Source organism: Streptomyces sp. NPDC090088, from assembly GCF_044747345.1.
In the GTDB taxonomy this organism is placed as follows: domain Bacteria; phylum Actinomycetota; class Actinomycetes; order Streptomycetales; family Streptomycetaceae; genus Streptomyces.
Window position 1 is genome coordinate 280,821 of sequence record NZ_JBIVDZ010000002.1, and the last position, 55,160, is coordinate 335,980.

Genomic DNA, 55,160 nt, shown 5'->3' on the forward strand with positions numbered 1-55,160 from the left:
CCGCGGTGACCTGGTGCCCCGACGCCAGTGCCTGGCGGACGATCTCCCGGCCGATTCCGCCGGTCGCGCCGAACACGGTGAGATGCATGACTTCTCCTGTGGGTTGCCGGTTTCCGTTGTGGGGTGCCGGTATGCGTGACGGGGGGTGGGTGAGTATTCACTCACCCCTCGTCACGTCCTAGAGTGGGTAAGTACTCACCCACCCGTCAAGGCTCCGCGGGAACTCCGTCGGAATCGCTGGAACAGGGGGCATGTGATCCTTGGGTGCCATGCAGCAGAAACCGGCCCGTGTCCGCATCCTCGACGCCGCTCACGAACTGATGGGCACCGTGGGGCTCGCCCGTGTCACCACCAAGGAGATCGCCAGGGCGGCCGGTTGTTCCGAGGCGGCGCTCTACAAGTACTTCCCCAGCAAGGAAGAGCTGTTCGTGCACGTCCTCACCGAACGGCTGCCGCGGCTCCTCCCGCTGCTGGGCCAGCTCACCGTCGAACCCGGGCGGGGCACCCTGGAGGAGAACCTGACCCGGATCGCCCGCCAGGCCGCCCTCTTCTTCGAGGAGAGCTTTCCGATCGCCGCCTCCCTCTACGCCGAGAAGCAGCTCAAGCAGAAGCTCGACGACCGGCTCCGCATGATCGGCGCGGGGCCGCATCTGCCGATGAGAGCCCTCGACGGCTATCTGCGCGCCGAGCAGGCGATCGGCCGGATCAGCCCCGACGCCGACACCTCCGCGGCCGCCGCCCTGCTGCTCGGCGCCTGTGTCCAGCGCGTCTTCGCCTACGAGGCGACCGCGACCGGCGAGCGCCCGCCGGTGGACGCGTTCGCCGCCCGTATCGCCCGCACGCTGCTGGGCGGAATCTCCGTTGCCGAGGATCCGGCCCGGCCGTCAGCCTGATGCCATGAGGCATCCCGCATGCGGCTGAGACTGCGCGAGTTCCGGCCCCGCACCGGTCCGTACGAACACCGGGTCGTCCAGCCCCGGCAGCCGCTGCGCCACACCTCCCTGCGCCCGCCCGCGCCCATCGGCACGCTCATGGGCGATCACGACGGGCTCGGCCGGCTCGCCGGACTGTTCTCGTTCGCCGCGTACGCGCGGCACACGATCGTCCATGTGCCGCTGCGCGAGGGTGTGCCGCCGGACGAGGGGCAGGGCCCCCTCGTCGACCTGGTCCTGGTCCATCACTCGCTCGGGCTGCGCGCCGCGCGGTGGCCCGAACTGCGCCACCGGCTGCGGCAGGGCACCCCGCTCACCGCCGGCACCGACGAGGCGCGCACCGCGCGGGACGCGACCGCCTGGCGTGCTCGCACCGAGCACGGGGACCGCTGGGAGTACTTCCGGCACACCACCCACGCGGGCACGCTCTTCCTCTTCGGCAGCCGGTACGTCTTCGCCGAGGCCGCCATGTCCCTGGCCTACGCGGCCGGCTGGGGACCGCGGCAGAAGGGCGTGGCCAAGGGGCACCCGGCGCTAGTGTCGGGACTGTGGGGGCTGAAGCAGCCGCCGGGCGGCGGACACCCCGTCGAGGTGCTGGTCTGCTTCAAGGCGTACCCGCCGTACGCCCACTTCCGAAGGCCCTGACGGAGCCCCTTGGACGGACCCGGTCAGGACACCGGCGAGACCAGCCAGTCGTCGATGCCCGCCAGGAGCTTCGCCTTCATGTCCTGCGGCGCCGCCGAACCCCGTACCGACTGCCGGGCCAGCTCCGCCAGTTCGGCGTCCGTGAAGGCGTGGTGGCGGCGCGCGATGTCGTACTGGGCGGCCAGCCGGGAGCCGAACAGCAGCGGGTCGTCGGCGCCCAGGGCCATCGGGACGCCCGCCTCGAAGAGGGTGCGCAGCGGGACGTCCTCGGGCTTCTCGTAGACGCCCAGGGCCACGTTGGAGGCCGGGCAGACCTCGCAGGTGATCTCCCGGTCCGCCAGGCGCTTGAGCAGCCGCGGGTCCTCCGCCGCCCGCACGCCGTGCCCGATCCGGGTGGCGTGCAGGTCGTCCAGGCAGTCCCGGACCGACGCCGGACCGGTCAGCTCGCCGCCGTGCGGGGCCGCCAGCAGGCCGCCCTCGCGCGCGATGTGGAACGCGCGGTCGAAGTCCCGCGCCATGCCCCGCCGCTCGTCGTTCGACAGCCCGAAGCCGACCACGCCCCGGTCCGCGTACCGGACGGCGAGCCGGGCCAGCGTGCGCGCGTCCAGGGGGTGCTTCATCCGGTTCGCGGCCACCAGGACGCGCATACCGAGGCCGGTCTCCCGGGAGGTCGTCTCGACCGCGTCCAGGATGATCTCAAGAGCCGGGATCAGACCGCCCAGTCGCGGGGCGTACGACGTCGGGTCCACCTGGATCTCCAGCCAGCCCGAGCCGTCCCTGACGTCCTCCTCCGCGGCCTCCCGGACCAGCCGCCGGATGTCCTCGGGCTCTCTCAGGCAGGAGCGCGCGGCGTCGTACAGGCGCTGGAAACGGAACCAGCCCCGTTCGTCGGTGGCCCGCAGTCTCGGTGGTTCCCCGCTGGTCAGGGCGTCGGTCAGCGCCTCGGGGAGGCGTACGCCGTACTTGTCGGCCAGTTCCAGGACGGTTCCCGGCCGCATCGAACCGGTGAAGTGCAGATGCAGATGAGCTTTCGGCAGCTCAGAGACATCACGTACGTGCTCCATTCCAGGATCCTGCCGTACGCGGCTGCCGTACCGGTAGCGGATTCCTCTTTAGTGGCCTTGCTCGCACACGAGAACGGACCGCCTCCCCGGAGGGAGACGGCCCGCCACGCGCGCGTGCGGCGCGGATCGCCGGACGGACGTCGTCAGTCCTTGGCCTCCGCCAGCAGCTTCTGGATCCGGCTCACGCCCTCGACCAGGTCCTCGTCGCCGAGCGCGTACGACAGGCGCAGGTAGCCGGGCGTACCGAAGGCCTCACCGGGGACGACCGCGACCTCGGCCTCCTCCAGGATCAGCTCGGCCAGCTCCACCGAGGAGGCCGGGCGCTTTCCGCGGATCTCCTTGCCGAGCAGCGCCTTGACCGACGGGTACGCGTAGAAGGCGCCCTCGGGCTCCGGGCAGAGCACGCCGTCGATCTCGTTGAGCATGCGGACGATGGTCTTGCGGCGGCGGTCGAAGGCCTCGCGCATCTTCGCCACGGCCTCCAGGTCGCCGGAGACGGCGGCCAGGGCGGCGACCTGCGCCACGTTGGAGACGTTGGACGTGGCGTGCGACTGGAGGTTGGTGGCCGCCTTGACGACGTCCTTGGGGCCGATGACCCAGCCGACCCGCCAGCCGGTCATGGCGTACGTCTTGGCGACGCCGTTGACCACGATGCACTTGTCGCGCAGCTCGGGCAGGACCGCCGGCAGCGAGGTGAACTTCGCGTCACCGTAGACCAGGTGCTCGTAGATCTCGTCGGTGAGGACCCACAGGCCGTGCTCGACGGCCCAGCGGCCGATCGCCTCGGTGTCGGCCTCGCTGTAGACCGCGCCGGTCGGGTTGGACGGGGAGACGAAGAGCACGACCTTCGTCTTCTCGGTGCGGGCCGCCTCCAGCTGCTCCACGGAGACCCGGTAGCCGGTGGTCTCGTCGGCGACGACGTCCACCGGGACACCGCCGGCCAGGCGGATGGACTCCGGGTACGTCGTCCAGTACGGGGCGGGCACGATGACCTCGTCGCCCGGGTCGAGGATCGCGGCGAAGGCCTCGTAGATGGCCTGCTTGCCGCCGTTGGTGACGAGGACCTGGGAGGCGTCGACCTCGTAGCCGGAGTCGCGCAGCGTCTTGGCGGCGATCGCGGCCTTCAGCTCGGGCAGACCGCCGGCCGGCGTGTAGCGGTGGTACTTCGGGTTCTTGCAGGCCTCGATCGCGGCCTCGACGATGTAGTCCGGAGTCGGGAAGTCGGGCTCACCGGCGCCGAAGCCGATCACCGGACGCCCGGCGGCCTTGAGGGCCTTGGCCTTGGCGTCCACGGCGAGGGTGGCGGACTCGGAGATCGCGCCGACTCGGGCGGAGACCCGGCGCTCGGTGGGAGGGGTTGCAGCGCTCATGGGGCCCATCGTTTCAGACCGGAAACCTGCCCGGCACGCCGGTTTCACAGACTGAACAGCTACGGGCCGAACCATGAACAAGCGTGCGGATCCGGCCCCCGGCCAGGACGATCTTCCGTACGGTCCCCCCGGACTGCCGCTTTCTGTTCGACGCGGCGCCGCGGACCACGTACACTCTCACCTCGTTGGCCACCAACAGCCGTGCCTGAGCGGGTGCACACCGAGCACCCGGCCGGATGCGGTACGTTGGGGGACACACAAAGGGTCGTAGCTCAATTGGTAGAGCACCGGTCTCCAAAACCGGCGGTTGGGGGTTCAAGTCCCTCCGGCCCTGCTACACACACCGCCAGGATGTGTGCGCATGTACGTACATACAAGCATTGCACCGCCGTGCGGCTCTGGAACCGGGCGCGGCACGGCCACGACCCGGGATCAGGTGAGGATGAATGACGGACGCCGTGGGCTCCATCGACACGCCTGACGCCGACGAGGTGCCCGAGTCCCAGAAGAAGGCTCGTAAGGGCGGCAAGCGTGCCAAGAAGGGCCCGCTGAAGCGCCTCGCCACCTTCTACCGCCAGATCATCGCGGAGCTCCGCAAGGTAGTCTGGCCGACTCGTAACCAGCTGACGTCGTACACCACCGTGGTGATCTTCTTCGTCGCCGTCATGATCGCTCTGGTGACCGTGATTGACTATGGACTCAACCACGCGGCCAAGTACGTCTTCGGCTGAGCACAGAGCGAAGGGCGCCGTGGTACCGGCGCCCGTTTTCGCATGTTCTACCCCTATGTATCCAGGAAGAAGCAGCCATCGTGTCTGACCCGAACCTGAACGACGCCGTCGAGCCCGAAGAGGCCGTCGCAGACGAGCTGGACATCGTCGAGGGCGCGGACGAGCAGGACGAGTTCGAGGCTGCCGAGGCCGCACTGGGAGAGCCGGCCGAGGAGACCGCGGTCCACGTCGAGGACGAGGACGAGGAAGAGCCCGTCGAGGACGAGTCCGAAGAGGACGAAGAGCTCGAAGCGGCCGCCGAGGAAGAGCTTGCCGAGGAAGAGCCCGCCGAGCCGGTCGACCCCGTCCAGGCCCTGCGCGAGGAGCTGCGTGTGCTCCCCGGCGAGTGGTACGTCATCCACACCTACGCCGGCTACGAGAACCGCGTGAAGACCAACCTGGAGCAGCGCGCCGTCTCGCTGAACGTCGAGGACTTCATCTTCCAGGCCGAGGTGCCGCAGGAAGAGGTCGCCCAGATCAAGAACGGCGAGCGCAAGACGATCAAGCAGAACAAGCTGCCCGGTTACGTGCTCGTCCGTATGGACCTGACCAACGAGTCCTGGGGTGTCGTCCGCAACACCCCCGGCGTCACCGGCTTCGTCGGCAACGCCTACGACCCGTACCCGCTGACCCTGGACGAGATCGTCAAGATGCTCGCCCCGGAGGCCGAGGAGAAGGCGGCCCGCGAGGCCGCCGAGGCCGAGGGCAAGCCGGCGCCGCAGCGCAAGGTCGAGGTCCAGGTGCTGGACTTCGAGGTCGGCGACTCGGTCACCGTCACCGACGGCCCGTTCGCCACGCTCCAGGCCACGATCAACGAGATCAACCCCGACTCCAAGAAGGTCAAGGGTCTGGTGGAGATCTTCGGTCGTGAGACGCCGGTGGAGCTGTCGTTCGACCAGATCCAGAAGAACTAGTTCCTTCTAGTTCCTTCAGGGCGTACCGCTTCCGAGCAGGTCAGGCACTCGCCTGACCTGCTCGGTTTTTGGCCGCGCATCTATACCCGCTATCGTTGTGCGGTATGCCTGCAACCGGGTGGTCCTCGGATGCGGGCAGGACCCGAATGAAAGGACCCGGAGAGTAATGCCTCCCAAGAAGAAGAAGGTCACGGGGCTCATCAAGCTCCAGATCAACGCCGGTGCGGCGAACCCCGCCCCGCCGGTCGGCCCCGCGCTCGGTCAGCACGGCGTCAACATCATGGAGTTCTGCAAGGCCTACAACGCCGCGACCGAGTCGCAGCGTGGCTGGGTGATCCCGGTGGAGATCACGGTCTACGAGGACCGCTCCTTCACCTTCGTCACCAAGACCCCGCCGGCCGCGAAGATGATCCTCAAGGCCGCTGGTGTCGAGAAGGGCTCCGGCGAGCCGCACAAGACCAAGGTCGCCAAGATCACCGAGGCGCAGGTCCGCGAGATCGCCACGACCAAGCTTCCCGACCTGAACGCCAACGACCTGGACGCCGCGTCGAAGATCATCGCCGGCACCGCCCGCTCCATGGGCATCACGGTCGAGGGCTGAACACCCCTCTCGCAGAACCTCCGTGGTAGGGCCTGCTCGGCCCGTACACCACGACTCCTCATCAAGAACACACAGGAGCAGTTGTGAGCAAGCGCAGCAAGGCTCTCCGCGCTGCGGACGAGAAGATCGACCGGGAGAAGCTGTACGCCCCGCTCGAGGCCGTCCGTCTCGCCAAGGAGACCTCCACGACCAAGTTCGACGGCACCGTCGAGGTCGCCTTCCGCCTGGGTGTCGACCCGCGCAAGGCCGACCAGATGGTCCGTGGCACCGTGAACCTCCCGCACGGCACCGGCAAGACCGCCCGGGTCCTGGTCTTCGCGACCGGTGACCGTGCCGAGGCCGCGCGTGCCGCGGGCGCCGACATCGTCGGCGCCGACGAACTGATCGACGAGGTGGCGAAGGGCCGTCTGGACTTCGACGCCGTCGTCGCCACCCCGGACCTCATGGGCAAGGTCGGCCGCCTCGGCCGCGTCCTCGGCCCGCGTGGTCTGATGCCGAACCCGAAGACCGGCACCGTGACCCCGGACACCGCCAAGGCTGTGACCGAGATCAAGGGCGGCAAGATCGAGTTCCGCGTCGACAAGCACTCGAACCTGCACTTCATCATCGGCAAGACGTCCTTCGAGGACGACAAGCTGGTGGAGAACTACGGCGCCGCGCTGGAGGAGATCCTCCGTCTGAAGCCGTCCGCCGCCAAGGGTCGCTACATCAAGAAGGCCGCCATCAGCACCACGATGGGCCCCGGCATTCCGGTCGACTCGAACCGCACCCGCAACCTCCTCGTCGAGGAGGACCCGGCCGCCGTCTGAGCCCCGCGCTCGGTCCGGTAGCCGCGTCAGGGACGCGTCACCAGCAGGACGGGCCCCGCAACCCTCCCGGGTTGCGGGGCCCGTCGCGTTGTCCGGCCCGCCCGCCACCCCCGACCGCCCGCACGATGTCGGTGGCCTGGGTTAGCGTCGGGGGTGCGGGACTCGTATGGGGGGTGGGTCTGGATGACGAGGTCGAGGGTGCGCCGGGTGGCCCTGGCGCTCGCGGCGGCGACCGCGCTGGCCGGGGCGGCCGCCTGCACCTCCTCGGGAGGAGGACCGGAGGATCCGGACAGGAAGGGCACCACGGCCCACCGGAACCGCTCCCTGGCCGCCCTGCGCTCCGCCGAGCACGCCACCCACCGGGCCCGGTCGGCCCGGGTCCGCTCCAGCACCGCCCTGGGCTCCGTGATGTCCACGAAGGCCGAGGGCGCCCTCGGCTGGAAGGACGGCCTCACCGGCACGCTCACCATCACCTACACCGGCGGCAGCACCGCCGAGCTGATGCGCACGCTCGACTCGACGTCCCTGGAGACCCGCTACCTCCAGGACGCCTACTACGCCAAGGTCGGCGAGAGATTCGCCCGGCAGCTGGGCGGCAGACACTGGATCAAGTACACCTACGACTACCTCGCCACCCTCGGCGGCGGCTCGGGCGCGATGATGACGGACCTCATGCGCAACACCACGCCCAACCAGTCGGTACGGCTGCTGCTCGCCTCCGAGGACGTAAGGAAGGTCGGCGCGGAGAAGGTCGCCGGCGTGACCGCCACCCACTACTCGGGCACGGTGGACGTCGCCGGCCTGGCCGCCGGCAGCGCCCTGCGCCAGCAGCTCACCCAGGCCGGTGTCACCACCGAGACCGTCGACATCTGGGTCGACGGCAAGGACCTGCTGGTCAAGAAGGCGGAGAAGGCCGACACGGCGAACGGCGCGCTGACCCAGACCGCCTACTACAGCGACTACGGCGTCCAGGTCAGCGCGGACCGGCCGCCGGCCGCCGACACCGAGGACTTCAGGACGCTGCTGAGGAAACAGGGCGGCGGCCCGGCCTCGTGAGAGCGGCCGTAGGGGCCGATTTGCTTGACAGTGCACCGGTCCCGTACTCTCCTGATGAAGCCAAAGACCGCTGGTCGTTGCCGTGTGCTCGTCAGAGTGTGCGGTGGCCGAAGGATCCGCTGAACCGCGGACGACCCGCGCAGGTGACTGTGGAAGTGCTCCCGGAACACGTGCTCAGCGTGTGTGTGCCCGGTCGAGCTACGCCCCGTGCGCCTGCGCCGGGGCGTTTCGTTTTCTCCAGCCCCTTCCGAGCGGTCCTCATCACCCGGAAGGAGGCCGACGCTCTATGGCAAGGCCCGACAAGGCTGCCGCGGTAGCCGAGCTGACGGAGCAGTTCCGCAGCTCGAACGCCGCCGTGCTGACCGAGTACCGGGGTCTCACCGTGGCGCAGCTCAAGACGCTGCGTCGTTCGCTCGGTGACGACGCCCAGTACGCCGTGGTGAAGAACACGCTGACCAAGATCGCGGCCAACGAGGCCGGGATCTCCACGCTCGACGACCTGTTCAACGGTCCGACGGCGGTTGCCTTCATCACCGGTGACCCGGTGACGTCGGCGAAGGGTCTTCGTGACTTCGCCAAGGACAACCCGAACCTCGTCATCAAGGGCGGTGTCCTTGACGGCAAGGCGCTGTCCGCCGACGAGATCAAGAAGCTTGCGGACCTCGAGTCCCGCGAGGTTCTGCTCTCCAAGCTGGCGGGTGCCTTCAAGGGCAAGCAGTCCCAGGCTGCTCAGCTCTTCCAGGCGCTTCCCTCGAAGCTCGTCCGCACCGTGGACGCCCTTCGCGCCAAGCAAGAAGAGCAGGGCGGTGCCGAGTAACTCGGCTCGCGAAATGACCGCCGCCTGAGGCCTCGCGCCCCGAGGAAGCGGTCGTAGCGGGCCGAACGTACGCCCGCCAGACATGTACATCCCGGCACCAGCCGAAATTAGTGGAAGGAAAGCCATCGTGGCTCTCACCCAGGACGAACTGCTCGCCGAGTTCGAGACGATGACCCTGATCCAGCTCTCCGAGTTCGTGAAGGCGTTCGAGGAGAAGTTCGACGTCACCGCCGCCGCCGCGGTCGCCGTCGCGGGCCCGGCCGGTCCGGCCGCCGCCGCCCCGGTCGAGGAGGAGAAGGACGAGTTCGACGTCATCCTCACCGGCGCCGGCGACAAGAAGATCCAGGTCATCAAGGTCGTGCGCGAGCTCACCTCGCTCGGCCTGAAGGAGGCCAAGGACCTCGTGGACGGCGCCCCGAAGCCCGTCCTCGAGAAGGTCGCCAAGGACGCCGCCGAGAAGGCCGCCGAGTCCCTCAAGGGCGCCGGCGCCTCCGTCGAGGTCAAGTAACACCTCCGGGGTCCTCCAGACCCCTGTGTGCTGAAACACCCCCTCGGGGGCTGTAACGCGCAGACCGCGAAGAGCGATCATCCATCCGGGTGGTCGCTCTTCGGCGTTCCCGGGAGGCCGACCACGGTTGCCTTGCACCCGTGACGGCGGGGGGTATGGTGATCTTCGTCGTGTCCCTGGCGCACCGGGTTTGCGCAGGGGGGCCTTGACGAACCGCACGCAGCGCGCAATTCTCAGGACGCGTCGCCAGAACGGTCCGAATCCGAGGCATGGATCGGCGACGAAGAGGGCAGTATCAACGTGCGTTGAGGGCAGGCATGTGACGCAGGCGTTGACGATGAAGAGGGTCTCAGAAATGGGGACTGGACATCAGTGTGCCAAGTGGCTACACTGACCCTTTGCGCTGCCTGTTAGCTATCCCCTGCCCGTCACCAGGGGTCTGCCCTCACCCGAACGCCGACGACCGAACCTCCTCTGAACTGGGGTTTCTGTCTCTGTGTCCGGGAAGGGACCGGGGAGCGCGTAGTGAGTCCGAGCCCTCGGAAGGACCCCCTCTTGGCCGCCTCGCGCACTGCCTCGAACGCGAATATGAACAACGGCGCCAGCACCGCCCCGCTGCGCATCTCCTTTGCAAAGATCAAGGAGCCTCTCGAGGTTCCCAACCTGCTCGCGCTGCAGACCGAGAGCTTTGACTGGCTGCTCGGCAACACCGCCTGGCAGAGTCGGGTCGAGGAGGCTCTGGAGTCCGGTCAGGACGTCCCCACCAAGTCCGGTCTGGAGGAGATCTTCGAGGAGATCTCCCCGATCGAGGACTTCTCCGGGTCGATGTCGCTGACGTTCCGCGACCACCGCTTCGAGCCGCCGAAGAACAGCATCGACGAGTGCAAGGAGCGCGACTTCACGTACGCCGCCCCGCTCTTCGTCACGGCCGAGTTCACCAACAACGAGACCGGCGAGATCAAGTCCCAGACGGTCTTCATGGGCGACTTCCCGCTCATGACGCACAAGGGCACCTTCGTCATCAACGGCACCGAGCGTGTCGTGGTGTCGCAGCTGGTCCGTTCGCCCGGTGTCTACTTCGACTCCTCCATCGACAAGACGTCCGACAAGGACATCTTCTCGGCCAAGATCATCCCGTCCCGGGGTGCCTGGCTGGAGATGGAGATCGACAAGCGCGACATGGTCGGTGTCCGTATCGACCGCAAGCGCAAGCAGTCCGTGACCGTCCTCCTGAAGGCGCTCGGCTGGACCACCGAGCAGATCCTCGAGGAGTTCGGCGAGTACGAGTCCATGCGCGCCACCCTGGAGAAGGACCACACCCAGGGCCAGGACGACGCGCTGCTCGACATCTACCGCAAGCTGCGTCCGGGCGAGCCCCCCACGCGTGAGGCCGCGCAGACGCTCCTTGAGAACCTGTACTTCAACCCGAAGCGCTACGACCTCGCCAAGGTCGGCCGCTACAAGGTCAACAAGAAGCTGGGTGCGGAGGCTCCGCTGGACGCGGGCGTCCTGACCGTCGAGGACGTCATCTCGACGATCAAGTACCTGGTGAAGCTGCACGCCGGCGAGACCGAGACGGTCGGTGACAGCGGTGTGAGCATCGTCGTCGAGACCGACGACATCGACCACTTCGGCAACCGTCGTCTGCGCAGCGTCGGCGAGCTCATCCAGAACCAGGTCCGTACCGGCCTGGCCCGTATGGAGCGCGTCGTCCGCGAGCGGATGACCACCCAGGACGTCGAGGCGATCACGCCGCAGACCCTGATCAACATCCGGCCGGTCGTCGCCTCCATCAAGGAGTTCTTCGGCACCAGCCAGCTGTCGCAGTTCATGGACCAGAACAACCCGCTGTCGGGTCTCACCCACAAGCGCCGTCTGTCGGCGCTTGGCCCGGGTGGTCTCTCCCGTGAGCGGGCCGGCTTCGAGGTCCGTGACGTGCACCCCTCGCACTACGGCCGTATGTGCCCGATCGAGACGCCCGAAGGCCCGAACATCGGTCTGATCGGCTCGCTCGCCTCCTACGGTCGCGTCAACGCGTTCGGTTTCGTCGAGACCCCGTACCGCAAGGTCGTCGACGGCCAGGTCACCGACGAGGTGGACTACCTGACCGCCGACGAGGAGGACCGCTTCGTCATCGCGCAGGCCAACGCCGGCCTCAACGACGACATGCGCTTCTCCGAGGCCCGCGTCCTGGTCCGCCGCCGTGGCGGCGAGGTCGACTACGTCGCCGGTGACGACGTGGACTACATGGACGTCTCGCCGCGCCAGATGGTGTCGGTCGCGACCGCCATGATCCCGTTCCTCGAGCACGACGACGCCAACCGTGCCCTCATGGGCGCGAACATGATGCGTCAGGCCGTGCCGCTGATCAAGAGCGAGGCCCCGCTCGTCGGCACCGGCATGGAGTACCGCTCCGCCGTCGACGCCGGTGACGTGGTCAAGGCCGAGAAGGCGGGTGTGGTCCAGGAGGTCTCCGCGGACTACGTCACCACCGCCAACGACGACGGCACGTACATCACGTACCGCCTGGCCAAGTTCTCCCGGTCCAACCAGGGCACCTCGGTCAACCAGAAGGTCATCGTCGACGAGGGCGACCGGATCATCGAGGGCCAGGTCCTGGCCGACGGTCCGGCCACCGAGAACGGCGAGATGGCGCTGGGCAAGAACCTGCTCGTGGCGTTCATGCCGTGGGAGGGTCACAACTACGAGGACGCGATCATCCTGTCGCAGCGCCTCGTGCAGGACGACGTCCTCTCCTCGATCCACATCGAGGAGCACGAGGTCGACGCCCGTGACACCAAGCTCGGCCCCGAGGAGATCACCCGGGACATCCCGAACGTCTCCGAGGAGGTCCTCGCCGACCTCGACGAGCGCGGCATCATCCGGATCGGTGCCGAGGTCGTCGCCGGTGACATCCTCGTCGGCAAGGTCACGCCCAAGGGTGAGACCGAGCTGACCCCCGAGGAGCGGCTGCTGCGCGCGATCTTCGGTGAGAAGGCCCGTGAGGTCCGTGACACCTCGCTGAAGGTGCCGCACGGCGAGATCGGCAAGATCATCGGTGTGCGCGTCTTCGACCGCGAGGAGGGCGACGAGCTTCCCCCCGGTGTGAACCAGCTGGTGCGCGTCTACGTCGCGCAGAAGCGCAAGATCACCGACGGTGACAAGCTCGCCGGCCGGCACGGCAACAAGGGTGTCATCTCCAAGATCCTGCCCATCGAGGACATGCCGTTCCTCGAGGACGGAACCCCGGTCGACATCATCCTCAACCCGCTCGGTGTCCCGTCCCGAATGAACCCGGGACAGGTCCTGGAGATCCATCTCGGCTGGCTCGCCAGCCGCGGCTGGGACGTCTCCGGTCTCGCCGAGGACTGGGCCCAGCGGCTCCAGGTCATCGGCGCCGACCAGGTCGCCCCGCGCACCAACGTCGCCACCCCGGTCTTCGACGGTGCCCGCGAGGACGAGCTGGCGGGTCTGCTGCAGCACACCATCCCGAACCGCGACGGCGACCGCCTGGTGCAGCCGACCGGCAAGGCGCGGCTGTTCGACGGCCGCTCGGGTGAGCCGTTCCCGGACCCGATCTCCATCGGCTACATGTACATCCTCAAGCTGCACCACCTGGTCGACGACAAGCTGCACGCCCGGTCGACCGGCCCGTACTCGATGATCACCCAGCAGCCGCTGGGTGGTAAGGCGCAGTTCGGTGGCCAGCGCTTCGGCGAGATGGAGGTGTGGGCCCTCGAGGCCTACGGCGCCGCCTACGCGCTCCAGGAGCTGCTCACCATCAAGTCCGACGACGTCACCGGCCGCGTGAAGGTCTACGAGGCCATCGTCAAGGGCGAGAACATCCCCGAGCCCGGCATCCCCGAGTCCTTCAAGGTGCTCATCAAGGAGATGCAGTCGCTCTGCCTGAACGTGGAGGTGCTGTCCAGCGACGGTATGTCCATCGAGATGCGTGACACCGACGAGGACGTCTTCCGCGCTGCGGAGGAGCTCGGCATCGACCTGTCCCGGCGCGAGCCGAGCAGCGTCGAAGAGGTCTGACGGGAGTCCGGCGGGCCCTGAGCGATCAGGGCCCCGCCGACCCCCAGGCCCCCGTTTCAGACCACAGACTTACAACCCTGAGAGGGATTGACGCATAGTGCTCGACGTCAACTTCTTCGACGAGCTCCGGATCGGCCTGGCCACCGCGGACGACATCCGTCAGTGGAGCCACGGCGAGGTCAAGAAGCCCGAGACGATCAACTACCGCACCCTCAAGCCGGAAAAGGACGGGCTCTTCTGCGAGAAGATCTTCGGCCCCACCCGGGACTGGGAGTGCTACTGCGGCAAGTACAAGCGTGTCCGCTTCAAGGGCATCATCTGTGAGCGCTGCGGCGTCGAGGTGACCCGCGCCAAGGTGCGCCGTGAGCGGATGGGCCACATCGAGCTGGCCGCGCCCGTCACGCACATCTGGTACTTCAAGGGTGTCCCGTCGCGCCTCGGCTACCTGCTGGACCTGGCGCCCAAGGACCTTGAGAAGGTCATCTACTTCGCGGCGTACATGATCACGTTCGTCGACGAGGAGCGCCGCACCCGCGACCTGCCCTCCCTGGAGGCGCACGTCTCCGTGGAGCGCCAGCAGGTCGAGAACCGCCGGGACGCCGACCTGGAGGCTCGCGCCAAGAAGCTCGAGACCGACCTGGCCGAGCTGGAGGCCGAGGGCGCCAAGGCCGACGTGCGCCGCAAGGTGCGCGAGGGTGCCGAGCGTGAGATGAAGCAGCTGCGCGACCGTTCGCAGCGCGAGATCGACCGCCTCGACGAGGTGTGGACCCGCTTCAAGAACCTCAAGGTCCAGGACCTGGAGGGCGACGAGCTCCTCTACCGCGAACTGCGTGACCGCTTCGGCACGTACTTCGACGGCTCGATGGGTGCCGCGGCGCTGCAGAAGCGCCTGGAGTCCTTCGACCTCGACGAGGAGGCCGAGAAGCTCCGCGAGATCATCCGCACCGGCAAGGGCCAGAAGAAGACCCGTGCGCTCAAGCGCCTCAAGGTCGTCTCCGCGTTCCTGCAGACCAGCAACAGCCCCAAGGGCATGGTGCTCGACTGCGTGCCGGTCATCCCGCCGGACCTCCGCCCGATGGTGCAGCTGGACGGTGGCCGCTTCGCGACCTCCGACCTGAACGACCTGTACCGCCGTGTGATCAACCGGAACAACCGACTGAAGCGCCTTCTCGACCTCGGTGCGCCCGAGATCATCGTGAACAACGAGAAGCGCATGCTCCAGGAGGCCGTGGACGCCCTCTTCGACAACGGTCGTCGTGGTCGCCCGGTCACCGGTCCCGGCAACCGCCCGCTGAAGTCCCTCAGCGACATGCTGAAGGGCAAGCAGGGTCGTTTCCGTCAGAACCTGCTCGGCAAGCGTGTGGACTACTCCGCGCGTTCCGTGATCGTCGTCGGTCCGCAGCTGAAGCTGCACCAGTGCGGTCTGCCGAAGGCCATGGCGCTGGAGCTCTTCAAGCCGTTCGTGATGAAGCGGCTCGTGGACCTCAACCACGCGCAGAACATCAAGAGCGCCAAGCGCATGGTGGAGCGCGGCCGCACCGTCGTGTACGACGTCCTCGAAGAGGTCATCGCCGAGCACCCGGTGCTGCTGAACCGTGCGCCCACCCTGCACCGCCTCGGCATCCAGGCCTTCGAGCCGCAGCTGGTCGAGGGCAAGGCCATCCAGATCCACCCGCTCGTCTGCACCGCGTTCAACGCGGACTTCGACGGTGACCAGATGGCCGTGCACCTGCCGCTGTCCGCGGAGGCGCAGGCCGAGGCCCGCATCCTGATGCTGTCCTCGAACAACATCCTCAAGCCCGCCGACGGCCGTCCGGTGACGATGCCGACCCAGGACATGGTCCTCGGTCTGTTCTTCCTCACCACCGACGGCGAGCTGCGTGACACCAAGGGCGAGGGCCGGTCCTTCGGCTCCACGGCCGAGGCGATCATGGCGTTCGACGCCGGCGAGCTGGCGCTTCAGTCGGCGATCGACATCCGCTTCCCGGTGGGCACCATCCCGCCGCGCGGCTGGACCCCGCCGGCCGTCGAGGAGGGCGAGCCGGAGTACCAGACCGGTGACACCTTCCGGCTGCGCACCACCCTGGGCCGCGCGCTCTTCAACGAGCTGCTGCCCGAGGACTACCCGTTCGTCGACTACTCGGTGGGCAAGAAGCAGCTCTCCGAGATCGTCAACGACCTGGCCGAGCGCTACCCCAAGGTCATCGTGGCGGCGACGCTCGACAACCTGAAGGCGGCCGGCTTCTACTGGGCGACCCGTTCCGGTGTCACCGTGGCCATCTCCGACGTCGTCGTTCCCGAGGCGAAGAAGGAGATCGTCCGCGGCTACGAGGCGCAGGACGAGAAGGTCCAGAAGCAGTACGAGCGCGGTCTGATCACCAAGGAAGAGCGCACGCAGGAGCTCATCGCGATCTGGACCAAGGCGACCAACGAGGTCGCCGAGGCGATGAACGCGAACTTCCCCAAGACCAACCCCATCTTCATGATGGTTGACTCGGGTGCCCGAGGAAACATGATGCAGATGCGGCAGATCGCCGGTATGCGTGGTCTGGTGTCGAACGCGAAGAACGAGACCATCCCGCGTCCGATCAAGGCGAGCTTCCGTGAAGGCCTCTCCGTCCTTGAGTACTTCATCTCCACGCACGGTGCCCGTAAGGGTCTCGCCGACACCGCCCTGCGTACCGCCGACTCGGGTTACCTGACCCGTCGTCTGGTGGACGTCTCGCAGGACGTCATCATCCGCGAGGAGGACTGCGGCACCGAGCGCGGCCTCAAGCTGCACATCGCGGAGGTCGGCGCGGACGGCGTGCTGCGCAAGGCCGACAACGTCGAGACCAGCGTGTACGCCCGTGCGCTGGCCGAGGACATCGTCGTCGACGGCGTGGTGCTGGCCCCGGCCAACACCGACCTCGGTGACGTCCTCATCGACGAGCTGGTCGCCCGTGGCGTCTCCGAGGTCAAGACCCGCTCGGTCCTGACCTGTGAGTCCGCCGTCGGCACCTGCGCCATGTGCTACGGCCGCTCGCTGGCCACCGGCAAGCTGGTCGACATCGGTGAGGCGGTCGGCATCATCGCCGCCCAGTCCATCGGTGAGCCCGGTACCCAGCTGACGATGCGTACCTTCCACACCGGTGGTGTGGCCGGTGACGACATCACCCAGGGTCTGCCGCGTGTCGTCGAGCTCTTCGAGGCCCGTACCCCGAAGGGTGTCGCCCCGATCTCCGAGGCCCAGGGCCGCGTGCGGATCGAGGAGACCGAGAAGACCAAGAAGATCGTCATCACGCCGGACGACGGCAGCGACGAGACGGCGTTCCCGATCTCGAAGCGCGCCCGACTCCTGGTCAGCGAGGGCGAGCACGTCGAGGTGGGCCAGAAGCTCACCGTGGGTGCCACCAACCCGCACGACGTGCTGCGCATCCTGGGCCAGCGTGCCGTCCAGGTCCACCTGGTCGGCGAGGTCCAGAAGGTCTACAACTCGCAGGGTGTGTCGATCCACGACAAGCACATCGAGATCATCATCCGGCAGATGCTGCGCCGTGTGACGATCATCGAGTCCGGCGACGCCGAGCTGCTGCCCGGCGAGCTGGTCGAGCGCTCGAAGTTCGAGCACGAGAACCGTCGTGTGGTGCAGGAGGGCGGTCACCCGGCCTCCGGTCGTCCGCAGCTCATGGGTATCACCAAGGCCTCGCTGGCCACGGAGTCCTGGCTGTCGGCGGCGTCCTTCCAGGAGACGACGCGAGTCCTCACCGACGCGGCGATCAACGCCAAGTCCGACTCGCTCATCGGCCTCAAGGAGAACGTCATCATCGGTAAGCTCATCCCGGCCGGTACGGGTCTGTCCCGCTACCGCAACATCCGGGTCGAGCCGACCGAGGAGGCGAAGGCCGCGATGTACTCGGCCGTCGGCTACGACGACATCGACTACTCGCCGTTCGGCACGGGCTCCGGCCAGGCCGTTCCGCTGGAGGACTACGACTACGGTCCGTACAACCAGTAAGCGAGCATGAGTCGAAGGGCGGCCACCCCGTTGCGTACGGGGTGGCCGCCCTTCGGCGTCTCACCGTGCGGTCAGCTCCAGCGCCGTGACGACGACGGCCGCCACGGCGGCCAGCGCGCCGATGCTCGCCAGCGGCCACCGCGTCCGTTCCAGCGCGTCGAGCCGGTGCTCGTGGTCGGCGAGCTGCTTGTCGGTCTGGTCGCTGCGCTGGACGAGCAGCGCGAGCGACCCGTCGACCCGGGCGAACCCGGCCTCCAGCGTGCCGCGCAGCCGCTCCAGTTCCAGGGCGACGGCGAGCGGGTCGTTGGGATCAGCGTCGATCATCGGCACCTCCCGCCCGCAGCCACGAGGGCAGCAGCGCCTGTACGGCCGGTACGGCCATCGCCCGGGTGACGGCGGCGGCGACGGCCAGTGCGCCGGCGGCCCAGGGCAGGGTGGCCGGGATGCCGGCGGCGTCGACGACCGTCGGCAGCAGGACACACAGGCCGACGGCTGTCTGTACGACGGTGCGCAGCGTGCGCCTGGTCGGTTCCGTCACGGGTCAGACCTCCTTGACGAAGGGGACCTTGAGGGCCGCCCAGGACTTCGCGCCCGGCCAGCCGTCGGCGGAGGAGCCGGTGTAGCCGAGCCTGCGCTGCCACCTGGCGTACGACGCCCGGTCGGCCTCGGTCCACTGCGGGCCGGGGCCGGAGGTGTAGGCCGAGCAGCCGTTCGCGACCAGCCGCTTGCCCATCGCGGTGACGATCGTCGACCTCGGGTTCTTCCGGAACCACGCGGCGCCCGGGAAGGGCTGGTAGGCGGGGGTGGTGCCGGTGGAGCCTCCGGTGGCCTTCGTCCCGAGGCGGTCCGCGACCCGGCCGCGGAAGTCCGCCATCGCGAAGCCCTTGGGGTCGATCTTGGTGTTCGTCCACTCCTTGTGGCCGATGACCGACCGCGCGCTCCAGCCGTGCGCCCGGCACAGCGCGGCCGACGCCCGGACCATGGCGTCCAGCTGGACGTCGGGCCAGGGGTCCTTGCCGTCGCCGAGGTTGACGCACTCGAAGCCGTAGAAGTGGACGTTGCCGTCGGTGTTGTTCTGGTCCGGTGCCGGGAGGGTGGCGCTCTCGGCGGCGACGGCGGCCAGGACGTCGCCGTCGCCGCTGCCGGCGTGGTTGGCGCGGCCGTTGCCGACGAGGTGGACCGTGCCGTCCTTGGCGATGACGCCGTGGCAGAGCGGGCCGGGCAGGTCGGAGCGGCCGTTGAAGCACATGCTGACGGAGGTGGTGGTGCCGGAGGTGACGGTGTGGTGGATGATCACGCCGTTCACCGGGCCCCAGGCGCCGTGGCCGGCGCGGTTGTGGGTGCGCCAGCCGTCGTGTTCGACGACGGTGACGCCTTCGGCTCTGAGAGCGGACAGGAGGGCGTCTGCGGAGAGGGGTGTGGCCATGGGCGGGTCCTTCTGATGCGGGGTGTGGGCATGAAAAAACCCGGGCCGGGGGTGGGTGGCTCGGGTGGTGTGCGGTGTGCGGGTGCGTGGGGGTTGCTCGCGCCCACGCGGCGGAGCCGCATATCGGATGCAGCCCCGCGCCCCTTAGGGGGCGCTGGAGGTGTCGTCGGTTGAATCGGTGCCGCCCGAACTGTCGGCGGGGGTGGTCCACTTCGTGCAGAGGGCCGCGTAAGCCGCCGTGTTGTCGGCGAAGTTGGTGAGGGCGGTGGCCACCGCGCGCTGGATCGCGGTCTGGTCGGGGACGACCGGGTCCGTGCCGACGGGCGGGACGGTGACCCGGCCGATGCCCCGCAGCACCGTGTTGTTGGTGCCGGTCTCGGTGAACTGGGCGGTGATGTTGACGGGCGAGTAGGTGCCGGTGATCGAGTCCGGGCCGATGATGTCGCTCAGGCTGGTGTCGGTCACGTTGACGTGGATGGTGTGGCCGGCCTCGGTGAGGGTGGCCCGGCCGGCGAAGTCGATGGCGAGGCCCCAGGGCTGGGTGGTGTCGATGTCCATGTGTTCCTCGTGTTCCTCTCTCAGGTCTGGCGGCCGTGCATCAGCACGGGGTTGGCGTAGACGGTGCCGCCGCTGGTGACCGACGCCTGGATCTCGACCTTGAACCGGGTGCCGAAGATCGCGTCGAAGTCGGAGGCGATCAGGTCCGTGTAGTCGAAGCCGGCGGAGGCGTCGACGGTGCCGCCCCACTGGACGCCGTTGACGAGCACCTGGACGGAGCCGGTGTAGCCGGAGGTGACACGGGTGTTCATCATGAGCCGCATCTTCGGCTGCCAGGCGATGTTGTAGGACATCGCGATCGTCGTCATGGTGGTCGCGGTGGTCTGCGGCCAGCGGGTGTACGTGGTGTCCTGCGGCGGCAGCATGGCCAGCCAGGGCCGGGCGAGACCGCCGACGCCGACGTCGTCCGAGACGATCTCCCTGGCACCGGCGTCGTAGAGGCGCAGCGGCTGCAGCCCGGTCGCGGTGCTGTCGCCGTTGAACAGGCTCAGGGCCAGCTGGCCGGTCTGGCGGCGCATCGCCAGGCCGTACTCCTTGCCGGTCCACTTGCCGACCGCGAAGATGGCGGGGCCGCCGGCCGGCGGCCGGACGGCCAGCGAGCCGCCGCCGGTGATCTCCACGCTGCCGCCCGTGACGGTGTTCTGGGCGGGCCGGGTGTTGACGGCGGTGGAGAGCTGCTGGATCCGGCGTTCCATCTGGGTGAGCCGGTCGATGATGTCTTCGGGCAGCTGGGGCATCAGGCGGCCTCCTCCAGGTAGAGCTCGGCGGTGTCCGGGCGGCCGCGCTGGGCCGGGCTGACCTTGACGCCGATGATCCGGTAGCGGGCGTCCAGGCCCTCGGTGAACCACTCGTCGGTGATGCGGATGCGCGCGGTCCGGCCGAGCAGTGCGGTCGGTACCAGGTCGTCGAGGCGGATGCTGATCTCGGGGATCACCACCGCGCCGGTCGCCGCGCCCAGTTCGGTCCTGGCGAGGGCGTCCAGGGTGTTCTTGTCGGTGATGTCGTTGTGGTCGGAGGTCAGGTCGATGCGCGGATAGCCGGCGTGATCCTTCCCGGTGCCGATCAGCTGGTCGGCGGCCGCCACGTCGGAGGCCAGCGGCCGGGACTCGGTGGCCTGGTCGGTGTTGGTGGAGGCGCCGCGGGCCCGGGCGGTGGTGCCGCCGCGGGTGGCGTCGCGCGGGAAGGAGTACGACAGGATCGTGCCGGGCCGGTCCAGCACCAGGTCGGTGGAGCCGGTCTCGATCCTCGGATGGCCCAGCACCAGCCGGCGCACCCGGCTCCCCGAGTTCGGGTCGGTGTAGACGGTGATGTGGTACTCGAAGCCGTCCGTCAGGGCCGCCAGCGAGTCCAGCGCGTCCTGGTACGTGGTCTCGTCGCCGTCCCGGTAGGTGACCGTGCGGTACACGCCGGAGGTCTCGGTGCCGGGGACGACCAGGATGTTCCCGCCGTCCAGCCCGGTCTGCAGGTCGTCCCACAGGTTCCGGGCGATCTGCAGCTGGTCCAGGTCGGCCCAGGAGAGCGTGTAGTCCGGGTCGTACGCGGACTGCGGCGCCCGGATCACGCGCCGGCCCGCGTACGACTCGAAGGTCGCCGCCTGGATGCCGAGGGTGAGGACGCCCTGGTCGTCGCTCTGCAGGGTGCTGGTCCAGATGATCCCGCCCCACCACAGGTCGTTGCCGCGCTGGAGGTAGACCGAGGTGCGGCCCTCCTCGATGCGGCGGACCCGGGCGGCCACGTCCGCGTTCGGGACCGGGACGGTGCCGGAGAGCGAGCCGGCCTTGCCGATGTAGTCGTCGACGGTGACGTCACGCAGCGGCAGGATGTCGATGGGGTTGTCGGTGAGCAGGTCGCAGAAGATCGCCCGGTAGGGCGTGTTGACGGTGGTGCTCATGAGGCCGCCTCGTAGGTCGCGCCGCCCTTGATGACGTTTCCGCCGGCCCAGGTCCAGGGCGTGAGGGCGTCCACGGCACCGGAGTTGGTGACGGCCGTCGCGTTGGGCTGCCCCGAGATGACGAGCATCTCGAAGGTGCCGGTGGTGCCGCAGTACAGGCGGGCGGTGGCCCGGACGGTGTTGGAGACGCCCAACTCGGCGTAGCCGATGTGCGGTTGCACGGACGCGGCGGTGACCGGCAGCGAGAACCGCCAGTTGTCGCTGGTGGTGGCGCCGGTGCCGTAGGTGGTGGTGCTGCCGAACGCGATCGAGAACGTCATGTGCACGGTGGTGCCGAACTTGACGTACCGGCCGCTGACCGTGGCGTTGCCCAGGGCGGGCAGGGCGCTGCCGCTGCTCGTCGTCCAGGCGGGTGTCCAGTCCTGCCAGGTGGGCAGCACCGGGTAGTTGGTCCAGGCGGTGCCGCTCCAGCGCTGCAGCTGGCCGTCGGAGTCCCGGTACTGGCCCGGGTAGGAGCCGATGGTGGAGTCGGTGCTGACCGGAAGGATGCCGCCCGCTCCGACGGTGGCGGTACGCCGGCCGGTCAGGGCGGTGGTCCAGGCGATGGCGTTGGTACCCGCGCTCGCGTTGGCCTGGACGGCGACCTCGTACAACGGCAGGGTCAGGTCCGGGGCGGCGGGTGCGGCCGGGGTGGCGGCCGGGGTGCCCTTGATGATCTCGACGACGGCTTCCGTGCGGCCGGAGCCGTCGTAGGCGTCGTCGTAGACCCGGAGCACGACCAGGTCGATCCGGCCGTACTGGGCGTCGCCGGCGTCGAAGGCGATCGTCACGTACTCGGTGAGCGCGATCGGGTAGGCGCCCCGGGAGCTGACCACGCCCTGGGAGTCGGGCGCCTGGATGACGGCCCGGCCGGGGCTGACGGTGGCCGTCATGGTGTTGGTGATGCCGGTCAGGGTGAAGGCGGCCATGCGGTACAGGCCGGTGTACGAGCCCGGCAGGATGCCGGAGCGGGTGCCGACGGGCGAGGTCGGGGTGAGGGCGCCGAGCGAGACGAGCCGGGTGTCCTCACGGCTCTGGCCGTCCGGGGACAGCCAGCCGGAGCGTACGGACATGATGAACTCCTCTGCGGGGAAAGTCAGTTGGCCGGGTCGGCGCGAAGGAAGAAGTTGTCGAACCAGCAGGTGACCGCCGCGTCGCTGGAGCGGTGCATGGCCGTCACCGTGTAGGTCGCGCCGACGGTCAGCCCGTACACCCGGAACATGGTGGAGACCGAGCCGTAGACCGGTCCGCCGTACAGGGCGGCGTACTCGTCGTTCACGGTCAGGAAGACCGTGCTGCCCTGGGTGATCTGCACGCTCATGTAGGCGGTCGCGGTGCTGCTGCTCTGCGTCAGCATGCGCGCGCCGAAGTGCAGCAGGACGGCTCCGGTGGTCGGGGCGACGAAGTTCAGGGCCAGCGCGGTGACGGCGGTGTCCGTCAGCGCGGCCGTGTACGTCGTCGACGTGGTGTAGCCGGCGTCCAGCGACGAGGTGAACGACGGCGGTGCGACGGCCGGCAGCCACACCGAGCCGTTCCACCGCTGGAGCACGCCCGCCGACGAGTCCCGGTACTGTCCGCCGTAGCTCGCCGTGGTGACCGCTCCGGCCGGGGCGATGCCGCCGATGCCCTTGGGATACGGCACCCAGGCGGTGCCGTCCCAGCGCTGCAGCGTGCTGTTGATGTCCCGGTAGTGGCCGGGGTAGCCGCCGGCCGCCGTGTCGTCGGTGCGGGTCGGCAGGATGCCGCCCAGCGCGACGGTGACCGGCCGCAGGTCGGTGCCGGCGGTGGCCCAGGTCAGGCCGCTCGCGTTCGCCGGGACGGCCACGCTGAACAGCACGAGCGAGACGTCGGGGGCGGTGGGCGCGGCCGGGGTGGCGGCCGGGGTGCCCTTGATGATCTCGACGGCGGCCTCGGTGCGGCCGGAGCCGTCGTAGGTGTCGTCGTAGACCCGGAGCACGACCAGGTCGATCCGGCCGTACTGGGCGTCGCCGCCGGCGAAGGTGAGGTCGACCTGCTCGCTGACGGCCACCGGGTAGGCGCCCCGGTCGAGGGTCGACTGGATGACGGCCCGGCCCGCGGTGACGTGGGCGTTCATGGTGCCGTCGGTGCCGGCAAGGCCCAGCCCGGTCACCCGGTAGAGGCCGCCTGCGGAGCCCGGCAGGACTCCGGAGCGGCCCTTGCCGTCGGTGACCGGGGTGAGTGCGCCGACCTGGTTGGTCCGGGTGTCCTCCCGGCTCTGTCCGTCGGGGGACAGCCATGCGGAACGTACGGTCATGGAAGCGGACCCCTGATGTCAGGAAGCGGATTCGTAGGTGCCGTAGACGGACAGCACGTCACCGGTGGCCCAGGTGAAGGGCGCCGACTTGTCCCAGAGGGCGGTGGTGGAGGCGAAGCCGTCGCGCAGCGAGCGGACGACGCCGCCGTTGGCCGTCGCCAGCAGGCCGGTGCCCTGGTAGAACAGCGTGGCCGACAGGTCGTAGGCGCTCGTGGTCAGCACCCGCCCGTCCAGCTTCCACGCGACGGAGGTCGGTGCGACCGGCAGCGAGAACGTCCAGTTGGCGTTGGCGTCCTGCGCGGAGAGATTGGTCGTCGACCCGATCAGCAGGTAGATCCGCACGTGCACGACGGTGCCCGTCTTCACGTACGAGCCGGCCAGCGTCCCGTTGCCGATCGTCGGCGCGGTGCCGTTCTCGGCGCGCCAGACCGGCGTGTAGTCGGTCCAGGCCGGAACCGGCTGGTACGTCACCCACGCCGTGCCGTTCCAGCGCTGCAGCCCCGCCGAGGAGTCCCGGTACTGCCCGGTGTAACTGGCGGTGGTCACCGAGCCGTTCGGGGCGACACCGCCCAGCGCGCTCGGGTACGACACCCACGCCGAGCCGTCCCAGCGCTGCAGCGCGCCCCCGGAGTCCCGGTACTGGCCCGGGTAGGCACCGTTGCCCGTCTCGCCGTACACCGGCAGGATGCCGCCGACCGCGACGGTCGGGGTGCGCAGGTCGGTGAGGACGGTGGTCCAGTCCAGGCCGCCCTTGCCGGCGCTGGCCCCGGCGGGGACCTTGACCTGGTAGATCGGCAGCGCGGCGGCCGGGGCGGCGGGCGCGGCCGGGGTGGTGGCCGGGGTGCCCTGGACGATCTCCAGGGCGGGCTTGGTCTGCCCGGAGTTGTCGTACAGCGAGTCGTAGACCCGCAGCACGACCAGGTCGACGCGCGGGTTGGCGGCGTCGCCGTCGGCGAAGGTGAGGGTCGCGGGCTCCGGCAGGGTGACCGGGTAGGCGCCCCGGGAGGCGCCGGCCGCGATGACGGCCCGGCCCTCGTGGACGGTGGCCTTCATGCTGCCGCCGGTGCCCTCCATCCAGAAGCCGGACATGCGGTAGAGGCCGTCGTAGGACCCCGGCAGGATGCCGGAACGCACTTCGAGCGGGTTGGCCGGGGTGGTCGCGCCCAGCTGGGTCAGCCGGGTGTCCTCGCGGGTCTGGCCGGTCTCGGCCACCCATGAGCTGCGCAGGTTCATCTGCGGGTCTCCTGTGTCTGCTTGCGGGAGGGACGGGGGTGGGAGGGGGTCAGGAACGGAGCCATTCGGCCGTGAGGTTGGTGGCGTAGCCGGAGCCGCCGAGGGTGGTGATCGTGGAGCCCGAGTTCTGCAGCCCGTACAGCGCGAGCTTGTCGCCGGCCGCGCACTTGAGCAGCGCGCCACCGCCGACGCTGGTCGCACCGGGCCCGGCGCCGACCAGCCAGGTGGCGCGCGGGACCCCGGAGCCGTTCTGGTAGATCCGCGCGCCGCGCGAGCCGGTCGTCGACTCGGTGAACCAGGTGATGGCCGCGGTCACCCGCCACCACCCGGCGCGGGGCACGGTGTACGTGTTCGACCCGGACCAGCCGGTCACGTCGTCCACGTCGGTGGTGGACATGGTGATCTGGGTCCAGGTGCCGGTGGCCACGGACTGGGCGGTGCCCTGCTCGACACTGAGCAGGATCTTCGAACGCCCCTCGGCGTACTGCCACGCGCTGCCGTCCCAGCGCTGCAGCAGCCCGCTCGCGTTCTCCTGGTACTGGCCGGCGTAACTGCCCGTGCTCAGCGCGCCGACCGGCGCGATCCCGCCGATCGCCTTCGGGTACGACACCCAGGCGCTGCCGTCCCAGCGCTGGAGGATGCCCGGGGTGTCCCGGTACTGGCCGGCGTACGCGCCGTTGAAGCCGCTCGCCGGGACGATGCCGCCGAGCGCCGCGGTCGCGTAGCGCAGGCTGGTGACCGCCGTGTCCCAGGCGATCCCGCCGGACCCGGCCGAGGCGCCGGCGGGGACGAGGATCCGGTGGAGCGGCAGGGCCTGGCCGTTGGGAGTGTTGGGCACGACGGGAGTGGCGGCGGGCGTGCCCTTCACCAGCCGTACGACCGCCGCGACCGTCCCCGACCCGTCGAACTCGTCGTCGAGCACGGCGAGTTCGACGAGGTCGATCCTTGAGTACTGGGCGTCGCCGTCCGGCACGGTGAGGGTCTCCGGGTCCGTCACGGCCACCGGGTAGCACCCCTGCGGGATCAGCGCGCTCTGCACGAAGGCCCGCCCGGTGCCGATCGTGAACGTCATCGTCCCGGTGTTGCCGGTGAGCGCGAACCCGCCGGGCACGATGCCGCCGCGCGCCTTGAGCGGGACGTTCTCGGCCGTGCTCGCGTTGACGGTGAGCAGGCCGGAGTGGGTGAGCCGGGTGTCCTGTCTGGTCTGGCCGGTGGGGCTGAGCCAGGAGGCTGCGACGGTCATGCGATCACCGGTCCGTGTGTGGTGGCCATGCGATCACCACTCCGCCGAGCGCCAGCGGACGGACAGCTGGGCGCCGGTGCCGTAGGTGTCCGGGCGGAACGCGAGCTGGGCGCGGCCCGGTTCGAAGGCGAACAGCTCCTCGGGGCTGCTGTCGGCGGCGGCCGTGTGGCGACGGGAGGCGGTGGCGTTGAGGGTGACGGTGCCCTCCGCCGTGTCGACGACGAGTTCGTCGCCCGCCGCGAGGCCGATCTCGTAGCGCAGCCTGCGTCCCGAAGTCCGGTCGGTGACGGTCGGGTTGGTGCAGGGACCGGTGAAGGTGAGGATCGGATGGGTGGGCGCCGAGCCGTTGTTGTCGGCGCCGACGTCGCCCGTGGAGGCGGCCTGCCCCCAGTACAGCGGCCAGGTCAGCGGCCAGGTCAGCCCGCTCTCCGGCTGCGGGGCACCGGTCACGGCCGTCTGCTCGTCGACGGCGTAGCGGCGCGGGTCGGTGGCGTACCACTGCACGGACGCCTTGGAGACGCCCTGCGTGGTGTACGTCCGGTCGGCTGCGAGCACGCGCTGCGCGACCCGGGCCCGCACGGCGAGCGTCTCACCGTGCAGCCGCACCGCGAGCCAGCGCTCCGAGTCGCCGAGCAGCAGGGCCTGGCGCAGGACGCGCGTCGCGGCGAGCGAGGAGTCGGTGTCGTCGGACGGCGGTACGGTCCACACCGTGCCGCCGACCTTGCGGGGCTTGGCGTAGCGCGCGCCCGGCCAGGCGCCGTGCGCGGTCGGGTGGTCGGCGTCCGTCGTGTCGTAGTCCGGCAGGTCCTCCCAGCCGCTGAGCCCGTCGCTGCCGATCTCGTACGGCGTACCGGGGCCGAGCAGCAGTCCGGCCCACTGCATCTGCCCGTCGCGGGTGATGAGTGAGCCGGGGGGAACGTCGTCGGTGTATGTGGTGGTGGTCAGGTCGGCCATCGGCCTTCACCTCACTGGTATGCGGTTGTCGTTGGCTGGTGCACGGCTCAGCAGGCGTGCGCGGCGGCCAGGAAGAGCAGGTCGGTCGCGGTGGCGTGGGCGCCGGCGCCGTGGCTCTCGTGGAACTCCCTGATGCGGTACGGGCTCTGGCCCTTCGTGCCGTTGCGGCGGGCGAGGGCCCGCTGGCGCTCCAGGGCGGTGAGGGAGAGCACCTTGCCGGTCCGGGCGGCGCCGGGGACGGCGACCCCGCCCTCCGCCAGCATCGGGATCTTGCTCAGGTGCACGCCGAACTTCTTGCCGAGGATGCTGAAGCTGAGCTTGTTCAGCCCGTCGATCACCCAGTTCGCGAAGGCGATCAGCCCCTGGATCGGGCCCTTGATCACCCCGGCGACGGTCTGCGCGCCGGTGGTCACGAACTGGCCCATGGCGTGCAGGGTGCTGGAGGTGGCGTCCTTGATCCGGCCGAACCCCTTGGGAATGTCCTTCGTGATCCAGTCGAGGACCGGCCGGACGGCGTTCTTGAACCCGCTCCAGACCGCCGACACCTTGCCGCTCAGCGCCCGGGTGTCGCCGGTGGTGAGCGCCTTGAGGACGGCGAAGCCGGTGCCGACGAGGGTGCCGATGGCCTTCAGGACACCGGTGATCACGGTGAGGTAGCCGGTGACGTACGTGTTCACGGCACCGGCGATCGCCTTGAGGATCGGGGTGAGGATGGTCAGGTAGCTCTGGACGTACTGGAGGATCAGCTTGGCGAGCTGGTCCATCAGCCGCTGCCCGGTCTCGGAGTTGACGGCGATGTCGATCAGCCAGCCGGCCACGGGGAGCAGGATCCCGGTGACGAAACCGATGGGGTTGGCCCGGGTCAGGACGTTGATCAGGATCATCACGCCGGAGGCGACGGTCATGGCGGTGCCGAAGGTGTCGAGGAGGGTGCCGAGCGGACCGGCGAGATCGACCATGCCGAGGATCAGGGACATGATGCCCCCGAGCCCGGTCAGCAGGATGCCCAGCTTCGTGCCGGCGCCCTTGGTGCCGGCCTTCAGGGATTTCACCTCGCCCGCCGCCGTGGAGGCGGTGCGTCCCGTCTGGGTGACGGAACGGGCGGTGGTCTCGGCGCTCTCCTTCGTCTTCCGTACGGCGCCCACGGCCTGGTCGGCGGCCGAGGTGAGGCGGTCGATGCCGGTGACGGCGTCCTTGAAGCGGCCCGTGACCGAGCGCAAGGCGGTGACACTCTGTTCGGCCCGCGTGCGCAAGGACCGCACGGTGGGGATGAAGCTGCCGACCGGGTTGGCCGGTACGGCCCCGAGCGCGGCACTCATCCGCGCGCCTTCGCCAGGAACATCAGCGCGTCGGCGGTGCGCTGCGGGCTGCTGGTCTCGGCGGCGTAGTAGTGCTCGATGTGCAGTGCGCCGGCGGAGTCGCTCGCGCCCGACGCCCGGCCACGCGCGGCCGCCCGCTTCAGCAGCCGGTCGAGCTTGCTGAGCGGCAGTACGGCCTCCGCCTCACCGGCCTCGGCGAGCAGCGCCGGGACACCACCCGAGCGGGGCATGACGACACCGCCGCTGGCCAGCGCGGGGATCCTCGGCAGGCTGACGCCGAAGGTCTTGCCGCCGACCATCGGGACCCAGCCCGGGATGGAGACGTGGATGCCGTTGAGGGCGCCGATCGCGGAGTTGATGATGCCGATGACCGCGTTGATGGGGCCGCGGACCGCGCCCTTGATGCCGTCGAAGGCACGGCTCGCGATGCCTTTCAGTCCGCCCCAGATACTGGAGAGCCGGTTCTTGACGGCCTGGAAGGCGTTCGGGATCGCGGACTTGATCCAGCTGACGACCGGCGAGATGACGGCCTTGATGCCCTTCCACACCCCGGAGACGACCGTGCGGATCGCGTTGAGCACGCCGGTGATGATCGTCTTCCACATGGTGACGTAGGTGCGGATCACGGCGGCGACGGCCTTCACGATGTTCGTGACCGCCGTCTTGATGCCGCTCCAGACCGACTTGATCAGCTTGCCGGCGTTCTTCATGATCGGCCCGATGGCCTTCATGACGTTGCTGATCACGGTCTTGATGACCTCGAAGGCCTGCTTGAGAACCTTCTGCATGGTCTTCGAGTTGGTCACCATGTCGATGACCTTGTCGATGAGCGGTTGCAGCAACTGCATGAGCAGGCCGAAGAAGTTGCCCTTCATCGACTTGTTCATCTTGTCCTGGCCCTTGGCCGCCTTGCTCGCCCCGGACTCGTACTTCCCGAGGTTCTTCCCGGCGCTGGAACCGGTCTTGCCGGCCTTGGCGACGGACTTCTCCGCCTTGTCGGAGGCGGACTTGAGGTCCTTCAGCTCCTTTCCGGAGTCCTGGGCGGCGGACTTGAGGCTCTTGAGCTGTCCGGCACCCTTCTGCCCGGCGCTGCCGACGTTCTTCGCCGCCGTACCCGCTCCAGAGGCCTTCTCCTTGAAGTCCTGGAGGGAGCCGGACGCCTTCTTCAGTGAACTGACGAGGCTCATGTGTGGTCTCCTCGGCGTGGGTGTCAGCTACCGGCCGTGCCGGCCAGCACGCGCATTTCGGCGTTGAGCTCCCGGATCGAGCCGGCGAGTGTGTCGACGGACTGGTGATTCTTCGCCGCGCTCTCCAATTTCTTGGCGGCGGAGGCCATCTGGCGCATGGCACGGGGGGTGGCGAGACCGCGCACCTTCTCGCGGTAGGTACCGATCTCGGTGTTGAGGAGGCCTATCGCGTCCTTGACCCGGCCGACCTCCTCCACGGAGGGGAGCCGTGGCTGCCGGACATCGGTCTGCTCCTCCGGCTGAAGTCCCCAACTGCCGTCCTCGGCGCGGCCGAATGACCTTCGAACTCGTTGGTTCTCCGGAATCACGTCTCCGAAGAGGCCGTAATTTCGCGTGCGTCCTGTGATCGCGAGAGTCAATTCCTTGACCTTCGATACGATGCCGACGACGAGCGCGACTGAAGCACCGAAGGCGGTCACCAGGAGCGCCAATTTTCCGAGGAAATCAGTGCCGTTGGCGACAGCGAGGAACTCCTTGATGGGAGACATGTCCTTGATGATGTCCTTGAAGCTCTTCTGCTCGTCTTCATCCTTCTTCTTGCCGTTCTGGATCGCCTCCTTCAGGTCCCTGATCTTGCCGTCGAAATGACTGGTCGATACGGTGTTCTTTGAATTGCTGTCGAGCTTCAGCTCGACGTCGGCCAGCTTGTCGTACACCTCATCCGTGCTGTGCTGTCCCATGCGTTGACTTCCTCTCGATGGTCGCGCGGGCCTGAAAAACGGCTAATGCCCCAAAGATCCTCCCCTGGCTGGTGATATCACCGAGGGAATCCGCCTTGCTCCAGTTCTTCCCCTCCGCTATTCTCTGAAAGGGTCATTGGGATACGTGGGGGCGGGGAATGAGGCTCTGGTACTTCTTTATCTCTGTCGGTCTTTTCGCGATTTCGGCGATTTCATTCTTTGTTTCCTTCGCGACGTGGGAAAGTGCCCGAAGGGTCCCAGAAATCCCGTCGAGGCCGCTGCGTGTTGCTGTATCGGCCGGAGTGGGCGTGGTGCTCTTGGGGCTCTCCCTGTTCCTGCTCACGCTCTGAGCGCCGGACGGCCGGGCCTGAAAGGCGTCGAAGTGTTCATCTTCGAACCTGAGCCCGATGTGGCGATACGAGTTGGAACGCGAATATTCCATCGATCGACGTCATTTATCGGGATGAAAGCAATGAAAGGCACTACGTCACGATGCCGGCCGAGGATCTTGGGATTGCTGAAGGCGAGTCCGTCGTCAGCGTCGTTTACGGCCCTCGCAAGCCGGGCCGGGCGACAACTGAAAGGTCCTGGAGAAGGCGATATGGAGGACCCAGGAGGGATACCTGGTCATCGTGGGTCTGTGCCTGGCCGCAGCGGCGACCGCATTGATCGCGGTCGCCGCCTCCTGGCGACGTGCGCACCCGATTTCCGCGCCGGCGGCCCTGCTCGGTCTGCGGTCGGCCGGAGCTGGATCAGGAAAGGGCGCCTGCCGCGGCCGCTGCCACGATCGGCAGGGTGAAGAGCGATTGGACCACGATGCCCACGCGGGAGCCGAAGGACGCGAGATACCGCACGCTCTCCGCGGACGACGGCTTTCGTTCCTCGTACACGACGGGAACTTCCTCTCCTTCCCATGGTGGCGGCTTCGGGGCCGTGACCAGGATCCAGAACTCCTCGCCGTCCGCCGTAGGGAAGGTGCAGTTCAGTCGCTCGACTGCGGTGCCCCCGCGGCGGATGCGTTCCGCGCGGACGGCGAGGGTCTCCCTGCCTCAATTTCTCGGTCGCGCGCGCAGTTCGCCCACCTTCGAGGCCGTGTGTTGTGGATCACTCCTCGGCTCCCGTGAGGTGAACGATGGACTCCTGTCGCTTCGACACCACCCCACCCGCGCCGGCTGGGACGGCTCCGCCCTCGATCCGCTCCGGCCCGTCGGGGAGTTGTGTGCGAACGCCGTACGGCACGGAGATGGGCTCGCCGGGCTGCGGCTGGTCGAGGGGGTGGCGCCGGGCGGGGTGTGGCGAGGAGTCGGTGTGGTGCACGTTCGCCGTGTGGGCCGGAGGCTACGGGTGGCTTCGGCGGGCTTCCGTCAGGGCGTCCGTCCAGCCGGCGGCGTAGGCGCGGGACTCGCGGGTGAGCAGTTCCTCGTACAGCCGGTCGAGCAGTGCCTCGCGGTCGGGCGCGGGGGAGTGCAGGAGGTGGGCGAGGCGGGAGTAGGTGTCGATCGGCTGCTGCGGGAAGTTGCTCGTGCCAGTCGCCATGTCGTCGTCCTGCTTTCCGGTCTGTCCGCTGGGCTGGTGGTACAGGTGGGCGCTCCTGACGCGTTCGAAGCGTCTGTTCGAACTAGTGTACGAGTAATCTTACGGTGTCGCTCCGTGTTTGCCGAAGCCTCTTTCTTTCACTCTCCGTTGCTGCCCGGTCCGGACCTGCGGTGATGGCGGGGTGCAGTGGATGTTGTGTCAGAGTCGTGGAGTAGGATCCGGCCGTTCTCCCGTCGGTGAATCGAAAGTGAACGGTGTGGCCTGACAACGGACCTGAGGGCCTGTCATACGACGGTGGACGGCCAACGGGCGGCCGTCCTCGCGCGGGGGGCGCGATGGGGCAGGGACGAGAGCAAGGCCTACGGGGTGGACGGGGACGCGACCAACGCGCGGCAACGGCACGTGATCGACTGGCTGGAACAGGCCTCTGACCTGCCGCATCTCATCGCTCGTCTCTCCGAGCTGGTCCTGAGCTTCGGATACGAGCCCGAGGACCTGGTGATCCTTCCGCGCGGTGAGCTCGACCGGCGGGAGATGGCCGCCTACAGCGCCGGCTGGGCCGACGTGGTCGATGAGCAACTCCCCGCCGTGCGCGGGGCGTACGAGCAGCGGATCACGGCTGCCTATCTCCAGGGGCAGGAGGACGCCCGGACCGGGCGCCGGCCTCGGCGGGCGCGTCGGGCCGAGGGGGACGGGGAGCGGGGCGGAGAGGTCATTCCGCTGCCCTATGTCCAGCTTCTGCGGCCGCCGTCCGAATTGACGCGGGTAGAGCAGCGCGGCGAGCGGGAGCGGTCCGTCGCGGACGGGACACCGTGGGACGGCATCGTCGACGAGGTCGAGGACATCGACGAGGTCGAGGAAGAGGACGAGTACGACATCGACGGCGGTGGCGCGGACGCCGGGCCCGGGGCCGACACCCTGCTGTCCGCGCGTGAGGTCCGGGGGAAGCGGGCGGTGCCGGCCGCCGCCGAACGGCGTTCGGTGGTACGGCGCAACGGGCGGCCCAGCGTGCCGCCGCTGAACCGGGACGGTCCGGGCGGTGGCCGGGACAAGGGGCGCCGGGGGGACGGTGGCGCTGGGGAGCGGGAACAGCAGGAGTCCGCCGACGCTCCCGGCCGCCGCCTCTCCGACAAGGCCCGGGCCCTCGCGGACGAGCTGGAGGGCCGGGCCCCCGGCCGGCGCCGGGACGAGTGAGCGGGCCGACCGGGGCGGTGCCGTACAGCTGGATCAGCCGAAGAAGCGGGCCAGTTGTACGGCCGAGGGCGTGGAATCGGGGGCGGCCGGGTCCGGGGCCGATCCCTTCGCGGGGGGCGGTGAGTCCTCGTCGTGCGCGCCGTCGTACGACGGTCTCGGCACCGGCGCCGGAGGCTCCGGCTGGTCGCCCTCCTCCGAGTTGACGCTCGCGAACATCCAGTTCGCGGCCGCCAGATGGTCCACCGCGGCGGCGAGGAGATGGTCGGAGACCGACCACTCCGCGGCCTCGCCGTGCAGCTCCCTGTTCAGCGCGCTGTCGCGCGGCAGGTGCTTGATGAGCAGCGCGAGACGCCGTGCGGTCAGCGTCTCGCGGTGCCAGTCGAGCAGGTCGGTGCCGTAGTAGCGGAGCAGGTCCGCTTCGAGGGCCTCGGCGTGTTCTTCGACGAACCCGACGAGGCTCAGCCTTCCCCCAGGCCGAGCCCGGTCTCCTTGCCGTAGGCCTCCAGGATGGCGGCGATGTCCTGCATGGTGACCTCGTGCTGTTCGAAGCGGGTGAACTGCTTCTCGCCGAGCAGCAGGCGCAGCAGCCCGTCCACGTCGTTGTCGTCGAGCTTGCGCAGGGCCTTCGCGGTCGCGCGGGTCAGCTCGGTGGGCAGGGTGTAGCTCTCGTCGTCGAGTTCGAACGACCAGGTACGGCCGAGGGCTTCGAGGCGCTGGGCGCGCGCGGCGTTGACGTCGAAACGGGTCATGTGTGCTCCTCAGCAGGAAACAGGGTGTGAGTGGTACGGGTCCGGGGTGGGGCGGACCGGGGGTACGCCCCACCCCGGGGGATCAGGACGCGGCGTACGCGGCGTCCTTCATCACGAAGCTGGCCAGCGCCGAGCCGTCGGCGGCGGCCATCGCCGTGTAGGTGATGCCGAGCTGGGCCGCCGACTTGCGGGCCAGCTTGATGTCGTCCGCCGCGGTGACCTGGCCGCGCGGGATGCCGAAGCGGTAGGTGACGGTGGTGCCGTCGCTCGCCCGGACATCCGTGAACTCCAGGCCGAGGGCGCGCACGTCGGCGAACGGCCGGTCGGCGATGTCGTACTTGTAGACGCCGGTCGAACCGGTCACCGCGTCCACCGTGCCGCCGCCCATGAAGAAGGGCAGCGTGTCCTCGTTGAACTGCATCAGCGAGAACTTCAGGGTGAGGTCGCGGTCCGAGTACACGAAGTGCACCGGGCTGACGGCCTGCCACACGTCGACCGGCTCCAGCTTGTCCTTCTTGGAGAAGGTGACGCCGTCGCCGGAGGTGAAGCCGAGGTTCTTCCAGCTCGCCCAGTCGGTGGAGGTGTCGGAGGAGAAGGTCGTCGGCACCTTGGTGTCGGCGGTGGCGACGTAGAGGCGGCCTACGCCGGCGATGCGGATCTCGGAGGAGTTGGTTCCTGCCATGGTGGTTTCTCCTTGTTATGAGGCGGGTTGTTCGGGTGGGGTGCCGTACCCGGGGGTGTCCGGGTACGACGAAGGCCCCGCCGGGGTGGCGGGGCCTTCGGTCTGTGGGGCCGACGGTCAGTAGACGTCGACGTACACCTTCATCACGGTCACGTAGCGGTTGGCCGCCGAGTAGAGGTAGTCGGGCAGCCAGCGTGGGCCGTCCTGTTCCTCGACCTCCGTGACGAGGTTCGTGCCGTACCGGTGGTCGGCCATCGACAGCAGGATCTGGCGGGCGTCGTTGGCCAGGACGTGCGCGGCCTGCTTGGTCGGGCCGTACACCTCCAGCTCGATCAGCGGCTGGTCGACGTGGCGTTCGCCGACCCAGGCACCGCCGCGGCGGTTCACGAAGACGGCGGCGGTGGTGCCGTCGAAGCCGGTCGGCGCCTGTACGGCGACGGTGGCGCCGGAGAGCCGCGCGTCGTCGTCCAGGACGTCGACGATCATCGCCTCGACGTCGGGGAACGAGGCGGGTGGGGTGGGTGTGGTCATGCGTCACCTCGGGGCAGCGGGTGGGATGCGTGCGGAGGGGCGGGGCGCCGGGCACAGCTCCGCCGCTGCACCAACTGTGACAGGGAGCGTGCGCGCACGCAACTAAATCTGCGAGGTGATGGAGAAGAGAGAGGGGGAGGGGGCTGGGGTGGGGGTTCGCTGCGGGTGGTGGGGGCTGGTCGCGCAGTTCCCCGCGCCCCTGCGGGGCGCTCTGCGCCACCCCCCGTGAAGAGCACCCGTCGGCCCACGGGTGTCCTCGATGGCGCGTCCGGCGGAAGTGGGGCTCAGTCCACGGTCGTCGTTGCCGCGGTCATCGGCTCGTCGTGTGCGTCGTTGGGCAGGAACTGTTCCACCACCCGCACGAACATCTCGCGTCGGTCGGCCGGCACCCCGAGCAGGTCGGCGACCTCCTCCAGCGTCGGGCGGCGGCCGAACTCCGCGCTCGGGGCCGGCGAGGCCAGGTAGTCGTGCGGGTCGGCCAGTTCCTCCGCGGTCAGGCGGCCGGAGCGGATGAGCATCTCGCGGACCTGGACGCCCAGGACGCGGGCGAGCCGGCGCGTGGTCTCCAGGTCCGGCATGCTCTGGCGCTGCAGCAGGCGGGTGACGGCGGCCCGGTGCACCCCCGCCTCGTCCGCTATCCGCGACTTTCCGCCGCCGCGTGGACTGTCGATGTCGTAGCCGCGGTCGCGCATCAGGTCTTCGACCCACGCGGCGAACGCGTCCAGATCCTGGCTGGTCATCTGAGGGCTCGCTTCCTTTGGAGGGCAGCAAGTTTAGCTTGCTTGCGCGCACAGAATTACGTGCTCTCGTGCAAGCACTGAGGAAAGTCCGTGCGATACGGGGAGATTCGGTGGCCGCGCCCGCCCGGTTCGCGCCCGGCGGACGCCCGAGTGATCCCGATCCTTCCATGATCTCCCGAAAGGGTCACTGGCATATTTGTTGCGAGCGCGCGCGCAATCTGTAAGTCTTGACGGCGCTCGCCTCACACCAGCCCCACTGGAGCCACATTGGGAGGCCCCATGTCCGTCACCGGCAGCTCATGCCCACCGCCCGCCTGGCAGGCCACGGCCGCCTGCGCCGGGCTCCCGCCCCGGGTCGTCTTCTCGAAGAAGGTGAAGGAGGCCGCCCCCGCCCTGCGGGCCTGCGCCCGCTGCCCGGTACGGCGCGACTGCGAGGAGGCCGTCGCCCCCGCCGCCAACTGGTTCGACGGCGTCTGCGGGGGCCGCCTCTGGCGCCGGGGCCGCCCGGTCGAGATCCCCGCGCATCTCCTCCCGGTCATGCAGGGCCGCGTCGTCCAGGGCGCCCTGCGCCGCGGAGGCTCCGTTGCCTGACCGTCGTACGTCCCCCGCACACCCACCCACCGAAGACCGCGCCGCCGACAACACTGCCGACAAAGCCGCCGACAACTCCGCCCTCTGGATCGGCCTGCTTCTCCGGCAGTTCCCCGAGCTGGCCGTCGAGCTCGCCCCCGGCCGCGGCGCCGCCCCGGGCCGGCGGGCCACGCCCGCCCCGCCGCCCGCGGACCTCGCCGACCGGCTCCGCGAGGAGCGCGCCGAGGCGCTGCTGCTCCGGCAGACCCAGGGCCTGGTCGCCCCCGGTCACAGTGCCGCGCCGCTGCGGCTGCACATCTCCGACACCATCCGTGACATCACCGACGGGGTGGTGGAGCTGGAGGAGGCGGTGCGGGACCGGCTCGGGCTGCCGCGCGTCCGCCGCGCCTCCGTGCCCGAGCGGCTGCGCCGGATCGTCGGGCTCCTCGACGGCATCGCCGCCGACCCCGTCCTCGCCGCTCACGTCCGGGACGAGACCCGCCGGATGGCCCGGCGCTGCGCCCGCGCCCTGGGCGACACCGAGACCGTCGTCCGCGTCTCCGGGCGCTGCCCCTGGTGCGACTCCGTCTCCCTGCGCGCCTTCCCGGACCGCACCGCCGTCCTCTGCGTCAACCCGGCCTGCCGCTGCACCGCCCCGGACTGCGGCTGCCACGACGACCCGGCCTACCGGCACACCTGGGACGAGGGGGAGTGGAGCCACCGATGACGAGCCCGGGTTCGCCCACCCTCATCCCCGGGCCGCTGGCCGCCCAGGAGGCCGGTGTCGCCCCGGCGACCATCAGGAAATGGGTCCAGCTGGGCCACCTGGAGGCCGCCGGGAAGGCCGGCCGGGCCGCCCTCTTCCGTCTGGAGGACGTCTTCGCGGCGGAACGCGCGGCCGCCCGGCGGCCCTAGCGGACCAGGGACGACGCAGCCGGACCAGGGACGACGTGGCCGGACCAGGGACGACGAAGCCGGACAGGGACGACGAGGCCGGACCAGGGACGACGGGGCCGGACCAGGGACGACGGGCCGGGGCGGGGACGACGGGCCGGGGCGGGGCCATGAAACGCGACCGCCCCGGCCTCCGCCCTAGGGGATCCCCAGCTCGAAGATCACGTAGTGCGCGTACCACCCGGACGCGATCGCCGCCGTCGAGAAGAACACCGCCAGGCTCGGCCACCGCAGCCGGCTCATCGCCGCCGCCGGGGCCAGGAGCAGGGGGAAGACGGGGAGCAGATAGCGCGGGGTGTTCCCGAACATCTGCTGGGTGCCGAGGACCGTCACGATCGAGGCGAGGGCGTACGCCGTCAGCACCAGCGGCGGCCGTTTCCGCAGCATCAGCGCGACCAGGAACGGCAGCGCCACCACCAGCTGGACGGCGATCAGGTCGGGGACGGAGAAGGCGAAGAGATAGTCGCCCCGCCCCACCGCCACGTTCCGCAGCACGTCCAGGGTGTACGCGCCGAAGTCGAAGTAGTGGGACCAGGCCTCGCGCTGCAGCGCGAAGTAGGCGCCGGGGCCGCCCATCGACCAGCCGACCCAGGCGAGGTAGGTGAGCAGGCCGAGCGGAGCCGCGATCGCCGCGTACAGCGGGGCGGCGACCCCCTGCTCGCGCCGGCTGTCCGGTCGTAGCAGCGTCACCAGCGCCGCCAGGCCCACCGCGCCGATCAGCACGGCCGCCGTCGGACGGCTCAGGCCGGACAGGAACGCGAGCAGGCCCGCGGTCACCCAGCGGCGCTTCATCACGGCGTGGCAGGTCCAGGCGGCGATGGCGACGAAGAGGGACTCCGTGTAGACCGCCCACTCGACGCCGGCGGCGGGGACCACCGCCCACAGGCCGGCCGCGACGGTGCCCGCGCGGGTGCCGGCGAGCAGGGAGATCACGGCGTAGATGCCGGCGGCCGCCACGAAGGAGCACAGGACCGAGACGAGGACGGCGGCGCCGTACAGGCCGAGGCCGGTGGTCTCCGAGACCGCTCGGATCAGGCCCGGGTACAGCGGGAAGAACGCGACCGAGTTCTGTTCCGCCGTGAACTGGCCGCCGGGGGCGAGGTGCTGGAGGGGCTCGGGGTGGTAGCCCTTACGGGCGACCTGGAGGTACCACCAGCCGTCCCAGCTGGACAGGACGTCCCACCAGTGGGCGCCGCCGCCGAAGCGGGGGTCCTTGGTGCGGAAGTCGCCGGCGTAGGTCAGCAGCCAGGCGAAGACCAGGAGGCCGGTGAGCTTGGCGGCGGCGTAGAGGGCGAGGGGCGGGAGGTAGGGGCGGAGGACCGGGGGGAGGCGAAAGGTCTGCGGGGTTTCGGTGGGCGCTGCGGTACTGCCCTGAACCGTGCTCATGACCGTGAAGCCCCCTGGGGAACGCCGTAGCGGCTGCCGCGCGTGGTCGTCGGGCGGCTGCGGGTCCGTTGTGGCTGGTCGCGCGGTTCCCCGCGCCCCTGAAGGAGCGCTCCAGGGAACCGGCGATCAGAAGATCCGATCAGCGTCGCACGGCTGCCCGGCCGAATCCCGGTAGCCCGCGCCCTCTTGCGTTCGCGTGTCGTTCGCCTTCGTGGTATATCGGAAGGCCTCCTGAAACCGCAGCTCAGGTCCTCCGCAACCGGTCCCCCTCCTTTTGTTTTGACCGGAGTGAATGCGCTGGGTACGCTCAGACCTTGTGCCTGGGGTGTGCCCTGACCCTCGTGCGTGCCTTCAAACCGCACCTGAGTGACGAAGTGGCCACCGTGATCCGCGCCCCCTTCTGCCATCCGGCAGGAGTCCGCGGAATCCGACACACCCGACCGCGTGGGTCGGCGACGTTCCAGGTTAGCTTCACCATCGGCACACAGAAACCGGAGAAGTAGTGCCTACGATCCAGCAGCTGGTCCGCAAGGGCCGGCAGGACAAGGTCGAGAAGAACAAGACCCCCGCACTCGAGGGCTCCCCTCAGCGCCGGGGCGTCTGCACGCGTGTGTTCACGACCACCCCGAAGAAGCCGAACTCGGCCCTGCGTAAGGTCGCGCGTGTGCGTCTGACCAGCGGGATCGAGGTCACCGCTTACATTCCGGGTGAGGGACACAACCTGCAGGAGCACTCCATCGTGCTCGTGCGCGGCGGCCGTGTGAAGGACCTGCCCGGTGTTCGCTACAAGATCATCCGCGGTTCGCTCGACACCCAGGGTGTCAAGAACCGCAAGCAGGCCCGCAGCCGCTACGGCGCCAAGAAGGAGAAGTAAGAATGCCTCGTAAGGGCCCCGCCCCGAAGCGCCCGGTCATCATCGACCCGGTCTACGGTTCTCCTCTTGTCACCTCCCTGATCAACAAGGTGCTGCTGAACGGCAAGCGCTCCACCGCCGAGCGCATCGTGTACGGCGCCATGGAGGGCCTGCGCGAGAAGACCAGCAACGACCCGGTCATCACGCTCAAGCGCGCGCTGGAGAACATCAAGCCGACCCTTGAGGTCAAGTCCCGCCGTGTCGGTGGTGCGACGTACCAGGTTCCGATCGAGGTCAAGCCCGGTCGCGCCAACACCCTCGCGCTGCGCTGGCTCGTCGGCTACTCCCGCGCCCGTCGCGAGAAGACCATGACCGAGCGTCTGCTCAACGAGCTTCTCGACGCTTCGAACGGCCTCGGTGCGGCCGTCAAGAAGCGCGAGGACACGCACAAGATGGCCGAGTCCAACAAGGCCTTCGCGCACTACCGCTGGTAGTCGCTACCCCCATCGAGACCGAGAGAAGACCGAAGCCTTATGGCTACCACTTCACTTGACCTGGCCAAGGTCCGCAACATCGGGATCATGGCCCACATCGACGCGGGCAAGACGACCACCACCGAGCGGATCCTGTTCTACACCGGCGTTTCGTACAAGATCGGTGAGGTCCACGACGGCGCCGCCACCATGGACTGGATGGAGCAGGAGCAGGAGCGTGGCATCACGATCACCTCTGCTGCCACCACCTGTCACTGGCCGCTCGAAGACGTCGACCACACCATCAACATCATCGACACCCCGGGCCACGTCGACTTCACCGTCGAGGTGGAGCGCTCCCTGCGCGTGCTCGACGGTGCCGTGACGGTGTTCGACGGCGTCGCCGGTGTCGAGCCCCAGTCCGAGACGGTGTGGCGTCAGGCGGACCGCTACGGCGTGCCGCGTATCTGCTTCGTCAACAAGCTCGACCGGACCGGTGCCGAGTTCCACCGCTGCGTCGACATGATCAGCGGTCGCCTGGGCGCCACGCCGATCGTCATGCAGCTCCCGATCGGTGCCGAGGCCGACTTCAAGGGCGTCGTCGACCTGGTCACGATGAAGGCCTTCGTGTGGTCCGCCGAGGCGGAGAAGGGCGAGATGTACGACGTCGTCGACATCCCGGCCACCCACACCGAGGCTGCCGAGGAGTACCGCGGCAAGCTCGTCGAGACCGTCGCCGAGAACGACGACGAGATCATGGAGCTGTACCTGGAGGGCCAGGAGCCTTCCGTGGAGCAGCTGTACGCCGCGATCCGTCGTATCACCATCGCGTCCGGCAAGTCCGACGGCGTCACCGTCACCCCGGTGTTCTGCGGTACCGCGTTCAAGAACAAGGGCGTCCAGCCCTTGCTCGACGCGGTCGTGCGCTACCTGCCCTCCCCCCTGGACGTCGAGGCCATCGAAGGCCACGACGTGAAGGACCCGGAGGTCGTGGTCAAGCGCAAGCCGTCCGACGAGGAGCCGCTGTCCGCGCTGGCGTTCAAGATCATGAGCGACCCGCACCTCGGCAAGCTCACCTTCGTCCGGGTCTACTCGGGCCGCCTGGAGTCCGGCAGCGCTGTGCTGAACTCCGTCAAGGGCAAGAAGGAGCGCATCGGCAAGATCTACCGCATGCACGCGAACAAGCGTGAGGAGATCGAGTCGGTGGGCGCCGGCGACATCATCGCCGTCATGGGTCTGAAGCAGACCACGACCGGTGAGACGCTGTGCGACGACAAGCAGCCGGTGATCCTGGAGTCCATGGACTTCCCGGCGCCGGTCATCCAGGTCGCCATCGAGCCCAAGTCCAAGGGTGACCAGGAGAAGCTGGGTGTCGCCATCCAGCGTCTCGCGGAGGAGGACCCCTCCTTCCAGGTCCACTCGGACGAGGAGACCGGCCAGACCATCATCGGCGGTATGGGCGAGCTGCACCTCGAGGTGCTGGTCGACCGTATGCGCCGTGAGTTCCGGGTCGAGGCCAACGTCGGCAAGCCGCAGGTCGCGTACCGCGAGACGATCCGTCAGGCCGTCGACCGCGTCGACTACACCCACAAGAAGCAGACCGGTGGTACCGGTCAGTTCGCCAAGGTGCAGATCGCGATCGAGCCGATCGAGAGCGGCGACGCCTCGTACGAGTTCGTGAACAAGGTGACCGGTGGTCGTATCCCGAAGGAGTACATCCCTTCGGTCGACGCCGGTGCGCAGGAGGCCATGCAGTTCGGCATCCTCGCCGGTTACGAGATGACCGGTGTCCGCGTCACGCTCCTCGACGGTGGCTACCACGAGGTCGACTCCTCCGAGCTGGCCTTCAAGATCGCCGGTTCGCAGGCCTTCAAGGAGGCCGCGCGCAAGGCCAAGCCCGTGCTGCTCGAGCCGATGATGGCCGTCGAGGTCACCACGCCCGAGGACTACATGGGTGAGGTCATCGGCGACATCAACTCCCGCCGTGGCCAGATCCAGGCCATGGAGGAGCGGGCCGGTGCCCGCGTCGTGAAGGGCCTCGTGCCCCTCTCGGAGATGTTCGGTTACGTCGGCGACCTGCGCAGCAAGACGTCCGGCCGGGCCAGCTACTCCATGCAGTTCGACTCCTACGCCGAGGTTCCGCGGAACGTCGCCGAGGAGATCATCGCGAAGGCCAAGGGCGAGTAAGTACCGCGTTCCACGCGGCGCGCACACACGCCTTAGGCTTGACCCCGGAGCCTCACGGGTCGTTCCTCCGCATTCGCGGTGGAATGGCCCGGGGCCCGGGACCCAACAGCAAAGATCACCTGGCGCCGATCGCATCAAACCGATCGAATCAAGGCGTACAGAACCACTCCACAGGAGGACCCCAGTGGCGAAGGCGAAGTTCGAGCGGACTAAGCCGCACGTCAACATCGGCACCATCGGTCACATCGACCACGGTAAGACGACCCTCACGGCCGCCATTACCAAGGTGCTGCACGACGCGTACCCGGACCTGAACGAGGCGACCGCGTTCGACAACATCGACAAGGCGCCCGAGGAGCGTCAGCGCGGTATCACGATCTCCATCGCGCACGTCGAGTACCAGACGGAGACCCGTCACTACGCGCACGTCGACTGCCCCGGTCACGCGGACTACATCAAGAACATGATCACGGGTGCCGCGCAGATGGACGGCGCGATCCTGGTCGTGGCCGCCACCGACGGCCCGATGCCGCAGACCAAGGAGCACGTGCTCCTGGCCCGCCAGGTCGGCGTTCCGTACATCGTGGTCGCCCTGAACAAGGCCGACATGGTGGACGACGAGGAGATCATGGAGCTCGTCGAGCTCGAGGTCCGTGAGCTCCTCTCCGAGTACGAGTTCCCGGGCGACGACCTGCCGGTCGTCAAGGTCTCCGCGCTCAAGGCCCTTGAGGGCGACCCCCAGTGGACCCAGTCCGTCCTGGACCTGATGTCCGCCGTCGACGAGGCCATCCCGCAGCCCGAGCGCGACGTCGACAAGCCGTTCCTGATGCCGATCGAGGACGTCTTCACGATCACCGGTCGTGGCACCGTCGTCACCGGTCGTATCGAGCGTGGTGTCCTCAAGGTCAACGAGACCGTCGACATCATCGGCATCAAGACCGAGAAGACCACCACCACGGTCACCGGCATCGAGATGTTCCGCAAGCTGCTCGACGAGGGCCAGGCCGGTGAGAACGTCGGTCTGCTCCTCCGTGGCATCAAGCGCGAGGACGTCGAGCGCGGCCAGGTCATCATCAAGCCGGGCTCGGTCACCCCGCACACCGAGTTCGAGGCGCAGGCCTACATCCTGTCCAAGGACGAGGGTGGCCGCCACACGCCGTTCTTCAACAACTACCGTCCGCAGTTCTACTTCCGTACCACGGACGTGACCGGCGTCGTGACCCTCCCCGAGGGCACCGAGATGGTCATGCCGGGCGACAACACTGAGATGAAGGTCGAGCTCATCCAGCCCATCGCCATGGAAGAGGGCCTGAAGTTCGCCATCCGTGAGGGTGGCCGCACGGTCGGCGCCGGCCAGGTCACCAAGATCAACAAGTGATCTCGGCCCGCGAGGGCTGACCAGGCAGGTCTGAGAAGGCCCGTACGACTCCGGTCGTACGGGCCTTCTCGCTGCTTCGGCAGGAACTCACTGCATGTTCTGCACGGGTGGATGGTCGTACGACGCCTCGCACACGTACACCTGGAGGCTGTAGCCGCGCCCGATGGTGATCTGCGTTTCCAGCGCCGGTCCGAGGAAGTGGTAGCCGGTGTACCCCGCGTCCTCCACCGGCGCCCAGCTGCCGCTGCCGCCGTCCCACTCGGTGCCGTCGATGGTGAGCAGGGGCCGCACCCCGGCGCCGCACTCGGCGCAGGCCATGGGGAACGGGTCGGAGAAACTCCAGGGCGCGTGTCCGCCGAGCTTCCACCCCGGGGCGACGGCCAGGTCGTACTGGTAGCAGACCCCCGGCTCCTCGTCCTCCCCCTCGATGCCCTCCTCCCACGCGTGGATCCGGTCCGCCAGCTCCTCCGGCAGCTCGTGCGGGGCCGGGTACTCGGTGACGGTCTCGGGGTGCAGCACACACGGCTCGGGCAGGTAGTCGTCGTTGCCGATGACGGCGGGCCGCAGGGGAGCGGCGAGCGGGGGCACGACATCGGCGGCCCTGCGCCAGCGCAGCTCGACCCTCGGCGAGTAGTCGTCCTCGGGGTGGTCGAAGGCGCACCACAGCACCTGGAGCAGATCGGTGCCCTCGGGCCGGGGCAGTGCCGGCACGTCGGCGGCACGTATCTGCGCGACCGGCACCAGCGGCACCGGCCCGTCCAGGGCGGTCCGGTGCGGCTCGGTCCCCCGGTCGACCAGCGCGCGCTCCTCCTCGGTCAACAGGTCGGCGCCCTCGGCGCGCGGCCGGGCCCAGGCCTCGCGCAGGACCCGCCGGCCGACGTGTACGTCGTCCGGCGCCACGCCGCGCTGCCAGGGACCCGCGTGCTCCGGACAGGTCGGCCACGGCTCCTCGGCCGGCCACAGCAGGGGTCCGCCGACGGAACTGCCGGCCGCGGTGGGCGCACCGGCACGGGGATGCAGGCGTACGGCGGTGCGGGCGAGCGGGGCCAGTTCGGGGAAGACCGCGGTGATGTCCAGGGGGCGAGGCGGCGTCGTACGGGTCGTCATGGCCGGAGGCTACCGGCCCGGTCCGACATCACCGCTTCGAAAGTATTCGTCGCGTACGACCCGTTCCCACCAGGGACCCCTCGCCCCACTATTTGTCATGCCGCTGACCAAATTCGGGTGGAGGGCTGAGGCATGTCCGTGCGTCGTAGGACCGTCCTGGGTGCGGGGCTGGCCGCCGTGCCCGTGCTGTCGTCGGGCGTCGCGTGGGCCGGGGGCGACGGCGCACCGCGGGCGACCGATCCCGGCGCGTACATCTCCTTCACCGGCGGGGCGTTCCCGCTGGTCGGCGCCCCGGTCGTGGTGAGCGCCGACGACCACCCCGGAGTCGTCCGGGTGGCCGGCGACCTCCGCGACGACATCGAGCGGGTGACCGGGGTGCGCCCGGCCACCGGGATCGCCCGCCGCGCGGTCCTCGTCGGCACGATCGGCCGCAGCCCGCTGATCGACGGCCTGGTGGCCGCCGGCAAGCTGGACGTGACGGGGGTCCGGGGCCGCTGGGAGACCTCGCTGCAGGCGGTGGTCGACCATCCGCTGCCCGGCGTCGACCAGGCCTTCGTCATCGCGGGCAGCGACCCGCGCGGCACGATCTTCGGGGCGTACGACGTCTCGTACGGCATCGGCGTCTCGCCCTGGCACTGGTGGGACGATGTGCCCCCGGTCCACCGCGACGAGGTGTGGGTGCTGCCGGGCCGCCACACCCAGGGCACCCCGGCGGTGAGGTACCGCGGCTTCTTCGTCAACGACGAGAACCCGGCGCTCGGCACCTGGGCCCCGGCGTACTTCGGCCCGGGCAAGGCCCCCGGCTACCCCGGCGGCTTCAACGCGGACTTCTACGCGAAGGTCTTCGAGGTCCTGCTGCGGCTGAAGGGCAACTACCTCTGGCCGGCCGTCTGGGGGCGGGCGTTCGCGGAGGACGACCCGGAGAACCACCGGCGGGCCGCCGCCTACGGTGTTGTCATGGGCACGTCTCACGAGGCGCCCATGATGCGCGGGATCGAGGAGTGGAACCGCCACGCGACGGGCGGCACCGACCCCTACGGTGGCACCGGCGAATGGTCCTACCTCCGCAACGCCGAGGCGATCCGCGCCTACTGGCGGGCCGGCATCCAGCGCATGGTCGACGAGGGCTTCGAGGGCGTGGTCACCCTCGGCATGCGCGGCAACGGTGACACCGGCCTCCCCGACGGCGACGGCATCGAACTGATGCAGGAGATCATCGCGGCCCAGCGGCAGATCATCGAGGAGGTGACGGGGCGCCCGGCCGCCGAGACCCCGCAGGTGTGGACCCTCTACAAGGAGGTCCAGCGCTACTGGGACCGCGGCCTGCGCGCCCCGGACGACGTGACCGTGGTCCTCACGGACGACAACTGGGGCAACATCCGCAAGCACCCCTCCCCGGCCGAGCCGCGCGGCGGCGGATACGGCCTCTACTACCACTTCGACTACGTGGGCGCCGGCCGCAACTACAAGTGGGTCGACACCGCGAACCTCCGCAACGTCTGGGACCAGCTCCACCAGGCGCACGCGTACGGCAACCACGGCCTGTGGGTGGCCAACGTCGGCGACCTGAAGGGCAACGAACTGCCGACCGAGTTCTTCCTCGACTACGCCTGGGATCCGGAGCGCTGGAGCTTCGACCGCCTGGGCGAGTGGGAACGGCGCTACGCGCGGCAGAACTTCGGCGCCGCGGCGGCCGGCGAGGTGGCCGAACTGCTCGCCGAGTACGGCCGGTTGCAGGCCCGCCGCAAACCGGAGCTGCTGAACCGCCGGATCACGCTCGCCGCCGACGGCCAGGTGGTCTACGACGACCAGCAGACGCCCTTCGCCTTCGGCCACCGGGAACTGGAGCGGGTCACGGGGGAGTGGCGGGAGCTGGGACGACGCGCGGCGCGGATCGGCCGCGGGCTGCCCGAGGCGGCCCAGGACGCGTGGTTCGAGCTGGTCGGCTACGAGGTGGCGGCCACCGCGAACCTGTACGCGCTGCGCGAGGCCGAGTTCACCAACCTCCGCTACGCCCGGGAGGGCCGGGCCGCCACGAACGACCTCGCGACGGCGGCCGAGGCCGGCCTGGCGGCGGACCTAGCCCTGGCCGACCGCTTCAACTCCCGGGTGGCGGGCGGCAAATGGCGCGGCTTCCAGACCCAGCCCCACATCGACTACGGCGACGTGGACCGCTACGGCCCCAACGCGCCCTGGCAGCAGCCGGAGAAGGACAACGTGGCGCTGCCGGACGTGCTGTTCCCGGCGGTACGGCGGATCGAGGTGCCGGAGGCGGCGGGGCTGGGAGTCTCGGTGGACGGCGACGAACCGGCCACGGCACTGCCGTCGTTCAGCCCGTACCAGACCCGGCCGCAGCAGTTCGTCGAGGTGTTCAACCGGGGCCGTACCCCCTTCGACTACCGGGTGACGGCCTCGGTGCCGTGGCTGGTGGTGGACCGCCCGCGGGGCCGGGTGACGCGCCAGGTCAGGCTGGAGGTGCGGGTGGACTGGTCACGGGCGCCGGCCGGGCGGTCCTCCGGAACACTGACGGTGAGCGGGGCGGGGGAGTCGGTGACGGTGGGGTGCGTGGCGGAGCGGCCCCCTTCGCGCCGGGCGCTGCGGGGCTTCGTCGAGGCGGGCGGCTATGTGGCGATCGACGCCGACCACTACGACCGCGCGGCCGGGCAGTGGCGCCGGCTGGCCGGGATCGGCCGCACCGGGGCGGGGATGACGGCCTGGCCGGTGACGGGTGGCTGGGCCGCCTCCGTCTCCGCCTGGCCCCGGCTGGAGTACGAGGTGAGCCTGCTGGCGGCGGGGGAGGTGACGGTATGGGCGTACCTCTCCCCGCGGAACCCGACCCTGCCCACGGCCGGGCTGCACTACGCCGTGTCCTTCGACGGGGACGAGCCCCATCCGGTCGACATCACCGCGGGCGCGGACGACGGCCTGCTCAACACGGTCTGGGCCCGCAACACCTCCGACAACGTCAACCGCTCGGCAACCCGCCACACCCTCGCCTCCGCCGGGGTCCACCGCCTCACGTTCTGGGCGGTCGACCCGACGGTGGTGGTGCAGCGGCTGCTGATCGACACGGGCGGGCTGACACCGACGTATCTGGGGCCGCTGGAGAGCCGGAGACTCTGACCCGGGCCCTTCTGCCGGGACAGCCGGATTTCCAACCGCCGGATTTCCAGCCGCTGGAATTCCAGCCGTCGGAATTCCAGCGCCCGGATTTCCGACCCCCGTATCTGCAACCCCCGTATCTGCAACCGCCGGATTTCCGGCCGCTGGAATTATCCAGGACGGCCCCGGGAAAAGACCGGGTGTTCCGAGGCCCTCACACTCCGCCGCCCAGCAGACGCACCGCCCGGTCGAACGCCGAGTCCCGCCCCTTCGCGAACTCCTCGTCGGTGAAGACCGGTTCGGCGATGTGCGGCGGAATTCCACTGCCGTCGAAGGTGCGGCCGGTCCGTGTCAGGTATTCCTCGTTCGGGAGCCAGACCGCCATGCCGTCGGGGAGGGTGCGGGTCATGACGTCCGAGAAGACGCCCTGGGTGGCCCGGCCGATGCGGACCGTTCGGCCGGGGCGGTCGATCAGGGCCTGGGTGAAGGTCTCGCCGGCGCTGACGGTGGAGCCGCCGGTGAGGAGGGCGACCGGGCCGGTGTAGCGGGGGGCGTGCGCGGGGGTGACCGGGATGGGCTCGGGTCGGGTGTGCCTGGTCGGGTCGGCCGGGTTGTTGCGGGCGCGCTTGGAGTAGGCGATGTACGGCGTGTCCGTGAGGCGTTCGGCGATGCGGATGCCGAGGGCGTCGGAGCCGCCGCCGTTCACGCGCAGGTCGATGATCAGGCCGCGCAGAGCGCGGGTCCGGGCGGGGGAGAGGACGGTGTCCAACGCCCGGTCGAGTTCGGCGAGTTGGGCGGTGTACGACGGATCGTCCGGGTCGTAGCCGTCGAAGGTGGCGATCCGGAGGTAGCCCAGGTGGTGGTCGAGGTCGGCGTAGGTGAGCAGCCCGGCGGCGAAGTCCTGCCGGTTGCGCACGCCCTGGAGATCGCGGTCCACGACGAACTTCTTCACCTTGTCGTTGAGTTCTCCGGTCGGCAGGACGGTTCCCGGGCGGCCGGTGCCGTAGTGGCGGCCGCCGTCCTGGACGAGGACGTGCGCGTCGTGGAGCGGGGTGATCATGCGGCTGAAGAGGTCGAAGAGTTCGGCGCGGGTGGTGTCCCGGTGGACCAGCGGCCGGTAGCGGTCGCGCACGGCGTGCCAGTCGACGCCCTTGGCGGCGAAGAAGGGGTAGTTCTCCTCGAAGGTCTGCCAGAAGACGTCGAAGGCGGTGCGCGAGTCGGCCGAGGGCGGGCGGGTGCAGGCGGCGGGCAGGGCGCCGACGCGCCGCAGCCGCCGGTGCCCAACCGAGCTGTCGGCGCTGAACCGGGCGTGCTCGCCGTCGGCCGCGGGGCGCAGGGTGAGCAGGACGCCGTCGGCGTCGTACGTCCCCTGCTCTGCGGCCACCCCGGCGAAGTCCCCCTTGAGGCAGCTGATCGCGGTCGTCTGGTACTCCCACAGCCCTTGCCCGTCGACGGCGAGGACGGTCCCGTAGCCGTCCGTGCGCCACAGACCCACTGCGGTGCCGGGTGGTCCGCCGGCGCTGGGGGCGGCGAGGGCGAGGAGAAGAGTTGCGGTCCCGACGGCGGTGCGCACGATGACGTCCTTCCACCCACACGTGACTGACGCTTGCGTCCTTCACGGTGCCGGACGCCGGGAGGGCGCGACCATCCGGCAGACGGGTGGGCCGGGGGTGGGGACAGCCTCAGCGCCGGGGTGCGAAGAGCAGGTTGCGGGTGTGCGGTGGCCGGGGCTCCTGCCAGGGCACGAGTGCGCCGTCGTGCTCGGCGATCCAGTGGACGTCGTAGCCGAGCGGTTCGAACTCGGCGATCAGCTCGTCGAGGGAGGCGTCGACCAGGGCCTCCATCACCAGGGTCGGCCGGTCGCGCTTCAGCACCTGGCGGGCGCCGCGCAGCACCGACATCTCGTGCCCCTCCACGTCGATCTTGACGAGGTCCAGCTTCGTCTCGGCGAACACCTCGTCGAGGGTGAGCAGCTGGATGCGCTTCTGCTGGGCGTCGGGGGCGGCGCCGCCCTCCAGTGTGGAGCCGGTGGAGAGCAGGTTCCCGGAGAAACGGACGCTGATCTCGGCCCAGCCGGGCTCGCTGGAGACGCCGGCCTGGTGGAGCCTGACGTTCTGGACGCCGTTGGAGCGGACGTTCACCGACAGCCGGGCGTGGATCTGGTCGACCGGCTCGAAGGAGTGCACCTTCGCCTTCGGGTTGGCGTGCGCGGCGATCATCGAGAAGTACCCGACGTGCGCGCCGACATCGGCGATGGTCGTGCTCCGCGCGGCCAGCCGCGACCAGGTGGCGAGGGTGCCGGGCTCGTAGCCGAACGTCCCGTTCCACAGCGTGTCCATGGCCACCGCATCGTCGTTCACGCAGAACATCACAAACGGCGGACAGTACGGCGACTCGATCTCCACGAAGCCGCGATACGGGAACTTCTTGCGGTGCACACGGATGATGTCGCCGGTGGTGACGGGCCGGACCGATGGTGCGTGGGCCAGCATGCGGGCGTTGGCTGCTTCGACCTCGGAAATGCGCATTGGGCGATGGTAAAGCCAGGGTCAGAGATTGTCACAGGCTACGAAAATGTTCCGAAAGGCCTGCTCACAGCTGGACGCAAGGAGGAATTTCGCACCCCGTCCATGCGGAATCACCTGGAATTAATCTCTCCTTTGCCTGCCGGTTCATGACGGAGGCGCGGCGGAGAACCGGATCTCCGCCGCCGGGGTCACCGTGGACGAGCGGTGTGCGTACTGGATGACGGAGAAGATTCCGTTGTGGTGGGCGACGATCTGGGCGGCTGTCGGGACGGTGTCGGGCGGGCGTTCGATCGTGGTGTGGCCGTCGGCGACGAGGACGAGGTCGTAGCCGTGGGAGAGGGCGCTGCGGCTCGTGGAGTCGACGCAGTAGTCGGAGGCGTAGCCGGTGACGACGAGACGGCGGACCGCCCGCTCGGCCAGGACCTCGCCGAGCGTCGTACCGAGGAAGGAGTCCGCGCTGTCCTTGTCGAGGACCAGGTCCCCCGGCTCGGGTGCCAGCGCGGGGTGGACCTCCAGCCACTCGGCGGGCACCTGGTCGAAGCGCTGGCGCAGATAGACGACGGGTACGCCGGCGGCGCGGGCCCGTGCCGCCAGTCCGGCGACCGTGCTCAGGCAGGCCTCGCCGTCATGGGCGTCCCTGAGCATGGCGCGCTGCATGTCGATGATGAGCAGTGCGGTGTCCGGCATGCCGTGAGGCTGTCCACATGCCGCCGGAAGAATGCCGTGAGGGCGCCGAACCGGACCCCTGTTTGACGTGCGTCACCCCCGGGGTATGCTCTCCGGCCCCCGATTGGCCAGCCCCCCGCCCTCTATGGCAGACTGTCGGAGTTGCTCGGTCGAGTGTTGATGCTGCGCGCCTCCCGCCGGGAGGACCGAAAGCGAGTCCCACAGTACTCGTCGTCCTAACTGCCTCACGGCAGCGCTGGGGCGGACGTACGGGAATCTTTCGGGAAGTGTGGTGCAGCACCGGCCAGGCGCCCGGTGGGCCTTCCGCCCCCGGCTTGCGGTTCCGGAAGGGCCGTGTGCATTCCCCGCAGGGATGTTCGAACAAGGGGCATCTGTGTCAGCGGGAGCGCGACACGCCCGACCGCGTGGGTCGGAGAAACGAAGGCAGCAGAAGGAATCCGCCGGGTTCCAGAGCGTTACAGAGACAGGACTACTGAGTAGCCATGGCGGGACAGAAGATCCGCATCCGGCTCAAGGCCTACGACCACGAGGTCATCGACTCCTCGGCGAAGAAGATCGTCGAGACGGTGACCCGCACTGGTGCGTCGGTCGCGGGCCCGGTGCCGCTGCCCACTGAGAAGAACGTGTACTGCGTCATCAAGTCGCCGCACAAGTACAAGGACTCGCGCGAGCACTTCGAGATGCGCACGCACAAGCGCCTGATCGACATCCTCGACCCGACGCCGAAGACCGTTGACTCCCTGATGCGACTCGACCTCCCGGCCGGTGTCGACATCGAGATCAAGCTCTGAGGGCCGGTGATCTGAGAATGGCTAAGCAGATCAAGGGCATCCTGGGCGAGAAGCTCGGCATGACGCAGGTGTGGGACGAGAACAACCGTGTTGTTCCGGTCACCGTCGTCAAGGCCGGCCCCAACGTCGTCACCCAGGTCCGTACCAACGACGTCGACGGCTACGAGTCGGTCCAGATCGCCTTCGGCGAGATCGACCCGCGCAAGGTGAACAAGCCCCTCAAGGGCCACTTCGCGAAGGCCGACGTCACCCCCCGTCGCCACCTTGTCGAGATCCGCACGGCGGACGCCTCCGAGTACACGCTCGGCCAGGAAGTCACCGCCGAGGTCTTCGAGGCCGGCGTGAAGGTCGACGTCACCGGCAAGAGCAAGGGCAAGGGCTTCGCCGGTGTCATGAAGCGTCACAACTTCAAGGGCCTCGGCGCCGGTCACGGCACCCAGCGCAAGCACCGCTCGCCCGGTTCCATCGGTGGCTGCGCCACCCCGGGCCGCGTGTTCAAGGGCCTCCGCATGGCGGGTCGTATGGGCAACGAGCGTGTCACCACCCAGAACCTGACCGTCCACGCCGTTGACGCGGAGAAGGGTCTGCTGCTCATCAAGGGCGCGGTTCCCGGTCCGAACGGCGGCCTCGTCCTGGTCCGCACCGCGGCCAAGGGGGCCTGAGGTAACCGATGAGCACTGTTGACATCCTTTCGCCTGCCGGCGAGAAGACCGGTAGCGTCGAGCTCCCCGCGGAGATCTTCGGCGTGGAGAAGGTCAGCATCCCGCTGATCCACCAGGTCGTCGTCGCGCAGAACGCCGCTGCCCGTCAGGGCACGCACAAGACGAAGACCCGTGGCGAGGTCCGTGGTGGTGGCAAGAAGCCTTACCGCCAGAAGGGCACCGGCCGCGCCCGTCAGGGCTCGACCCGCGCCCCGCAGTTCGCCGGCGGTGGCGTCGTCCACGGCCCGCAGCCGCGTGACTACTCGCAGCGCACCCCCAAGAAGATGAAGGCTGCCGCTCTGCGTCACGCCCTCACCGACCGGGCGCGCCACAACCGCATCCACGTCGTCACCGGCGTGATCGAGGGCGAGACCCCCAGCACCAAGGCCGCTCGCACGCTGTTCGGCAAGATCTCGGAGCGCAAGAACCTGCTCCTGGTCGTCGACCGCGCCGACGAGGCCGCGTGGCTCTCCGCCCGCAACCTGCCCCAGGTCCACATCCTGGAGCCGGGCCAGCTGAACACGTACGACGTGATCGTCTCGGACGACGTGGTCTTCACCCAGGCCGCTCTCGAGTCCTTCGTCGCCGGCCCGAAGGCCAACGACACCGAAGGGACCGAGGTCTGATGGCTACCCGTCACCCGAGCATCGCCTCGAAGGCCGCCAAGGCCGCCAAGGCCGCGCGCGTCGCCAAGGCGCGCCGCCACGAGGCCGAGGGCAAGAACACCGTCGAGACGCCGATCAGCAAGTCGTACACGGACCCCCGTGACGTCCTGCTGAAGCCGGTCGTCTCGGAGAAGAGCTACGCGCTCCTGGACGAGAACAAGTACACGTTCGTCGTCGCCCCGGGCGCCAACAAGACCCAGATCAAGCAGGCCGTCCAGGCGGTCTTCTCGGTCAAGGTCACCGGGGTCAACACCCTCAACCGCCAGGGCAAGCGCAAGCGCACCAAGACCGGGTTCGGTCAGCGCGCGGGCTCCAAGCGCGCGATCGTGACCCTCGCCGAGGGCGACCGTATCGACATCTTCGGCGGTCCGACCGCGTAAGCGGGTCGGATCGTCCGATATCGGACGAGGACTGAGAAATGGGAATCCGCAAGTACAAGCCGACTACGCCGGGCCGTCGTGGCGCCAGCGTCGCCGACTTCGTCGAGGTCACGCGGTCCACGCCGGAGAAGTCGCTGGTCCGCCCGCTGCACAGCAAGGGCGGCCGTAACAACGCCGGTCGTGTGACCGTTCGCCACCAGGGTGGCGGACACAAGCGCGCCTACCGAGTGATCGACTTCCGTCGTCACGACAAGGACGGCGTGCCGGCGAAGGTCGCGCACATCGAGTACGACCCCAACCGCACCGCGCGCATCGCGCTGCTGCACTACGCGGACGGCGAGAAGCGCTACATCCTCGCCCCGCGCAACCTGCAGCAGGGCGACACCGTGGAGAACGGTCCCGGGGCCGACATCAAGCCGGGCAACAACCTGGCCCTCCGTAACATCCCGGTCGGTACCACGATCCACGCGATCGAGCTCCGTCCCGGTGGTGGCGCCAAGTTCGCCCGCTCCGCGGGTGCCTCGGTGCAGCTGCTCGCCCGTGAGGGCGCCATGGCGACCCTCCGTATGCCGTCCGGCGAGATCCGCATGGTGGACGCGCGCTGCCGCGCCACCGTCGGTGAGGTCGGCAACGCCGAGCAGTCGAACATCAACTGGGGCAAGGCCGGCCGTAAGCGGTGGCTGGGCGTCCGCCCGACCGTCCGTGGTGTCGTGATGAACCCGGTCGACCACCCGCACGGTGGTGGTGAGGGCCGGACCTCCGGTGGTCGCCACCCTGTGTCCCCGTGGGGCAAGAAGGAAGGCCGTACTCGTTCGCCCAAGAAGGCGTCGAACAAGTACATCGTCCGCCGCCGCAAGACGAACAAGAAGCGCTAAGGACGGGTTGAGATGCCGCGTAGCTTGAAGAAGGGGCCCTTCGTCGACGACCACCTGATCAAGAAGGTGGACGCCCAGAACGAAGCCGGCACCAAGAACGTCATCAAGACCTGGTCCCGCCGCTCGATGATCGTCCCGGCCATGCTGGGTCACACCCTGGCGGTGCACAACGGCAAGACCCACATCCCGGTGTTCGTCACCGAGTCGATGGTCGGCCACAAGCTCGGCGAGTTCTCGCCGACCCGCACCTTCCGGGGCCACGTCAAGGACGACCGGAAGTCGAAGCGCCGCTAGTAGCGGATCGCATTCAGACACGTAAGTAACTGAGAGGGACAACCATGGAAGCCAGGGCCCAGGCGCGGTACATCCGCGTTACGCCCATGAAGGCCCGCCGCGTGGTGGACCTTATCCGTGGCATGGATGCCACGGAGGCTCAGGCTGTTCTGCGATTCGCTCCGCAGGCAGCCTCCGTGCCGGTCGGCAAGGTGCTCGACAGCGCCATCGCCAACGCCGCGCACAACTACGACCACACCGACGCCGACAGCCTCTTCATCTCCGAGGCGTACGTCGACGAGGGCCCGACCCTGAAGCGGTTCCGTCCGCGTGCCCAGGGCCGTGCCTACCGGATCCGCAAGCGGACCAGCCACATCACCGTGGTCGTCAGCAGCAAGGAAGGAACCCGGTAATGGGCCAGAAGGTTAA

57 protein-coding genes and 1 tRNA gene (2 of these 58 cut by a window edge) are annotated in these 55,160 nt (G+C 69.2%); 29 read left to right on the forward strand and 29 right to left on the reverse strand.

Annotated features, from left to right (window positions below):
• Nucleotides 1–88, reverse strand: partial view of an NAD(P)-dependent oxidoreductase gene (locus tag ACIPSJ_RS09935; RefSeq protein WP_401344935.1) — the beginning only. 542 nt of this gene lie to the left of the window's left edge; 88 of the gene's 630 nt are visible here — the first part of the coding sequence; its start codon is at nt 86–88; its stop codon lies off the left edge, out of view.
• A gap of 181 nt (nt 89–269) precedes the next feature.
• Here ACIPSJ_RS09935 and ACIPSJ_RS09940 point away from each other — a divergent pair, with 181 nt between their 5' ends.
• Entirely contained in the window at nt 270–893 is a 624-nt protein-coding gene (locus ACIPSJ_RS09940) for a helix-turn-helix domain-containing protein (RefSeq protein ID WP_355719912.1), read from the forward strand.
• 18 nt (nt 894–911) lie between these two features.
• Nucleotides 912–1,577, forward strand: coding sequence for a hypothetical protein (locus ACIPSJ_RS09945; RefSeq protein WP_401344938.1), 666 nt, complete (start codon nt 912–914; stop codon nt 1,575–1,577).
• A gap of 23 nt (nt 1,578–1,600) precedes the next feature.
• Here the strand turns inward: ACIPSJ_RS09945 and ACIPSJ_RS09950 are convergent, their stop codons facing one another.
• Both ACIPSJ_RS09950 and ACIPSJ_RS09955 read right to left on the reverse strand, forming a co-directional pair.
• On the reverse strand, nt 1,601–2,641 hold the full coding sequence (locus tag ACIPSJ_RS09950; protein WP_359210501.1) for an adenosine deaminase: 1,041 nt from the start codon (nt 2,639–2,641) through the stop codon (nt 1,601–1,603).
• A gap of 143 nt (nt 2,642–2,784) precedes the next feature.
• Nucleotides 2,785–4,011 carry a pyridoxal phosphate-dependent aminotransferase gene (locus ACIPSJ_RS09955; RefSeq protein WP_359210504.1) on the reverse strand — a complete coding sequence of 409 codons (1,227 nt, stop codon included), beginning with the start codon at nt 4,009–4,011 and terminating at the stop codon, nt 2,785–2,787.
• Between the two features lie 261 nt (nt 4,012–4,272).
• Here ACIPSJ_RS09955 and ACIPSJ_RS09960 point away from each other — a divergent pair.
• The 10 genes from ACIPSJ_RS09960 (at nt 4,273) to ACIPSJ_RS10005 (ending at nt 17,524) form a co-directional block, all read left to right on the forward strand.
• A tRNA-Trp gene (locus tag ACIPSJ_RS09960) sits at nt 4,273–4,345 on the forward strand.
• 112 nt (nt 4,346–4,457) lie between these two features.
• Nucleotides 4,458–4,742 (forward strand): preprotein translocase subunit SecE, encoded by a 285-nt coding sequence (gene secE, locus ACIPSJ_RS09965; RefSeq protein ID WP_355719923.1) that lies wholly within the window; start codon nt 4,458–4,460, stop codon nt 4,740–4,742.
• A gap of 80 nt (nt 4,743–4,822) precedes the next feature.
• The gene (gene nusG, locus ACIPSJ_RS09970) at nt 4,823–5,695 is read left to right on the forward strand and encodes a transcription termination/antitermination protein NusG (RefSeq protein ID WP_401344941.1); all 873 of its coding nucleotides are present in this window, start codon (nt 4,823–4,825) and stop codon (nt 5,693–5,695) included.
• Nucleotides 5,696–5,861: 166 nt separating this feature from the next.
• A complete protein-coding gene (gene rplK / locus ACIPSJ_RS09975) occupies nt 5,862–6,296 on the forward strand; it encodes a 50S ribosomal protein L11 (protein WP_005481290.1) in 435 nt (144 codons plus the stop codon).
• Between the two features lie 83 nt (nt 6,297–6,379).
• Nucleotides 6,380–7,105 (forward strand): 50S ribosomal protein L1, encoded by a 726-nt coding sequence (rplA, locus tag ACIPSJ_RS09980; protein ID WP_046731102.1) that lies wholly within the window; start codon nt 6,380–6,382, stop codon nt 7,103–7,105.
• 183 nt (nt 7,106–7,288) lie between these two features.
• Nucleotides 7,289–8,161, forward strand: coding sequence for a hypothetical protein (locus tag ACIPSJ_RS09985; protein ID WP_401344944.1), 873 nt, complete (start codon nt 7,289–7,291; stop codon nt 8,159–8,161).
• A 286-nt stretch (nt 8,162–8,447) separates the two neighbouring features.
• On the forward strand, nt 8,448–8,978 hold the full coding sequence (rplJ, locus tag ACIPSJ_RS09990) for a 50S ribosomal protein L10 (protein ID WP_355719932.1): 531 nt from the start codon (nt 8,448–8,450) through the stop codon (nt 8,976–8,978).
• A 124-nt stretch (nt 8,979–9,102) separates the two neighbouring features.
• Nucleotides 9,103–9,486: a 50S ribosomal protein L7/L12 gene (gene rplL, locus ACIPSJ_RS09995; protein WP_355720058.1), complete on the forward strand. Its 384-nt coding sequence runs from the start codon at nt 9,103–9,105 to the stop codon at nt 9,484–9,486.
• A gap of 555 nt (nt 9,487–10,041) precedes the next feature.
• Nucleotides 10,042–13,527, forward strand: coding sequence for a DNA-directed RNA polymerase subunit beta (rpoB, locus tag ACIPSJ_RS10000; protein ID WP_355719935.1), 3,486 nt, complete (start codon nt 10,042–10,044; stop codon nt 13,525–13,527).
• Between the two features lie 97 nt (nt 13,528–13,624).
• Nucleotides 13,625–17,524, forward strand: coding sequence for a DNA-directed RNA polymerase subunit beta' (locus ACIPSJ_RS10005; RefSeq protein ID WP_359210514.1), 3,900 nt, complete (start codon nt 13,625–13,627; stop codon nt 17,522–17,524).
• Nucleotides 17,525–17,584: 60 nt separating this feature from the next.
• On the opposite strand, the gene ACIPSJ_RS10010 is transcribed toward ACIPSJ_RS10005, so the two are convergent.
• From ACIPSJ_RS10010 to ACIPSJ_RS10085, 16 genes are all read right to left on the reverse strand, one after another.
• Complete coding sequence (locus tag ACIPSJ_RS10010; protein WP_359210517.1) at nt 17,585–17,848, reverse strand: hypothetical protein; 264 nt, start codon at nt 17,846–17,848, stop codon at nt 17,585–17,587.
• Nucleotides 17,835–18,062 carry a hypothetical protein gene (locus tag ACIPSJ_RS10015; RefSeq protein ID WP_355719944.1) on the reverse strand — a complete coding sequence of 76 codons (228 nt, stop codon included), beginning with the start codon at nt 18,060–18,062 and terminating at the stop codon, nt 17,835–17,837. The genes ACIPSJ_RS10010 and ACIPSJ_RS10015 overlap by 14 nt, the downstream gene beginning before the upstream one ends.
• A 3-nt stretch (nt 18,063–18,065) precedes the next feature.
• Nucleotides 18,066–18,950: a peptidoglycan-binding protein gene (locus tag ACIPSJ_RS10020; protein WP_359210520.1), complete on the reverse strand. Its 885-nt coding sequence runs from the start codon at nt 18,948–18,950 to the stop codon at nt 18,066–18,068.
• A gap of 144 nt (nt 18,951–19,094) precedes the next feature.
• Nucleotides 19,095–19,508, reverse strand: a complete 414-nt coding sequence (locus tag ACIPSJ_RS10025; RefSeq protein ID WP_359210523.1) for an ATP-binding protein — start codon at nt 19,506–19,508, stop codon at nt 19,095–19,097.
• Between the two features lie 20 nt (nt 19,509–19,528).
• Nucleotides 19,529–20,245, reverse strand: a complete 717-nt coding sequence (locus ACIPSJ_RS10030; RefSeq protein ID WP_359210526.1) for a hypothetical protein — start codon at nt 20,243–20,245, stop codon at nt 19,529–19,531.
• Complete coding sequence (locus ACIPSJ_RS10035; RefSeq protein ID WP_401344947.1) at nt 20,245–21,399, reverse strand: hypothetical protein; 1,155 nt, start codon at nt 21,397–21,399, stop codon at nt 20,245–20,247. Before ACIPSJ_RS10035 ends, ACIPSJ_RS10030 begins: the two co-directional genes overlap by 1 nt.
• A complete protein-coding gene (locus ACIPSJ_RS10040) occupies nt 21,396–22,511 on the reverse strand; it encodes a hypothetical protein (RefSeq protein ID WP_359210531.1) in 1,116 nt (371 codons plus the stop codon). Before ACIPSJ_RS10040 ends, ACIPSJ_RS10035 begins: the two co-directional genes overlap by 4 nt.
• Before the next feature lie 23 nt (nt 22,512–22,534).
• The gene (locus ACIPSJ_RS10045; protein ID WP_401344950.1) at nt 22,535–23,713 is read right to left on the reverse strand and encodes a hypothetical protein; all 1,179 of its coding nucleotides are present in this window, start codon (nt 23,711–23,713) and stop codon (nt 22,535–22,537) included.
• Between the two features lie 18 nt (nt 23,714–23,731).
• Nucleotides 23,732–24,946 carry a hypothetical protein gene (locus ACIPSJ_RS10050; protein ID WP_359210537.1) on the reverse strand — a complete coding sequence of 405 codons (1,215 nt, stop codon included), beginning with the start codon at nt 24,944–24,946 and terminating at the stop codon, nt 23,732–23,734.
• Between the two features lie 49 nt (nt 24,947–24,995).
• On the reverse strand, nt 24,996–26,189 hold the full coding sequence (locus tag ACIPSJ_RS10055) for a hypothetical protein (RefSeq protein ID WP_401344952.1): 1,194 nt from the start codon (nt 26,187–26,189) through the stop codon (nt 24,996–24,998).
• A 33-nt stretch (nt 26,190–26,222) separates the two neighbouring features.
• On the reverse strand, nt 26,223–27,143 hold the full coding sequence (locus ACIPSJ_RS10060) for a phage distal tail protein (protein ID WP_359210542.1): 921 nt from the start codon (nt 27,141–27,143) through the stop codon (nt 26,223–26,225).
• Between the two features lie 47 nt (nt 27,144–27,190).
• Nucleotides 27,191–28,462, reverse strand: coding sequence for a tape-measure protein (locus ACIPSJ_RS10065; RefSeq protein WP_401344954.1), 1,272 nt, complete (start codon nt 28,460–28,462; stop codon nt 27,191–27,193).
• Entirely contained in the window at nt 28,459–29,649 is a 1,191-nt protein-coding gene (locus ACIPSJ_RS10070; RefSeq protein ID WP_401344956.1) for a phage tail protein, read from the reverse strand. The genes ACIPSJ_RS10065 and ACIPSJ_RS10070 overlap by 4 nt, the downstream gene beginning before the upstream one ends.
• A 23-nt stretch (nt 29,650–29,672) precedes the next feature.
• Nucleotides 29,673–30,389 (reverse strand): hypothetical protein, encoded by a 717-nt coding sequence (locus ACIPSJ_RS10075; RefSeq protein WP_359210551.1) that lies wholly within the window; start codon nt 30,387–30,389, stop codon nt 29,673–29,675.
• 752 nt (nt 30,390–31,141) lie between these two features.
• Complete coding sequence (locus ACIPSJ_RS10080) at nt 31,142–31,279, reverse strand: hypothetical protein (protein ID WP_401344958.1); 138 nt, start codon at nt 31,277–31,279, stop codon at nt 31,142–31,144.
• Nucleotides 31,280–31,727: 448 nt separating this feature from the next.
• Nucleotides 31,728–31,925 (reverse strand): hypothetical protein, encoded by a 198-nt coding sequence (locus tag ACIPSJ_RS10085; protein WP_359210557.1) that lies wholly within the window; start codon nt 31,923–31,925, stop codon nt 31,728–31,730.
• Between the two features lie 294 nt (nt 31,926–32,219).
• Between ACIPSJ_RS10085 and ACIPSJ_RS10090 the strand changes: the two genes are divergently transcribed.
• A complete protein-coding gene (locus ACIPSJ_RS10090) occupies nt 32,220–33,119 on the forward strand; it encodes a hypothetical protein (protein WP_359210560.1) in 900 nt (299 codons plus the stop codon).
• 33 nt (nt 33,120–33,152) lie between these two features.
• Here the strand turns inward: ACIPSJ_RS10090 and ACIPSJ_RS10095 are convergent, their stop codons facing one another.
• The 5 genes from ACIPSJ_RS10095 to ACIPSJ_RS10115 all read right to left on the reverse strand — a co-directional run bounded on the left by ACIPSJ_RS10095 (nt 33,153) and on the right by ACIPSJ_RS10115 (nt 35,821).
• Nucleotides 33,153–33,530, reverse strand: coding sequence for a hypothetical protein (locus ACIPSJ_RS10095; protein WP_401346205.1), 378 nt, complete (start codon nt 33,528–33,530; stop codon nt 33,153–33,155).
• Nucleotides 33,531–33,577: 47 nt separating this feature from the next.
• Nucleotides 33,578–33,868, reverse strand: a complete 291-nt coding sequence (locus tag ACIPSJ_RS10100) for a hypothetical protein (RefSeq protein WP_355719992.1) — start codon at nt 33,866–33,868, stop codon at nt 33,578–33,580.
• A gap of 82 nt (nt 33,869–33,950) precedes the next feature.
• A complete protein-coding gene (locus ACIPSJ_RS10105; RefSeq protein WP_355719994.1) occupies nt 33,951–34,550 on the reverse strand; it encodes a phage tail protein in 600 nt (199 codons plus the stop codon).
• Nucleotides 34,551–34,667: 117 nt separating this feature from the next.
• The gene (locus ACIPSJ_RS10110; protein WP_359210565.1) at nt 34,668–35,081 is read right to left on the reverse strand and encodes a hypothetical protein; all 414 of its coding nucleotides are present in this window, start codon (nt 35,079–35,081) and stop codon (nt 34,668–34,670) included.
• Nucleotides 35,082–35,365: 284 nt separating this feature from the next.
• The gene (locus ACIPSJ_RS10115; protein ID WP_359210568.1) at nt 35,366–35,821 is read right to left on the reverse strand and encodes a helix-turn-helix transcriptional regulator; all 456 of its coding nucleotides are present in this window, start codon (nt 35,819–35,821) and stop codon (nt 35,366–35,368) included.
• A gap of 279 nt (nt 35,822–36,100) precedes the next feature.
• Here ACIPSJ_RS10115 and ACIPSJ_RS10120 point away from each other — a divergent pair, with 279 nt between their 5' ends.
• Genes ACIPSJ_RS10120 through ACIPSJ_RS10130 form a run of 3 tightly spaced genes read left to right on the forward strand, consistent with a single transcriptional unit; the run spans nt 36,101 to nt 37,306 of the window.
• Nucleotides 36,101–36,412 carry a WhiB family transcriptional regulator gene (locus ACIPSJ_RS10120; RefSeq protein ID WP_401344963.1) on the forward strand — a complete coding sequence of 104 codons (312 nt, stop codon included), beginning with the start codon at nt 36,101–36,103 and terminating at the stop codon, nt 36,410–36,412.
• On the forward strand, nt 36,405–37,118 hold the full coding sequence (locus ACIPSJ_RS10125) for a hypothetical protein (RefSeq protein WP_401344965.1): 714 nt from the start codon (nt 36,405–36,407) through the stop codon (nt 37,116–37,118). The genes ACIPSJ_RS10120 and ACIPSJ_RS10125 overlap by 8 nt, the downstream gene beginning before the upstream one ends.
• On the forward strand, nt 37,115–37,306 hold the full coding sequence (locus ACIPSJ_RS10130; protein WP_355720005.1) for a hypothetical protein: 192 nt from the start codon (nt 37,115–37,117) through the stop codon (nt 37,304–37,306). Before ACIPSJ_RS10125 ends, ACIPSJ_RS10130 begins: the two co-directional genes overlap by 4 nt.
• 177 nt (nt 37,307–37,483) lie before the next feature.
• Here the strand turns inward: ACIPSJ_RS10130 and ACIPSJ_RS10135 are convergent, their stop codons facing one another.
• Nucleotides 37,484–38,731, reverse strand: a complete 1,248-nt coding sequence (locus tag ACIPSJ_RS10135) for a glycosyltransferase family 39 protein (protein ID WP_401344967.1) — start codon at nt 38,729–38,731, stop codon at nt 37,484–37,486.
• Nucleotides 38,732–39,233: 502 nt separating this feature from the next.
• Between ACIPSJ_RS10135 and rpsL the strand changes: the two genes are divergently transcribed.
• The 4 genes from rpsL to tuf all read left to right on the forward strand — a co-directional run bounded on the left by rpsL (nt 39,234) and on the right by tuf (nt 43,622).
• Nucleotides 39,234–39,605 carry a 30S ribosomal protein S12 gene (gene rpsL, locus ACIPSJ_RS10140; protein ID WP_003948652.1) on the forward strand — a complete coding sequence of 124 codons (372 nt, stop codon included), beginning with the start codon at nt 39,234–39,236 and terminating at the stop codon, nt 39,603–39,605.
• A gap of 2 nt (nt 39,606–39,607) precedes the next feature.
• On the forward strand, nt 39,608–40,078 hold the full coding sequence (gene rpsG, locus ACIPSJ_RS10145) for a 30S ribosomal protein S7 (RefSeq protein WP_005481264.1): 471 nt from the start codon (nt 39,608–39,610) through the stop codon (nt 40,076–40,078).
• A 39-nt stretch (nt 40,079–40,117) separates the two neighbouring features.
• On the forward strand, nt 40,118–42,244 hold the full coding sequence (fusA, locus tag ACIPSJ_RS10150; RefSeq protein ID WP_355720010.1) for an elongation factor G: 2,127 nt from the start codon (nt 40,118–40,120) through the stop codon (nt 42,242–42,244).
• A 184-nt stretch (nt 42,245–42,428) separates the two neighbouring features.
• Nucleotides 42,429–43,622, forward strand: a complete 1,194-nt coding sequence (tuf, locus tag ACIPSJ_RS10155) for an elongation factor Tu (RefSeq protein WP_359210578.1) — start codon at nt 42,429–42,431, stop codon at nt 43,620–43,622.
• 87 nt (nt 43,623–43,709) lie between these two features.
• Here the strand turns inward: tuf and ACIPSJ_RS10160 are convergent, their stop codons facing one another.
• Nucleotides 43,710–44,729, reverse strand: coding sequence for a hypothetical protein (locus ACIPSJ_RS10160; protein ID WP_401344970.1), 1,020 nt, complete (start codon nt 44,727–44,729; stop codon nt 43,710–43,712).
• A 132-nt stretch (nt 44,730–44,861) separates the two neighbouring features.
• Here ACIPSJ_RS10160 and ACIPSJ_RS10165 point away from each other — a divergent pair, with 132 nt between their 5' ends.
• On the forward strand, nt 44,862–47,852 hold the full coding sequence (locus ACIPSJ_RS10165) for a glycosyl hydrolase 115 family protein (RefSeq protein WP_401344972.1): 2,991 nt from the start codon (nt 44,862–44,864) through the stop codon (nt 47,850–47,852).
• A 193-nt stretch (nt 47,853–48,045) separates the two neighbouring features.
• Here the strand turns inward: ACIPSJ_RS10165 and ACIPSJ_RS10170 are convergent, their stop codons facing one another.
• From ACIPSJ_RS10170 to ACIPSJ_RS10180, 3 genes are all read right to left on the reverse strand, one after another.
• Entirely contained in the window at nt 48,046–49,404 is a 1,359-nt protein-coding gene (locus ACIPSJ_RS10170; RefSeq protein WP_401344974.1) for a S41 family peptidase, read from the reverse strand.
• Between the two features lie 109 nt (nt 49,405–49,513).
• Nucleotides 49,514–50,359: an FkbM family methyltransferase gene (locus tag ACIPSJ_RS10175; RefSeq protein WP_359210587.1), complete on the reverse strand. Its 846-nt coding sequence runs from the start codon at nt 50,357–50,359 to the stop codon at nt 49,514–49,516.
• 144 nt (nt 50,360–50,503) lie between these two features.
• Nucleotides 50,504–51,046, reverse strand: a complete 543-nt coding sequence (locus tag ACIPSJ_RS10180) for an isochorismatase family protein (protein WP_359210590.1) — start codon at nt 51,044–51,046, stop codon at nt 50,504–50,506.
• Between the two features lie 482 nt (nt 51,047–51,528).
• On the opposite strand from ACIPSJ_RS10180, the gene rpsJ reads away from it, so the two are divergent.
• The 8 genes in view from rpsJ to rpsC are tightly spaced (at most 44 nt apart) and all read left to right on the forward strand, a layout consistent with a single transcriptional unit that may run on beyond the window.
• Complete coding sequence (rpsJ, locus tag ACIPSJ_RS10185; RefSeq protein ID WP_003948644.1) at nt 51,529–51,837, forward strand: 30S ribosomal protein S10; 309 nt, start codon at nt 51,529–51,531, stop codon at nt 51,835–51,837.
• Between the two features lie 17 nt (nt 51,838–51,854).
• A complete protein-coding gene (gene rplC / locus ACIPSJ_RS10190) occupies nt 51,855–52,499 on the forward strand; it encodes a 50S ribosomal protein L3 (protein WP_062706771.1) in 645 nt (214 codons plus the stop codon).
• A gap of 8 nt (nt 52,500–52,507) precedes the next feature.
• Entirely contained in the window at nt 52,508–53,164 is a 657-nt protein-coding gene (gene rplD / locus ACIPSJ_RS10195; protein WP_123974799.1) for a 50S ribosomal protein L4, read from the forward strand.
• The gene (gene rplW, locus ACIPSJ_RS10200) at nt 53,164–53,583 is read left to right on the forward strand and encodes a 50S ribosomal protein L23 (protein WP_189268840.1); all 420 of its coding nucleotides are present in this window, start codon (nt 53,164–53,166) and stop codon (nt 53,581–53,583) included. Before rplD ends, rplW begins: the two co-directional genes overlap by 1 nt.
• A 38-nt stretch (nt 53,584–53,621) precedes the next feature.
• Nucleotides 53,622–54,458, forward strand: a complete 837-nt coding sequence (rplB, locus tag ACIPSJ_RS10205; protein ID WP_041665436.1) for a 50S ribosomal protein L2 — start codon at nt 53,622–53,624, stop codon at nt 54,456–54,458.
• Nucleotides 54,459–54,470: 12 nt separating this feature from the next.
• On the forward strand, nt 54,471–54,752 hold the full coding sequence (gene rpsS / locus ACIPSJ_RS10210; RefSeq protein WP_003992359.1) for a 30S ribosomal protein S19: 282 nt from the start codon (nt 54,471–54,473) through the stop codon (nt 54,750–54,752).
• 44 nt (nt 54,753–54,796) lie between these two features.
• Nucleotides 54,797–55,144 carry a 50S ribosomal protein L22 gene (rplV, locus tag ACIPSJ_RS10215; protein WP_003974262.1) on the forward strand — a complete coding sequence of 116 codons (348 nt, stop codon included), beginning with the start codon at nt 54,797–54,799 and terminating at the stop codon, nt 55,142–55,144.
• A protein-coding gene (gene rpsC, locus ACIPSJ_RS10220; RefSeq protein ID WP_046732371.1) for a 30S ribosomal protein S3 crosses the window boundary here: on the forward strand, nt 55,144–55,160 show its beginning. Its footprint extends 811 nt past the window's final position; the window shows 17 of its 828 coding nt (coding positions 1–17); its start codon is at nt 55,144–55,146; its stop codon lies off the right edge, out of view. The genes rplV and rpsC overlap by 1 nt, the downstream gene beginning before the upstream one ends.

Excerpts from the sequence above, each read along its gene's own strand:
- ACIPSJ_RS10130 (WP_355720005.1), top strand. The coding sequence starts at position 37,115 with ATGACGAGCCCGGGTTCGCCCACCCTCATCCCCGGGCCGCTGGCCGCC.
- ACIPSJ_RS10045 (WP_401344950.1), bottom strand. The coding sequence starts at position 23,713 with ATGACCGTACGTTCCGCATGGCTGTCCCCCGACGGACAGAGCCGGGAG.
- secE (WP_355719923.1), top strand. The coding sequence starts at position 4,458 with ATGACGGACGCCGTGGGCTCCATCGACACGCCTGACGCCGACGAGGTG.
- ACIPSJ_RS10075 (WP_359210551.1), bottom strand. The coding sequence starts at position 30,389 with ATGGGACAGCACAGCACGGATGAGGTGTACGACAAGCTGGCCGACGTC.
- rplC (WP_062706771.1), top strand. The coding sequence starts at position 51,855 with ATGGCTAAGCAGATCAAGGGCATCCTGGGCGAGAAGCTCGGCATGACG.
- ACIPSJ_RS10100 (WP_355719992.1), bottom strand. The coding sequence starts at position 33,868 with ATGACCCGTTTCGACGTCAACGCCGCGCGCGCCCAGCGCCTCGAAGCC.
- rplV (WP_003974262.1), top strand. The coding sequence starts at position 54,797 with ATGGAAGCCAGGGCCCAGGCGCGGTACATCCGCGTTACGCCCATGAAG.
- ACIPSJ_RS10035 (WP_401344947.1), bottom strand. The coding sequence starts at position 21,399 with ATGAGCACCACCGTCAACACGCCCTACCGGGCGATCTTCTGCGACCTG.
- ACIPSJ_RS10050 (WP_359210537.1), bottom strand. The coding sequence starts at position 24,946 with ATGAACCTGCGCAGCTCATGGGTGGCCGAGACCGGCCAGACCCGCGAG.
- ACIPSJ_RS10060 (WP_359210542.1), bottom strand. The coding sequence starts at position 27,143 with ATGGCCGACCTGACCACCACCACATACACCGACGACGTTCCCCCCGGC.
- ACIPSJ_RS10110 (WP_359210565.1), bottom strand. The coding sequence starts at position 35,081 with ATGACCACACCCACCCCACCCGCCTCGTTCCCCGACGTCGAGGCGATG.
- ACIPSJ_RS10040 (WP_359210531.1), bottom strand. The coding sequence starts at position 22,511 with ATGTCCGTACGCTCCGGCTGGCTGTCCCCGGACGGCCAGAGCCGTGAG.
- rpsS (WP_003992359.1), top strand. The coding sequence starts at position 54,471 with ATGCCGCGTAGCTTGAAGAAGGGGCCCTTCGTCGACGACCACCTGATC.
- fusA (WP_355720010.1), top strand. The coding sequence starts at position 40,118 with ATGGCTACCACTTCACTTGACCTGGCCAAGGTCCGCAACATCGGGATC.
- ACIPSJ_RS09955 (WP_359210504.1), bottom strand. The coding sequence starts at position 4,011 with ATGAGCGCTGCAACCCCTCCCACCGAGCGCCGGGTCTCCGCCCGAGTC.
- ACIPSJ_RS10135 (WP_401344967.1), bottom strand. The coding sequence starts at position 38,731 with ATGAGCACGGTTCAGGGCAGTACCGCAGCGCCCACCGAAACCCCGCAG.
- ACIPSJ_RS10010 (WP_359210517.1), bottom strand. The coding sequence starts at position 17,848 with ATGATCGACGCTGATCCCAACGACCCGCTCGCCGTCGCCCTGGAACTG.
- rplD (WP_123974799.1), top strand. The coding sequence starts at position 52,508 with ATGAGCACTGTTGACATCCTTTCGCCTGCCGGCGAGAAGACCGGTAGC.
- ACIPSJ_RS10120 (WP_401344963.1), top strand. The coding sequence starts at position 36,101 with ATGTCCGTCACCGGCAGCTCATGCCCACCGCCCGCCTGGCAGGCCACG.
- ACIPSJ_RS09985 (WP_401344944.1), top strand. The coding sequence starts at position 7,289 with ATGACGAGGTCGAGGGTGCGCCGGGTGGCCCTGGCGCTCGCGGCGGCG.
- ACIPSJ_RS10105 (WP_355719994.1), bottom strand. The coding sequence starts at position 34,550 with ATGGCAGGAACCAACTCCTCCGAGATCCGCATCGCCGGCGTAGGCCGC.
- ACIPSJ_RS10025 (WP_359210523.1), bottom strand. The coding sequence starts at position 19,508 with ATGGACATCGACACCACCCAGCCCTGGGGCCTCGCCATCGACTTCGCC.
- rpsJ (WP_003948644.1), top strand. The coding sequence starts at position 51,529 with ATGGCGGGACAGAAGATCCGCATCCGGCTCAAGGCCTACGACCACGAG.
- rplJ (WP_355719932.1), top strand. The coding sequence starts at position 8,448 with ATGGCAAGGCCCGACAAGGCTGCCGCGGTAGCCGAGCTGACGGAGCAG.
- ACIPSJ_RS10070 (WP_401344956.1), bottom strand. The coding sequence starts at position 29,649 with ATGAGCCTCGTCAGTTCACTGAAGAAGGCGTCCGGCTCCCTCCAGGAC.
- ACIPSJ_RS09945 (WP_401344938.1), top strand. The coding sequence starts at position 912 with ATGCGGCTGAGACTGCGCGAGTTCCGGCCCCGCACCGGTCCGTACGAA.
- ACIPSJ_RS10175 (WP_359210587.1), bottom strand. The coding sequence starts at position 50,359 with ATGCGCATTTCCGAGGTCGAAGCAGCCAACGCCCGCATGCTGGCCCAC.
- ACIPSJ_RS10165 (WP_401344972.1), top strand. The coding sequence starts at position 44,862 with ATGTCCGTGCGTCGTAGGACCGTCCTGGGTGCGGGGCTGGCCGCCGTG.
- ACIPSJ_RS10115 (WP_359210568.1), bottom strand. The coding sequence starts at position 35,821 with ATGACCAGCCAGGATCTGGACGCGTTCGCCGCGTGGGTCGAAGACCTG.
- ACIPSJ_RS10085 (WP_359210557.1), bottom strand. The coding sequence starts at position 31,925 with ATGGCGACTGGCACGAGCAACTTCCCGCAGCAGCCGATCGACACCTAC.
- rplB (WP_041665436.1), top strand. The coding sequence starts at position 53,622 with ATGGGAATCCGCAAGTACAAGCCGACTACGCCGGGCCGTCGTGGCGCC.
- ACIPSJ_RS10055 (WP_401344952.1), bottom strand. The coding sequence starts at position 26,189 with ATGACCGTCGCAGCCTCCTGGCTCAGCCCCACCGGCCAGACCAGACAG.
- ACIPSJ_RS10160 (WP_401344970.1), bottom strand. The coding sequence starts at position 44,729 with ATGACGACCCGTACGACGCCGCCTCGCCCCCTGGACATCACCGCGGTC.
- rplK (WP_005481290.1), top strand. The coding sequence starts at position 5,862 with ATGCCTCCCAAGAAGAAGAAGGTCACGGGGCTCATCAAGCTCCAGATC.
- ACIPSJ_RS09950 (WP_359210501.1), bottom strand. The coding sequence starts at position 2,641 with ATGGAGCACGTACGTGATGTCTCTGAGCTGCCGAAAGCTCATCTGCAT.
- ACIPSJ_RS09940 (WP_355719912.1), top strand. The coding sequence starts at position 270 with ATGCAGCAGAAACCGGCCCGTGTCCGCATCCTCGACGCCGCTCACGAA.
- ACIPSJ_RS10180 (WP_359210590.1), bottom strand. The coding sequence starts at position 51,046 with ATGCCGGACACCGCACTGCTCATCATCGACATGCAGCGCGCCATGCTC.
- rplW (WP_189268840.1), top strand. The coding sequence starts at position 53,164 with ATGGCTACCCGTCACCCGAGCATCGCCTCGAAGGCCGCCAAGGCCGCC.
- ACIPSJ_RS10020 (WP_359210520.1), bottom strand. The coding sequence starts at position 18,950 with ATGGCCACACCCCTCTCCGCAGACGCCCTCCTGTCCGCTCTCAGAGCC.
- ACIPSJ_RS10030 (WP_359210526.1), bottom strand. The coding sequence starts at position 20,245 with ATGCCCCAGCTGCCCGAAGACATCATCGACCGGCTCACCCAGATGGAA.
- ACIPSJ_RS10065 (WP_401344954.1), bottom strand. The coding sequence starts at position 28,462 with ATGAGTGCCGCGCTCGGGGCCGTACCGGCCAACCCGGTCGGCAGCTTC.
- rpsG (WP_005481264.1), top strand. The coding sequence starts at position 39,608 with ATGCCTCGTAAGGGCCCCGCCCCGAAGCGCCCGGTCATCATCGACCCG.